The organism is Psychrobacter aquaticus CMS 56, assembly GCF_000471625.1.
GTDB lineage: Bacteria > Pseudomonadota > Gammaproteobacteria > Pseudomonadales > Moraxellaceae > Psychrobacter > Psychrobacter aquaticus.
The window spans coordinates 57,672-115,342 of record NZ_AUSW01000011.1; the positions used below are offsets into that span (position 1 = coordinate 57,672).

General features: G+C 44.5%; 50 protein-coding genes and 1 pseudogene (2 of these 51 cut by a window edge). 22 read left to right on the forward strand and 29 right to left on the reverse strand.

The window, feature by feature from the left end; all coding sequences use genetic code 11:
- Positions 1-384, reverse strand: partial view of a hypothetical protein gene (locus M917_RS01510; protein WP_040641595.1) — the 5' portion only. It extends 219 nt beyond the left edge of the window; only the first 384 of its 603 coding nucleotides appear in the window; it begins with the start codon at positions 382-384; its stop codon lies off the left edge, out of view.
- Between the two features lie 305 nt (positions 385-689).
- Between M917_RS01510 and M917_RS01515 the strand changes: the two genes are divergently transcribed.
- Complete coding sequence (locus tag M917_RS01515; protein WP_021812980.1) at positions 690-1,229, forward strand: DUF2799 domain-containing protein; 540 nt, start codon at positions 690-692, stop codon at positions 1,227-1,229.
- A 239-nt stretch (positions 1,230-1,468) separates the two neighbouring features.
- On the opposite strand, the gene M917_RS01520 is transcribed toward M917_RS01515, so the two are convergent.
- From M917_RS01520 to M917_RS01530, 3 genes are all read right to left on the reverse strand, one after another.
- Complete coding sequence (locus M917_RS01520; RefSeq protein WP_021812981.1) at positions 1,469-1,870, reverse strand: ExbD/TolR family protein; 402 nt, start codon at positions 1,868-1,870, stop codon at positions 1,469-1,471.
- A 102-nt stretch (positions 1,871-1,972) separates the two neighbouring features.
- On the reverse strand, positions 1,973-2,653 hold the full coding sequence (locus M917_RS01525) for a MotA/TolQ/ExbB proton channel family protein (protein WP_021812982.1): 681 nt from the start codon (positions 2,651-2,653) through the stop codon (positions 1,973-1,975).
- Positions 2,654-2,734: 81 nt separating this feature from the next.
- Positions 2,735-3,745: an energy transducer TonB gene (locus M917_RS01530; protein ID WP_021812983.1), complete on the reverse strand. Its 1,011-nt coding sequence runs from the start codon at positions 3,743-3,745 to the stop codon at positions 2,735-2,737.
- A 527-nt stretch (positions 3,746-4,272) separates the two neighbouring features.
- Between M917_RS01530 and M917_RS01535 the strand changes: the two genes are divergently transcribed.
- From M917_RS01535 to M917_RS01550, 4 genes are all read left to right on the forward strand, one after another.
- The gene (locus tag M917_RS01535) at positions 4,273-5,313 is read left to right on the forward strand and encodes a siderophore ABC transporter substrate-binding protein (protein ID WP_021812984.1); all 1,041 of its coding nucleotides are present in this window, start codon (positions 4,273-4,275) and stop codon (positions 5,311-5,313) included.
- Positions 5,314-5,378: 65 nt separating this feature from the next.
- On the forward strand, positions 5,379-6,479 hold the full coding sequence (locus M917_RS01540) for an ABC transporter permease (RefSeq protein WP_021812985.1): 1,101 nt from the start codon (positions 5,379-5,381) through the stop codon (positions 6,477-6,479).
- Positions 6,480-6,664: 185 nt separating this feature from the next.
- Positions 6,665-7,714 (forward strand): iron chelate uptake ABC transporter family permease subunit, encoded by a 1,050-nt coding sequence (locus M917_RS01545; protein ID WP_021812986.1) that lies wholly within the window; start codon positions 6,665-6,667, stop codon positions 7,712-7,714.
- A 79-nt stretch (positions 7,715-7,793) separates the two neighbouring features.
- Positions 7,794-8,552, forward strand: coding sequence for an iron ABC transporter ATP-binding protein (locus M917_RS01550; protein WP_021812987.1), 759 nt, complete (start codon positions 7,794-7,796; stop codon positions 8,550-8,552).
- A 73-nt stretch (positions 8,553-8,625) separates the two neighbouring features.
- Here the strand turns inward: M917_RS01550 and M917_RS01555 are convergent, their stop codons facing one another.
- Positions 8,626-9,930, reverse strand: a complete 1,305-nt coding sequence (locus tag M917_RS01555) for a PepSY-associated TM helix domain-containing protein (RefSeq protein ID WP_021812988.1) — start codon at positions 9,928-9,930, stop codon at positions 8,626-8,628.
- Positions 9,931-10,084: 154 nt separating this feature from the next.
- On the reverse strand, positions 10,085-12,181 hold the full coding sequence (locus M917_RS01560; protein ID WP_021812989.1) for a TonB-dependent receptor domain-containing protein: 2,097 nt from the start codon (positions 12,179-12,181) through the stop codon (positions 10,085-10,087).
- A 480-nt stretch (positions 12,182-12,661) separates the two neighbouring features.
- Between M917_RS01560 and M917_RS01565 the strand changes: the two genes are divergently transcribed.
- The 3 genes from M917_RS01565 (at position 12,662) to M917_RS01575 (ending at position 15,205) form a co-directional block, all read left to right on the forward strand.
- On the forward strand, positions 12,662-12,937 hold the full coding sequence (locus M917_RS01565) for a Trp family transcriptional regulator (RefSeq protein WP_021812990.1): 276 nt from the start codon (positions 12,662-12,664) through the stop codon (positions 12,935-12,937).
- 168 nt (positions 12,938-13,105) lie between these two features.
- Positions 13,106-14,524 (forward strand): anthranilate synthase component I family protein, encoded by a 1,419-nt coding sequence (locus tag M917_RS01570; protein WP_021812991.1) that lies wholly within the window; start codon positions 13,106-13,108, stop codon positions 14,522-14,524.
- A 33-nt stretch (positions 14,525-14,557) separates the two neighbouring features.
- Entirely contained in the window at positions 14,558-15,205 is a 648-nt protein-coding gene (locus tag M917_RS01575; protein WP_021812992.1) for an anthranilate synthase component II, read from the forward strand.
- A gap of 640 nt (positions 15,206-15,845) precedes the next feature.
- Here the strand turns inward: M917_RS01575 and M917_RS01580 are convergent.
- From M917_RS01580 to M917_RS01600, 5 genes and pseudogenes are all read right to left on the reverse strand, one after another.
- Positions 15,846-16,787 (reverse strand): annotated as a pseudogene (locus tag M917_RS01580) (TerC family protein).
- Between the two features lie 429 nt (positions 16,788-17,216).
- Entirely contained in the window at positions 17,217-17,963 is a 747-nt protein-coding gene (locus tag M917_RS01585) for an amino acid ABC transporter ATP-binding protein (RefSeq protein WP_021812994.1), read from the reverse strand.
- A 64-nt stretch (positions 17,964-18,027) separates the two neighbouring features.
- Entirely contained in the window at positions 18,028-18,771 is a 744-nt protein-coding gene (locus tag M917_RS01590; protein WP_021812995.1) for an amino acid ABC transporter permease, read from the reverse strand.
- A gap of 14 nt (positions 18,772-18,785) precedes the next feature.
- A complete protein-coding gene (locus M917_RS01595; protein WP_021812996.1) occupies positions 18,786-19,622 on the reverse strand; it encodes an amino acid ABC transporter substrate-binding protein in 837 nt (278 codons plus the stop codon).
- 307 nt (positions 19,623-19,929) lie between these two features.
- On the reverse strand, positions 19,930-20,694 hold the full coding sequence (locus tag M917_RS01600) for a UTRA domain-containing protein (protein ID WP_021812997.1): 765 nt from the start codon (positions 20,692-20,694) through the stop codon (positions 19,930-19,932).
- A 231-nt stretch (positions 20,695-20,925) separates the two neighbouring features.
- Here M917_RS01600 and hutU point away from each other — a divergent pair, with 231 nt between their 5' ends.
- The 10 genes from hutU (at position 20,926) to M917_RS01655 (ending at position 31,513) form a co-directional block, all read left to right on the forward strand.
- A complete protein-coding gene (gene hutU / locus M917_RS01605; RefSeq protein ID WP_021812998.1) occupies positions 20,926-22,644 on the forward strand; it encodes a urocanate hydratase in 1,719 nt (572 codons plus the stop codon).
- A gap of 93 nt (positions 22,645-22,737) precedes the next feature.
- Positions 22,738-24,300 (forward strand): histidine ammonia-lyase, encoded by a 1,563-nt coding sequence (gene hutH, locus M917_RS01610; protein ID WP_021812999.1) that lies wholly within the window; start codon positions 22,738-22,740, stop codon positions 24,298-24,300.
- A 13-nt stretch (positions 24,301-24,313) separates the two neighbouring features.
- A complete protein-coding gene (gene hutG / locus M917_RS01615) occupies positions 24,314-25,342 on the forward strand; it encodes a formimidoylglutamase (RefSeq protein ID WP_021813000.1) in 1,029 nt (342 codons plus the stop codon).
- A gap of 13 nt (positions 25,343-25,355) precedes the next feature.
- Positions 25,356-26,717 carry an imidazolonepropionase gene (hutI, locus tag M917_RS01620; protein ID WP_040641604.1) on the forward strand — a complete coding sequence of 454 codons (1,362 nt, stop codon included), beginning with the start codon at positions 25,356-25,358 and terminating at the stop codon, positions 26,715-26,717.
- Between the two features lie 401 nt (positions 26,718-27,118).
- Entirely contained in the window at positions 27,119-27,481 is a 363-nt protein-coding gene (locus tag M917_RS01625; protein ID WP_040641606.1) for a roadblock/LC7 domain-containing protein, read from the forward strand.
- A 112-nt stretch (positions 27,482-27,593) separates the two neighbouring features.
- Positions 27,594-28,088 (forward strand): PAS domain-containing protein, encoded by a 495-nt coding sequence (locus tag M917_RS01630; RefSeq protein WP_021813003.1) that lies wholly within the window; start codon positions 27,594-27,596, stop codon positions 28,086-28,088.
- A 3-nt stretch (positions 28,089-28,091) separates the two neighbouring features.
- A complete protein-coding gene (locus M917_RS01635; RefSeq protein ID WP_021813004.1) occupies positions 28,092-28,841 on the forward strand; it encodes a PhnD/SsuA/transferrin family substrate-binding protein in 750 nt (249 codons plus the stop codon).
- Between the two features lie 268 nt (positions 28,842-29,109).
- A complete protein-coding gene (locus M917_RS01640) occupies positions 29,110-29,727 on the forward strand; it encodes a hypothetical protein (protein WP_021813005.1) in 618 nt (205 codons plus the stop codon).
- A gap of 41 nt (positions 29,728-29,768) precedes the next feature.
- Positions 29,769-30,383 (forward strand): hypothetical protein, encoded by a 615-nt coding sequence (locus tag M917_RS01645; RefSeq protein ID WP_021813006.1) that lies wholly within the window; start codon positions 29,769-29,771, stop codon positions 30,381-30,383.
- A gap of 458 nt (positions 30,384-30,841) precedes the next feature.
- Entirely contained in the window at positions 30,842-31,513 is a 672-nt protein-coding gene (locus M917_RS01655) for a class I SAM-dependent methyltransferase (protein WP_021813007.1), read from the forward strand.
- A 19-nt stretch (positions 31,514-31,532) separates the two neighbouring features.
- Here M917_RS01655 and M917_RS01660 read toward each other — a convergent pair whose 3' ends face one another.
- From M917_RS01660 to M917_RS01685, 6 genes are all read right to left on the reverse strand, one after another.
- On the reverse strand, positions 31,533-32,117 hold the full coding sequence (locus M917_RS01660) for a GNAT family N-acetyltransferase (RefSeq protein WP_021813008.1): 585 nt from the start codon (positions 32,115-32,117) through the stop codon (positions 31,533-31,535).
- A gap of 46 nt (positions 32,118-32,163) precedes the next feature.
- On the reverse strand, positions 32,164-32,883 hold the full coding sequence (locus M917_RS01665; protein ID WP_021813009.1) for a nucleotidyltransferase family protein: 720 nt from the start codon (positions 32,881-32,883) through the stop codon (positions 32,164-32,166).
- Positions 32,880-34,250 carry an XdhC family protein gene (locus M917_RS01670; RefSeq protein WP_021813010.1) on the reverse strand — a complete coding sequence of 457 codons (1,371 nt, stop codon included), beginning with the start codon at positions 34,248-34,250 and terminating at the stop codon, positions 32,880-32,882. Before M917_RS01670 ends, M917_RS01665 begins: the two co-directional genes overlap by 4 nt.
- A gap of 111 nt (positions 34,251-34,361) precedes the next feature.
- Positions 34,362-36,806 carry a xanthine dehydrogenase family protein molybdopterin-binding subunit gene (locus M917_RS01675; protein ID WP_021813011.1) on the reverse strand — a complete coding sequence of 815 codons (2,445 nt, stop codon included), beginning with the start codon at positions 36,804-36,806 and terminating at the stop codon, positions 34,362-34,364.
- Positions 36,807-36,808: 2 nt separating this feature from the next.
- Complete coding sequence (locus tag M917_RS01680) at positions 36,809-37,801, reverse strand: FAD binding domain-containing protein (protein ID WP_021813012.1); 993 nt, start codon at positions 37,799-37,801, stop codon at positions 36,809-36,811.
- Positions 37,798-38,451 carry a 2Fe-2S iron-sulfur cluster-binding protein gene (locus tag M917_RS01685; protein WP_040641671.1) on the reverse strand — a complete coding sequence of 218 codons (654 nt, stop codon included), beginning with the start codon at positions 38,449-38,451 and terminating at the stop codon, positions 37,798-37,800. The genes M917_RS01680 and M917_RS01685 overlap by 4 nt, the downstream gene beginning before the upstream one ends.
- Before the next feature lie 428 nt (positions 38,452-38,879).
- Between M917_RS01685 and M917_RS01690 the strand changes: the two genes are divergently transcribed.
- Together M917_RS01690 and M917_RS01695 are read left to right on the forward strand one after the other, a co-directional pair.
- Positions 38,880-39,533: a DsbA family oxidoreductase gene (locus tag M917_RS01690; RefSeq protein ID WP_021813014.1), complete on the forward strand. Its 654-nt coding sequence runs from the start codon at positions 38,880-38,882 to the stop codon at positions 39,531-39,533.
- Between the two features lie 29 nt (positions 39,534-39,562).
- On the forward strand, positions 39,563-40,258 hold the full coding sequence (locus M917_RS01695; protein ID WP_021813015.1) for a haloacid dehalogenase type II: 696 nt from the start codon (positions 39,563-39,565) through the stop codon (positions 40,256-40,258).
- Positions 40,259-40,384: 126 nt separating this feature from the next.
- On the opposite strand, the gene M917_RS01700 is transcribed toward M917_RS01695, so the two are convergent.
- Positions 40,385-41,515, reverse strand: coding sequence for an S-(hydroxymethyl)glutathione dehydrogenase/class III alcohol dehydrogenase (locus M917_RS01700; protein ID WP_040641672.1), 1,131 nt, complete (start codon positions 41,513-41,515; stop codon positions 40,385-40,387).
- Between the two features lie 423 nt (positions 41,516-41,938).
- Between M917_RS01700 and M917_RS01705 the strand changes: the two genes are divergently transcribed.
- Positions 41,939-42,829, forward strand: coding sequence for a LysR family transcriptional regulator (locus M917_RS01705; protein ID WP_040641613.1), 891 nt, complete (start codon positions 41,939-41,941; stop codon positions 42,827-42,829).
- A 7-nt stretch (positions 42,830-42,836) separates the two neighbouring features.
- On the opposite strand, the gene M917_RS01710 is transcribed toward M917_RS01705, so the two are convergent.
- From M917_RS01710 to epmB, 8 genes are all read right to left on the reverse strand, one after another.
- Entirely contained in the window at positions 42,837-43,154 is a 318-nt protein-coding gene (locus M917_RS01710; protein WP_051354197.1) for a DUF4031 domain-containing protein, read from the reverse strand.
- Between the two features lie 20 nt (positions 43,155-43,174).
- The gene (locus tag M917_RS01715; protein ID WP_021813019.1) at positions 43,175-45,484 is read right to left on the reverse strand and encodes a transglutaminase family protein; all 2,310 of its coding nucleotides are present in this window, start codon (positions 45,482-45,484) and stop codon (positions 43,175-43,177) included.
- Entirely contained in the window at positions 45,481-46,518 is a 1,038-nt protein-coding gene (locus M917_RS01720; protein ID WP_021813020.1) for a hypothetical protein, read from the reverse strand. The genes M917_RS01715 and M917_RS01720 overlap by 4 nt, the downstream gene beginning before the upstream one ends.
- 99 nt (positions 46,519-46,617) lie before the next feature.
- The gene (locus M917_RS01725) at positions 46,618-47,610 is read right to left on the reverse strand and encodes an AAA family ATPase (protein ID WP_040641677.1); all 993 of its coding nucleotides are present in this window, start codon (positions 47,608-47,610) and stop codon (positions 46,618-46,620) included.
- 86 nt (positions 47,611-47,696) lie between these two features.
- Positions 47,697-48,155 (reverse strand): c-type cytochrome, encoded by a 459-nt coding sequence (locus M917_RS01730; RefSeq protein ID WP_021813022.1) that lies wholly within the window; start codon positions 48,153-48,155, stop codon positions 47,697-47,699.
- Between the two features lie 104 nt (positions 48,156-48,259).
- Positions 48,260-50,344 carry an EAL domain-containing protein gene (locus M917_RS01735; RefSeq protein WP_021813023.1) on the reverse strand — a complete coding sequence of 695 codons (2,085 nt, stop codon included), beginning with the start codon at positions 50,342-50,344 and terminating at the stop codon, positions 48,260-48,262.
- A gap of 324 nt (positions 50,345-50,668) precedes the next feature.
- Complete coding sequence (locus M917_RS01740; protein ID WP_021813024.1) at positions 50,669-52,483, reverse strand: hypothetical protein; 1,815 nt, start codon at positions 52,481-52,483, stop codon at positions 50,669-50,671.
- Positions 52,484-52,705: 222 nt separating this feature from the next.
- The gene (epmB, locus tag M917_RS01745) at positions 52,706-53,713 is read right to left on the reverse strand and encodes an EF-P beta-lysylation protein EpmB (RefSeq protein WP_021813025.1); all 1,008 of its coding nucleotides are present in this window, start codon (positions 53,711-53,713) and stop codon (positions 52,706-52,708) included.
- Between the two features lie 157 nt (positions 53,714-53,870).
- Here epmB and efp point away from each other — a divergent pair, with 157 nt between their 5' ends.
- Entirely contained in the window at positions 53,871-54,443 is a 573-nt protein-coding gene (efp, locus tag M917_RS01750; RefSeq protein WP_021813026.1) for an elongation factor P, read from the forward strand.
- Between the two features lie 176 nt (positions 54,444-54,619).
- On the opposite strand, the gene M917_RS01755 is transcribed toward efp, so the two are convergent.
- The 3 genes from M917_RS01755 to M917_RS01765 all read right to left on the reverse strand — a co-directional run.
- Positions 54,620-56,410 (reverse strand): GAF domain-containing hybrid sensor histidine kinase/response regulator, encoded by a 1,791-nt coding sequence (locus M917_RS01755; RefSeq protein WP_227500800.1) that lies wholly within the window; start codon positions 56,408-56,410, stop codon positions 54,620-54,622.
- A 21-nt stretch (positions 56,411-56,431) separates the two neighbouring features.
- Entirely contained in the window at positions 56,432-57,229 is a 798-nt protein-coding gene (locus tag M917_RS01760) for a tRNA threonylcarbamoyladenosine dehydratase (RefSeq protein WP_406621711.1), read from the reverse strand.
- A 188-nt stretch (positions 57,230-57,417) separates the two neighbouring features.
- Positions 57,418-57,671, reverse strand: the end of a protein-coding gene (locus M917_RS01765) for a TatD family hydrolase (protein WP_021813029.1). 700 nt of this gene lie beyond the right edge of the window; 254 of the gene's 954 nt are visible here — the last part of the coding sequence; the start codon falls outside the window, past its right edge — the gene reads right to left on this strand; it ends in the stop codon at positions 57,418-57,420.

The following is a 57,671-nucleotide window of genomic DNA, read 5'->3' on the forward strand; positions in this document are numbered from 1 at the left end:
CAAAATGAAATTAGTCTTTTTTACAGCCGTATTGGTATGACTGTGAGTAGAACGAATGGCACTTGGAATATTGAGCTTGACATCGTCTTTGGTGGGATCTACAAAGCTGCTATCTGGTCGCCACTGTCCATCAATCACTTGATAACGTGTGTGCGGCAGCTGTGTATTTTCTAACACCAAACAATATTGACCCATCATCCCGCGACCATACTCATTATCCTTGCCCTTTATCCAATCAGGACAGCTAACGAGCTTTGGATTCAATTGCAAACGGCGCGCGGTCATACGCAGTTTATCCAAACGCTGGTCGATGCCGTTAGGCTTGAGCGCCATCATACTCCCTAATACGAATAGTACAATGATAACGCCAATCAATATTCCCATAATGCTTTGGCCCTTTGATCGAAATAAAATAATGCTAAAAAAACCAACCGTGACTATCTAGGCCGTGTCCTAACAAGTAGATGCTATATAGAAGCTTATAATGAGCACGAACGATTAAAAATCAAGCAGGATAAATTGACCATCGTTGAAAACTCAGCCACTAGTTTTGGACTAATACTGCCATTTACGCTGGTAGATCAAATACTTGACTCAACTAAGAACAAGCCTAACCACAACATATAAAAAGTTGTCGACAGCAAAAAGTGCTATGATAAACCATAATTTTAAACGCGCGCAGGTTTATTATGAATTATATTATTAGACTAAACTCATCGACTGCTGACTTGGCTAGCAAATTGACCAAGAATATGGTAGGTAAATCTGGCATTACTATATCGCTGATGGGCGCAGCAGTACTGGCTTTATCAGGCTGTGCAACGACCCAAAGCCTAACCCCGCAGCAGTGTCAAACCAGCAACTGGCAAGAAGTTGGCCTTGCGGACGGCTTACGTGGGCGTTCAGGTGCGTACTTTGGGCACTATGCCAATAGCTGCGCAAGTGTCGGTGGTGCTATGCCCAATCGCATACAGTGGGAACAAGGACGTCAGCAGGGTCTGAAGACTTACTGTACCGAGTTGAATGCCTATAAGCTTGGCCGCGAAGGCTATGATTGGCAGCCCGTTTGTCCGCTCGAAGGTATTGAAAAGCTAGAAGAAGCTTACGCGCAAGGGCGCTACTATTATATCCGCCAGCGTGATCTTGATTATCTACGTTCACCATACCCCTTTGGCTACGGAATTGGGCACTTTGGTTACGGCTATCGTCCATTTGGCTATGGCTGGTAGACGCTAAATAAGAATATATGGGTGCGAATAAACACCTCTCTGCATTAGAGCTGCTTACAATAAAAGAAACCTCGCAAGGTTGCCCAAGCGAGGTGGAAGGAGAGTTTCATCGTTCTGATTTTTCTTATTATTATCTTGGTAATTTTTCTATTGATAAGTTTACTGGTTTTTTTAATAAGCTTATTAGGACGTGTAACCGTTAAAGCATTTAGCTGTACATACTATCTTATTGGAAAAAGCTACTCATTAACAAAGGCGACCTTAGTCAGCCCAGCCTGACTGGTAGCCGCCAATACCTGAGCGACCGTGTCGTATCTACTGTCTTTGTCTGCGCGCAGTTGTACAGAAGGATTAGTACCAGCGGCGCTTTGCTCTTGTAGCCGTGTCTCAAGCTCTTCCATACTAATCGGATCACTGTCCCAAAATATCCCTGCATCCTTGTCAATGCTGATTTGAATGGCTTCTGGTGGGGTTTCATTCACCGCTGCACTGGTTTTGGGCAAGTCTAATGGCACCGTCGGGTTTAGCACGGTCGCAGTCAATAAAAATATAATCATCAATACCAGCATGACATCGATAAGCGGAATGAGGTTCATCTCATTCATACCGTGAACGTCATCATCACCCAATTGGAATGCCATAATTACTCTCAATACGTTTGGTTATTCTTAATACAGCCAGCCCTTTGAGTTTACCGCTGACTTTGTTTTTCCTTAACTGACAACCCTATTAAGTTATCATCACTACAGCTGTGACGTTGAGCTACGATAGTGACTGGCTTGCTGAGAATCTTCTGTATTTGCGGTGTGTTCTTTGGCTACCTGAGCAGGAGCAGATTTGCTGGCTACTGACGACTTTGGAATAGCTGCCAGCTCAGCGGAGCTTGCCAAGAGATCGTGCGCACGGTCATTGGCTTGGTACATCACACGGCGGTTAATACGTACGGCAAGGTTATAAAACACGACCGCTGGAATAGCAACAGCGATACCAAGACCCGTCATAATAAGTGCCTCACCGACAGGGGCTGCAACTTGCCCCAACCCTGCCTGTCCACTCATACCGATATTATGCAGCGCATGAAAAATGCCCCATACCGTGCCAAACAGACCAATGAATGGTGCAATGGCGGCCGTCGTACCGAGGATGGGCAATCCACGCTCGCTGGCAAAACGGTAACGACCAATATGCTTGAGCAAGGTCTGCTCGGTGATTAAACGCCGAGTAGCCGCATCTGACTCTATCAGCTCAGCCTGTTTAGTCTGAATTTTCTGACTCAAATCGTCTGCGACACTGCCAGCCAATTTGCGACTTTGCAACACACGAATGATGCCAGTCACCCATGAAATAATGGATAAGGCTAAGAGCATAAAGAACAGGCTTTTTGTCACCATGTCGCTATATTGCCAGTATTGCATAAAGTCCATGTCAGACTCCTTGGTTTGTTATTTCATTACTATGACTTGATTATCTATTGCTTCGATATTACTTGATATATTGTGACTTTACTACGGTACTTTATAAGCGATAGGCAATGTGACGTTACCCACGACTGGTACATTGTTTTTCGTAAATGGTTTGAATTTACCAGAGCGTACTTGGCGCTGTGCTTCTTTGTCTAATGCTGTATTACCAGAAGACTTGGCAACATTTACACTATCAATACCGCCCTGCTTATTGACTCTTAATGTCAATACAACCGTAAATGTATCGCCTGAATTGGCCCTACGTGCAGCACGATCAGGGAAACTGAAGTTCGGTGCAGATGCCCAATTAGCGGCGCTCGCTGTAAAATTCACTGGCGTATTACTTGCAGCAGCAGCCTTTTCGGCAGCGGCTTGGGCACGAGCAGCTGCTTCTGCAGCTTCTCTTGCTGCCTTGGCCTCTGCTGCAACGCGAGCTGCTTGAGCTTGGGAATCACGATTAGCTTGGGCATCACGATTAGCTTGGGCTTCTTGAGCGGCTTTAGCTTGTGCATCACGCGCGGCTTGGGCTTGCGCCGCTTGAGCAGCCCTCTCTGCTTTTGCCGCTATGATTTTACGTTGCTCATCGGCTACAGAAGTATCAACTTTTGGTTTAACCAGAGTCTCTTTTGGCGTCTCTTTTGGTCTTTCAACAGTTTTCTGTTCTTTTACTGGCACTATCGGTGCGGGTTTAGGCGTTGTCTTTTCTTCTCTAACCACTGGCTTTTCTCTGACCACTGGTTTTACTGGTACTTCTGGTTTTGGCTGTACTATTGATTTGGCTTTGGGTACAGGCGGCTGTTGCTCTGCAACTTGAGGCGCAGGCTCCTGTTTAGGAGCGACTTCTATTACCTCTACTTCAGGTGGAGGCGTTTCAGTAGGTAACGATATAAGTTCTATCTCAATAGGCGGCGCGTCTTTTTTAGCTTCAATTTTTAGCTCAGGAGTTTTGATTGCCACTAATGCTATTGCCGTCAGAATGTGCAAACCCACAACTACAATAATAGCCGCAAATGTCAGTCTCAGTGGTGGCGCCTCCAAATCCGTTGAACTCATAATACCCTAATATTAATTAACTGAAGTAGAATGGCGTAGATAATAATGCAAACGATAATTATTATCAATACATATCATGATATTTTTGCTCAGTCAGTTACGCATGACTACCTATAATACGGCTATTTTATAAGACAAAATCCATCTTGCCAATGCAGGCGCTTGTATCAAAATTCAGCAATCAATGGTGATAGCAACCAGTAAAATCAATGACGTTAATAAAAATCATTATCATTTGTATTGATAATGACTCTCAATTAATTTATGATAACCTTCGATTGATTGATCATCCTATCTTGCTGAAAATATAAACATCAAAGAACCAAGCGACGAAAACCGCTCACAAAGTAACAAAAACTAATAACGTCTAAAGAAGCAATACTACCGAGCATTGTCTGGTGTATACAATCACGCCATACAAGCTCGTTTTGTTTTTTATCAAGCTCGTTTTTTTATATTGATATTTTATATATTGGCACTTCAATTTATTCATACTTTACCTAACCATCTGATATACCGAGTTATTTATGTCTACTATTTTATCTTCTAGTCACGCGTCTGCCCCTTTTTTTAAACGTCCGCTATTGACTGCGATGATGACAGCATTTGTGGCCATCAGTGTGGCAGGCTGTAGTTCACCTGAATCTAACGACTCTGAACCAGCAGACGCCCAGACTGAAAATCAAACTGCTGCCAATGTTGCCAACAATGACGCCGTTTCTGCTGAGATCATCGCAGTCGATACGGTGAAAGGTAATGTCGATTTGGCAATCAATCCGTCACCCTTGGTTGTCTACGACATGTCATTAATGCAAGACTTGGCAGCACTTGATATAGCTATCGATGGTATGCCAGGTGAGCTACCTTTAGACAATTTACGTTCAAAGACTCAGCCTGAACCAAAAGATGTTGGCACCTTATTTGAGCCAGACCTAGAAGCATTGAATGCAATGCAGCCACAAGCTATCTTAATTGGCTCACGTATGGCTGAAAAATATGACGCCTTATCAATTATCGCTCCAACGCTCGACATGACCATTGATACGGCAAAAATCTATGAATCCAGTAAACAGCGTTTGCATGATTTGGGCGCATTGTTTGGTAAAAGTGATCAAGCGGCAAAACTGCAAGGAGACATTGATAGCCTCATTGACGAGACTAAAGTTTTGACCAAAGATAAAGGTAAAGGCTTGGTTGTGATGGTCAATGGCAATAAAATGTCCGCTTATGGTGACAAATCGCGCTACGGTTTTATCCATACTGTACTTGATATACCAATGGCAGACAATCAAATCGCAGACGCGCGTCATGGTCAGCCAGTTTCTTTTGAGTATTTACAAAAGACCAATCCAGACTGGTTATTCATCATTGATCGTAGTGCCGCCATTGGTGAAGATGGCGCAGGTGCCAAAGCAGTACTGGACAATCCATTGGTTGCACAAACCACTGCATGGAGTAAAGATCAAGTGGTATACCTTAGCCCAGACTCTTACCTTGCGTTCGGTGGCTACTATCAGTGGATACAAGATTTGACCACTATTAAAACTGCCTTTGCTGGCGCTAAATAGTCACTGTTCAAGCAACTGCTCTGAACGTCCGCTATATTTTTTCACTTTTTAAGCCAGTCGCCATTATGTCGTTATTTTCACATCGTGCCCGTACCAGCGTTAAAAGCAGCTCTTCTTTGTCAACTGTCTCGTCCAGTTGGCAAAAAAGGGCAAGTAATGGTCAGCATCCCAAACATCGACGTGCAGCCATTCCACCGTGGTTGATAAACATCGGTAGCCTCATTATTATGGGGCTTTTGGTGTTATTGAGCCTATCTATTGGTGTGGCAGATTTTTCGTGGTCAGGTATTTTGCAGAGCTTGATTAATCATAGCGCCAATTCCGATAGCTCCCTGCTGCTGGTCAGCCGTATACCGCGGACCGTTGCTATTATCTTGACGGGTATTGCTATGGCAGTGGCTGGGATGATCATTCAAGTGGTACTAAAAAACCGCTTCGTTGAGCCATCGATGGTTGGTGCGACCCAAAGCGCTGCACTCGGGTTGCTGGTAGTCAGTCTGCTATTTCCAGCCAGCGCACTCATTATAAAAATGGGCGTAGCCACTCTCACTGCCATGTTTGGCATGATGTTATTTATGCTGCTCATTCACCGAATTCCGCCTACTGATTTTTTGATGGTTCCACTGATTGGTATTGTCTTTGGCGGAATTATTGAGGCAGTGACGACCTTTATCGCTTATCAAACTGAGACATTACAGATGCTCAGCGTCTGGCAGTTTGGTGATTTTTCTGGGGTATTGGCAGGCCGTTATGAGCTTTTGTGGCTGACAGGTGGACTGTGCGTTCTTGCTTATATCATTGCAGACAAGCTGACCATTGTCGGTCTGGGCGATAATATTGCGTTAAATTTGGGGATTAGCAAACGACAGGTGACATGGCTTGGCGTTGGTATGGTGGCGATGATGAGCGCCGTGGTGGTCGTGACGGTTGGCATGATTCCATTTATTGGTTTGGTCGTGCCAAATATCGTTAGCCGATTGATGGGCGATAAGTTACGCCGTAGCTTGCCAGCGGTTGCGCTATTAGGTGCTTCAGCGGTGCTATTATGCGATATTATTGGCCGCTCTATTCGCTATCCATTTGAAGTGCCTGTAGCCACTGTTTTTGGTGTGGTCGGCACCGTACTGTTTTTATGGCTATTACTACGTGCTCCGTCAGATCAATAAGACATAATATTAATATATAAGACAGCCAATCGTTTATGAGTCGCGTATGGATGGTCATAGATTCATCGTATCGTGTGAGACCACATTACCGCTAGACCATGTTTTCTCTGGCGCTTGTTGCTTCTTTTGTTAATTTAACCGTCCTTTTGTCTGAATGGATAAGCTTGGCACTATAGGATTTTTCTATGTTTTCGTCGTCTACGCCTAGCTCTACAGAAGAGAGCACCACAGAAAATGCTAACAACGCTATTAGCGCTTGGCAAAAGCGCCTTGCGCAACTTTGGGCATTCATCGTAAGCCATCCAAAGTCAGTAGCGACCATTATTTTGGTTGTTTCGATGACGCTGTTTTTAACGCTCAACGTCAATGGGCATTGGGATTTTGCATTGCCGCTACGTGGCAAAAAACTGCTGGCATTGATGGTGGTCGGATATGCCATTGGCGTATCAACCTTGCTGTTTCAGACCCTAACGCACAACCCGATTTTGACGCCTTCTTTATTGGGCTTTGACTCATTATATGTCTTGCTACAAAGCTTACTGGTCTTCTTTTTGGGCGCGATCAGCTTTACCAGTATTAATCCCATTACCAAATTTACGCTTGAAATTGTTTTAATGTTCGGTGCGTCCTTATTGTTATTCCAACTATTGTTTTCAAAAAACAGCCAAGATTTGACACGGTTGATATTGGTCGGTGTTATTTTTGGCGTATTGTTTCGTAGCTTGTCAGCCTTGATTGCCAGATTGATTAATCCTGATGATTTTGTGGTCATACAATCTGCCAGCTACGCACAGTTCAATACGGTGAATCCACAACTACTTGGCATCAGCTTATTCATTTGCATTATCAGTGGACTGTTTGTTTGGCGCTGGCGCTATCAGTGCGATGTCTTGATGTTAGGAAAAGCACAAGCCACCAATCTCGGCATTAACTATCAACGCTTAGCATTTGGGCTGCTCACCGTCATCGCGGTATTGGTCGCAACTGCTACGGCTTTGGTCGGGCCAGTGACTTTTTTTGGTTTATTGGTTTGCGCGCTAACCAATCGCCTCGCTCGAAACATGTATCATAGCGAGCGCCTTATATTGGTCAGCTTGGTCGCAATGATTTGTTTGGTGCTCGGCCAGACTGTGTTTGAGCAGGTTTTGGGCATGGCAGGCGTACTATCGGTTGTCATTGAGTTGGCAGGTGGGATAGTGTTTTTGTTATTAATTTTTATGACTCAACCCCGTTAATGCTCAATTATTAGGGCATGTTAAACACGCCCTAACCCTAACAATAGAAAATTCAAAACTCTCTACAAGCAAAAATACTATGATTAAAATAGACAATATCTCGCATCACATTGGCAAACAGCAAATCTTACATGACGTTACGGTGTCTTTACCAAGCGCCCAAATCATTGCGTTAATCGGGCCCAATGGTGCTGGCAAATCCACGTTATTTTCCGTCATGGCACGCCTGCAACCGCTACAGTCGGGACAAGTGTGTTTTGGGGAGCATGATATTGCCAGCTGTCATGCGAGAACCTTGTCTAAAACCGTCGCCATGCTTGGGCAAGACAATCAAGTACAAGGGCGACTGCGCGTACATGAGTTACTGATGTTCGGACGCTACCCTTATCATCAAGGACAACCGACCACGAACGATCAGCAAAAAGTACAAGAAATTATCGAACGCTTTGAGCTTGAGCCTTTAGCCGAGCGTTTTTTATCGACATTGTCAGGTGGTCAACGTCAGCGCGTATTGATTGCGATGATTGTCTGCCAAGACACGCCGTATTTGTTGCTTGATGAGCCGCTAAATAATTTGGATATGTATCATGCTGGCCGCCTGATGCGTGAGTTACGTGAGCTGAGCCACAGCCAACAAAAAACCGTGGTGATTGTCCTGCATGATATCAATCAAGCGGCGCAATTTGCGGATACGGTCGTTACCATGAAATCAGGTCAAGTAATGGCGGTTGGCAAACCTGCCGACGTCCTAACAAAAGAAACCATGAAAGAGCTATACAATGTCGATGTTACCGTTCTGAGCCATCAAGGTCGTCCGGTGATTGTCGATACGGTTTAAAGACTGGCTATCTGAACCAGTCCTATTTCACATCATTCATTATTTAACAAGGCAGTACTTAACAAGGCATTGCTTACCTCACCTTTTGCGACGCTTTTAACCGTTGTTGTCGAGATTTGTACCACAGATACACGCCTGTACCTGACAACACTGTCACGGCCAAGCCTATCATCGCTAAAAATATTTGATACAGTCGATGACTCCAGCCTTGACCAATGTGCCCCATGTGCAGCGTTGACAACCATTGGTCTGTCTTGGTCCCAAATGTGCTTTGATCCCCAAAATGAACACGCTCGACGCTGCCTGTTGCGGCATTAACCGTAATCGATGAGGCACCGCTGTGTGTACCGATGTCTTTATCTGTTTTAAAACGCAATTGCCACTGTCTGTCTTCTGCCACCCAGCGTATGCCCAGTAGTTTTTGTACGCTAACACCATTATGTTGAGCAGCGAGTTCAGCCTGTGCACTAAGATAAGCAATACTATTGGCTTTGTTAACCACATTCGTAATAGCAACCGTCTCATTGTTGGGCGGCTTGCCTGTTGGTACGGGCGCCCTTGCTTGACGTGCTCTTCCGTCCCTCTCTTCAAGTCCTACCACTGCTTGCATCACAGGCTGATAAACTGACTTTAAATTAAAACCGACACTTGACCAAGCAATGACAAATAGCATGAGCCAAAGCCACAAACCAAACGCATGATGTAAGTCATAGTTAAGCTTAAAGGTATTGGTTTTGCGTCTGATTTTCCAAGCAGGAAGCCAGCGCTTAAAAAAGGAAGCCCGTTTTTTGTCAGATGATGTCTTAAGTGACTCTATTGCGGCTTTGTTCGACTTGACTGCTCTTGGAAAAGTAAGATAAAAGCCAATAAAGCAGTTAATCGTCCAAACCAACGCCACAATCCCTAATGTTAACTTACCAATATCACCAAGCAATAAGTCACGATGCAACCAAAACACCTTCCACATGGTATTGCGCCATGCCCACTCATCTTTATCGCGCGTACCAATGATATTGCCATTGTAAGGATTGACATAAACTTCCTGAAACGGCGCTTGAGCAAGGTTATTAGCCGCTTTGCCTCGCGTTCTATCTACCGAAAACACCGCTGACTTATTGGACGATAGTGAGGTTGGCATGCTAGAAAATTGATAGTCTGGATAGGCGCTGATAACATTATCATGGAGTGCTGCTATCGGTAGCAGCGGCGTAGGCTGCACTTCGATACGAGCCAGCTGATGATTAAATATCTCATCTAGCTCTTCATGAAATGCCAATAGTGTGCCAGTGATACCAGCGACGACCAAGAAGGCGGCCATGGCCAGTCCGGTATAACGGTGAATCCAAAGACAGCTTTGGCGCAAATTAAATGAAATCATTGATCTTGGTTCTTTATTAAGGGGTTATGTTGATTGGCTATTAAAAGTGGTTTTTATTATTACTATCACCGAGTGAAAAACTCACTGGCAATAAAAAAGTCAGCTCTCATATAAAGACAGCTGACTTTTTAAACACCATTAAATGGCTGTTATATTAAAACTGGTACGTTAAAGAGGTTTTGATGTTACGACCCATCTCAAAATCCGTATAATCATCATCCAAAGCGTTATTGCGTGAGGCATGGCTGGCATAAGTTTCATCAAAAATATTGTATACCCCAAGCGTGGCTTTTAGACCTTCAAATTGAGTCGGCGTATAGCTCATATAAATATCATGCACGTCATAGTTCGGTTTTTCGGTGTCATCATCAGCGGTATTAGGCGTCACTGAAGCAACATAGGTACTGCGCCAGCCAAGTTCTGTAGTATCTGTTGGCGCATAACCAAGATTGACCATGTACTTGTCACCAGATTCAGAGCTACTACCGCTTACTGAGGAGATGTTGTAGCCAGTTCCATCCCCTTTACTACGGGCGCGCTCATAGCTTAGACCCATGCTAAAGTTGTTTGTTTTATAGTCAGCAGCGAGCTCTACTCCCTTAATTTTATAGTCCTCGTCTTTATTAATCACACCTTGGCAGCGCCCACCCAATTGTCCTGTGGCACAATCTAAACCAACTCTACCGCTACCCGCGCGCACAAATTCAATATAATTTTCAATATCGGTTTCAAAATACTTGGCACTCAGTTGCAACGCATCATCAGCAAGGGTCAGGTCGCGCAGCGTCGTGGTAATACCGACTTCTGTGTTAGCGCCTTCTTCTGCTTTTAAGTCACTATTGACATGAGTACCCGCACCATCTGTGTTAAAAATAGTTTGGCTTAAGTCTGGGCCGTTAAACAGTTGCGTATAGCTGGCAAAAACCTGCGTACGCGGTGCAATCTCATAACTGGCAGCGAGTGCTCCCACGACATTGTCGTAAGTTTTTCCAGCAGAAACGAATTCTGGCGACTCATAGCGGTCATAACGGACACCAGGCGTTACGCTTAGTTTGCCTATCTGCCACTGATCCTCTAAATAGACCGAGGTGTTTTTTGCCTCATCCGTGCCACTGACAGGTATGGTGGTACCACGCTGAACACTATTATATTCAGACTCTTTTTTATAATGCTCGACCCCAGCAATCAGCTTATGTGTGCCAGTGATGCCATCGATGATACTGCTATCGATCACACTGGTGTTTTGTATCTTAGCGCCTGTGGTTTTAACCTGTGCATCAAACTCAAAGCCTGGATTTTCTAAATAGTCGGCATCACGCAAAATCTGCGTCTTTGATTGATAGACATTGGTGTCTACATCGATTAATTTATTGACCGGATTAAACGTATAATCAAGCGCATAAGTGTCGCGTTTGACTTCCTGCGGAATAATGGGGTTCCAACCACCAGCAGGAAAATCTGGGCGTAGTGGGAATTTCCCTTTGTTTTCAGTACGGCTAAAGCTGGCACCAACATGATGGTCATTGGCAATGTAAGCACCCGCTTTTAATAGGATGTTTTCGCCTTTACTGTCTTCGGTTTGAATCTTGCGCCCTTCACCATCTTCACCCGCCTTGGCATCACGCTTGCCATAATAAGCAAGTAAATCAACGTTCTTCGCTGGTGCACCATAAACGGTGGCGGAGGTCAACAGCTCATCATTATTACTGCCATAGCCTGCATGCAGTTTTGCACCAATTTTCTGACCCGGTTTGAGCAAATCTGCGGCATCAACTGTCTCAAAAGCCACTGCGCCACCGATGGCATCGTTACCAAGTGTCACTGAGTTATTGCCAACCGCAACTTCTGCTTGTTTTAATAAGTCTGGATCAATCGTGACATCGCCCATATGATAAAACAAAGCACCTTCTTGACGTGCGCCATCAATCGTGACCTTTAGATTGGTATCATCAAGTCCGCGTACGCGTATACGCTGATTAACTGACGACGTACCACCAACACTAACACCTGGCACTATATCTAAGAAGCCGCTTAAGTGGCTTGCTTGTGCAGCGGGTGTGTAGTCATCTATATAAACAGAACCCTCTTGCACGTTATCACGTACCGAGCTATTAGCCGTCACTGTGATGGTCTGTAACGTGGTATTTGGTATGTCTTCTACTGTGGCGGCACTGACCGCTTGCGACCATAGTACCGCTGCCACACCCATGGACAGCATCGTCAATTGACTAGATAACTTTACTTCACGCATAACCCACTCACTTTATTTACTATCAGAAATTAGAATTTTTGAAGTCTATTTATTGTTGAGAACTACTTTTAGAAGCCGTTGATAAACGGTCTTTTGTAAAACTATTTTTTAGACAACTTGACACTACCCAAGCCTCACACACAAACAACAATGCTAATGATAATTGTTAGCATTTCACAGCGAGAGGCATAATAACGAAGTATTAACAATTTGGCAATAATTAATAGAGACCATCTAGGCTTTTAATAAGGGTATATAGAACTAGGGACATTAAGGGCTACTAGGCTTTAGGACAAGAGAATCATGCTCTACCGATAGGACGCCTCTTAGTCGATTATATCGACGAGCCAACGATGACGACATAATGGCTATTCTTATGCTTCTCTCTTGTTTTTTCTGTACTACTGTACTAGAATGCTGATACAAGATGACTTTCTATCTTTTTTTCTTTTGTCTTTTATTTTATGCAGATTAACGATTATGAGTACTGATCCATATCGCAGTTTATTGAACCATTTAGCCAGTTGTACTGATGATACAGATATTGAAAAGCTGCTAAGTGCCCTGCTGACGGATAAAGAGCAACATGAGATTGCCAATCGTATTCGTATATTTGATTTGCTGGAGCGCGGTGTCACGCAGCGTGATATATCTGAACAATTGGGTGTTGGCATTGCCACGGTCTCACGCGGTGCCAAAGCCATGCAAATTCACGACCTCAGTGCTTTGCTAAACACACACAGGCAAAGCTCTTAACGTATAGGCAATTCACTATAAAAAAGTTACAGCGTTAACCTCGCTTGAATTACTACATATATTTCTGCACTCGGTTGACTTGTACCACTTTCAAATTGGATCAACTCTCTTAAACAATTCTTTCTATATTTTTAGCGGATACTCCTTTTAATTATTTCGGACTTTGTTATGACCTCACTGACGACCCAGCATGACCAACCTGCACTGATTGATATTCCCAGCAAGCCGCAGCGGATTAAGCTCACGCAAGATATTGATTTTTTTGCGTTGTTTAAACGCATTGAGGGGGCTTTTGATACCTGTTATTTGCTCGAATCATTGGGCGAAGAAAGCCACATCTCACGCCATCATGCCATTGGTTTTGATCCGGTCATGACCATTGCGGCACTAGATCGCACCACTCTTGCCATTACCGATAATAAAACGGCTGAAACACGCCATTATCAAACCGACAACCCTTATCAATTACTGCGCAAAATTACCCCGCAGCATGTCATTGCCCGTGATCAAAGCGGTGGTCTCGTCGGCTATCTAGGTTATGACAGTGTGAATTTTTTTGAACCCAGCCTAAATGCTAAGCCGAGTGAAGACTTTGAACCGTTTAAATTCGGTGTGTATTTGGACGGCTTAACACTCGATAAAATGACGAGCGAGATTTTCTATTTTTACTATCCGACCTCACAACAAGACAATCGCATTGAACAAATCAAAGCCTTACTTGATGCGCCGATACCAAGCTACCAATCACCTGCGGTTGAGTTTTTGGGTGACGGTATGAGTCAAGAAGAACATGCTAAAGTAGTAATGCAAGTGAAAGAAGACATCATCTCCGGACGTATCTTTCAGTGTGAAGTGGGGTTTAAATCTAAGTATCATATCGCTGGTGACAAGATGCCCATTTATGAAAAACTGCGCACCGTCAATCCATCGCCGCACATGTACTTTATGAAATTTGCTCAGCAGTGCATTATTGGGGCGTCCCCTGAGCTGCTCTTTCGCTTGCGTCAAGGTGAAATGGAAACCTATCCATTAGCAGGCACTGCCAAACGCGGCGTCGATGTGATCGAAGACCGTAAGCTTGCCCGTGCCCTACTTAATGATGATAAAGAGATTGCCGAGCACAATATGCTGGTTGATTTGCATCGCAATGATATTGGCCGTGTGGCACAATTTGGTACGGTCAAAGTGCGTAGTCTGATGGACATCAAACGCTTCTCACACGTACAGCATATCTCCTCTGAGATCGTCGGTATTTTACACCCTGAAGAAGATATGTTTAGCGCCCTTGCCAGCAATTTTCCTGCTGGTACGTTGTCAGGCGCACCAAAAGTGGAAGCCATCAAAGTAATTAACGAGCTAGAGCCAGACGGTCGCGGTGCCTATGGCGGCGCGCTTGGGTCATTTAATTTCAACGGTGACTGTATTTTTGCCATTCCTATTCGCAGCTTATTTATCAATGGCGAGTCGGCCTACGCGCAAACCTGTGGCGGCAATGTCTATGACTCCAATCCAGCAGATGAATATCTAGAAATCCAGCGTAAATTGTCAGCAATGAAAGTGGTATTAGACAGTTTTATGCATCCGTAAGTTGACCCTATTTTTATCAAAGAGTTTATAACTATGAATGTTTTAATTATCGATAACTACGACTCGTTTACCTTCAATCTTTACCAATATATTGGCGAGATTTTACAGACGCTGGGTGATGATAAAAAAGCAAACGTCATCGTCAAGCGCAATAATGAGATTACTCTAGCCGACGTGCAAGCAATGAATCTAGATCGAATCATTATCTCACCTGGACCTGGCGCACCGGACGATCCCGCTTATTTTGGGGTTTGTAGCGAGGTGATCGAAGTGATGGGCAAGACCACGCCGCTATTAGGTGTTTGCTTGGGCATGCAGGGTATCGCCCATGTGTTCGGTGGTGATGTGGTACGTGCTAACCTCCCGATGCATGGTAAGGTTTCGTCGATTCGCCATAATGAGGCAGGTATATATCAAGGACTGCCGCAAGAGCTTGAGATCATGCGTTATCATTCACTGATGGTCAAAGCAGATACGCTACCAGATTGTTTAACGGTCACTGCCGTCGTCGCCAATCATAACCATACTGAGTTAAACTTGGCTGCGTCGGCGCTAGCAGGCGATGAGATCATGGGATTGCAGCACAAAGACTACCCAATTCAGGGCGTACAGTTTCATCCAGAATCCTTTGCAACCGAAGGTGCTAAGCGTTTGCTAACGAATTTCTTGATGCAGGTATAGATCAATGATGCGCGTCTTTCGCCAATATAGATTTCGCTAACCAAGAACGCAAGCCAAAAAAGTTTCCCTTATTCAGCAAAATGACAGCCGAGAACAAGCCTATTTTTTGTGGATTGATTAGGGCGTATCATCATTTTGAGAATGAACTTCTTGCATAAGTTGGTGACTTAGTAAAATTTGTAACGCAATACTGGGCGCCTTTAGAATCGGCAATACCTATTTATGAATCATCAAATATACTCTGATAGAAGTGATTCCATTATAGTAGTCTGTTTTGGGTGGTCTATTAATAGATTTGAAGGGTGAATTAACTGATTGCCATAGGGTATACGTTCTCTGCTTCAATTCTTAACATTTAGAAAATATTAGAACGCTTTAATATGTATAGGACTAACTTAATATTAAGTAATTATCAAGTTAGTCCTATATTTGCTTATATCTGCGCCTGCGGATTATTTTTAGCATAGCGCCATGACATCCATGCAGTAATAATTAGCACTATAGTCAGTTCAGTATAAAAACGAGTCAGCGGGACTGGCATAAATTTTTCGCAGCCTCTGTCTGCGCAGGCACAGCAAGCCAGAGAAATTTATGCCAGTTCAGCGTTGGAATATAATGTATTTGTTTTATTTAGAATCGACTATACTGCAATAAAGCCTAAAGAAGCTGCAATTGGAACATGATATACATCAAGTAGAAGCATTTTTATACCAATAAAGGTCATGATTATGCCTAGCCCATATGGTAAGTAGTGCATTGTGGCTGCTGCGCCTGCTAACAGGAAGAACATAGCACGCAAACCCAAAATAGCGAATAAGTTAGCACTCAATACAATGAATGGGTCGGTGGTAATGGCAAAAATGGCAGGAATAGAATCAACCGCAAAAATAACATCAGAGATTTCGACTAAAATTAACACTACCAACATGGGTGTCGCCCACAATAGACCATTTTCACGTACTAAAAACTTTTCGCCTCGCAGCGTGGGCGTAATGCGCATATGTTTACGCAGCCATTTTAATAGCTTCATTTCTTCAAGGTCGACAGGTTCGTCGTGACCACCTTTTAAAAACTTATAACCGGTATAAACCAAAAACGCACCAAAGATATAAAGTACCCATGAAAACTCTTGAATGAGCCATGCGCCTGCAAGAATAAAAATAGTGCGTAAAACAATAGCGCCTATTACACCGTATAATAGTATACGACGCTGCAAAGCAGGTGGAACAGCAAACGCGCCAAAAATCATGAGCCAGACAAACACGTTATCAATCGCTAATGATTTTTCGATTAAATAACCAGTCACGAACTCTAAGGTTTTTTGGTTAGCAACTGCCGTGCCTAAATTTGTATTTAAATACCACCATAATCCGCCTGCGAACAAAGCAGATACACTGACCCAAGCGATACTTCATAGAGCAGCCAATTTAATAGATACAGGTTGGTGCTCATTTTGTAATGCGTTTACGTCGGAACTCTTTGGCGGATCTTTATGCTTAAAGCTTAGAAAGTCGATCAGTAGCATGACTGCGACTATCGCAAAAAAAATGGCATATAGCCAAGGGGTGCCGATGGTTTCCACAATATTCCTCAAGTATAGACAACAGGGATCAGATTCCATTTGGTTCCAATTGGTATGCCCTCATACTAGTAACAGAACCCTAAAAAGAAACTTTAATATACACATATTACTTATTTTCATCTACATTAATTATGACTCCTACCGTCAAATCCGTACAAACAAACTTAGGTTATTTTGATCAGGCGGCTTAACGATAATGCCCATTGCTCCCATAACAGAGCTTATGGTAAATGATTTCATGACGGCCAAACTAAAAAATGGTCGTTGATATTATTGATGATATAGAGCAGGTTAGAAAAATGCAAATCTATAGATGACAACTGTTACCAGTCTACTTCCCACTATAAGCGTCAAATTTAAATGACAGACATAAAAAAAGCCCTAAATGGGCTTTCGTTTTTACAGCGGCGCACGTTACAACGACATAAGCTATTTCTGATCGATGCGCTGCAAAAATGCTTGTGTCCTTGGGTGCTTTGAATCCTCAAACAACTGCTTAGCACTGCCCTCTTCGACGACAACGCCGTCTTCGATCAAGACCACATGATCCGCCACATCACGTGCAAAATTGATTTCGTGTGTCACCACAATCATCGTCCAGCCTTCAGACGCCAACTGCTTCATAGTCCCGAGCACATCTTGTACCAGCTCAGGATCAAGCGCGGACGTTGGCTCATCAAACAGTAGCAACGATGGCTCGATAGCGAGCGCACGAGCAATACCAATGCGCTGCTGTTGCCCACCCGATAGCTGAAACGGATAGAGATCGGCTTTGTCCGAAAGCCCTACTTTTTCTAGCAACACCAAAGCCTGCTCACGCGCTTGGGCTTTGGTTTGTCCCTTAACGACCGTCGGCCCTAGCATTAAGTTTTCGATGGCGGTCTTATGCGGAAATAAGTTATAAGATTGAAAAACCATGCCTGACTTACGTTGCAGCGCCAATAGTGTTTTTTTCTTCGGTTTGGTGGCAAAGTCAACCGTTAAACTGCCATCATCAAAGGCTATCACGCCTTGGTCAGGAATTTCCAGCGCATTGAGACAACGCAAAAAAGTCGTTTTACCCGACCCTGATGGCCCTAATATTACCACCACCTTGCCTTTTTCGATGGTCAAATCGATGCCTTTAAGCACTTGATTGCCACCGAAAGCTTTGTGAATATTAGTGACTTTGATCATAAAAGTTCCTGTGGTACGGAGGATACGGAAGCGATAGTGTTATAAAAAACAGGAAACCGTCCGTCTATTTTGCGATATAGCGATCGAGTCTGGTTTCAAGCTTACCTTGGATAAAGGTCAAGAACAGACAAATACCCCAATAAATAATCGCCGCTTCGGTATAAACCAGCATAAACTCATAGTTACGTGCCGTGATAATCTGTGCTTGCTTAAACAGCTCAGTCACTAACACCAATGAAGCCAATGACGTATCTTTTACCAAACTGATAAAGGTATTGGATAATGGCGGCACGGATACTCGAAGCGCTTGCGGTAAAATGACGTGGCGAAAGGTTTGTAGATAGGTCAATCCTACAGTCGACCCTGCTTCCCACTGGCCTTTGGGAATGGACAAGATCGATGCTCGCACCGTCTCTGATGCGTAAGCACCAATATTGAGTGAAAAAGCAATGATCGCCGATGGAAAAGGATCAAGTTTGACGCCCACACTTGGCAAGCCATAAAAGATAATAAATAGCTGCACCAGCATCGGCGTGCCGCGAATGGCCGACACGTAAACACGAGCAAGTCTATAAATAATCTCATGAAACCACCCAGCACGCGGCACAATACGAATCAGCGCCACTGTCAGAGCAATAGCCATACCAATCGCAAATGAAATCAATGCCAGCGGTATCGAATAATAGATAGCGCCTTTAAGCATAGGCCAAAAGGATGAGATGACAATTTGCGCCCGATCAGGGCTCATAAATGGCAATAATGCCAATAAATCAGCTAGCCATGACACAGACATTATAGAAGCTGGCATGATAGACCCTAACATTATTTTTGTTGGCTGATATCAGCACCAAAGAACTCTTCGCTAAGCTTGGTGAGCGTACCATCGGCCGCTAATGCCGCCATCGCTTCGTCCAATTTTGCTACGACTGCGTCATCACCTTTTAACAAAACCAAACCTGAGCCTGTTTGCTCACTGACAGGTGCGGTCAGTTTGATTTCCAGCTCAGCATCTGGGAATTTTTTTAGATAATCCAATACCGCAAGATTGTCATTCATCGTAAAGTCAGCACGGTCTTGTTTGACCAGTTGGATGGCTTGTGCCATACCATCGACAGGAACGATCTCTGCGCCATAACGTTCTGCCAACTCACCATAGTTACTGCTGAGTGATTGTGCGGTACGTAGACCTTTGAGGTTGTCCCATGAACTATAACGGTTGTCATCCTTTGGTGCCAAAACCACAGCACCTGACCAGCTATAAGCCATGGCTTTGTCATACTTGGCTTGACGCTCAGGCGTGGTCAAGCTGACTTGATTGGCCACCATATCAAAACGTTTTGAGTCCAAACCTGCCAGCATCGCATCCCACTGGGTTTCTTTAAATTCAACATCAACGCCCAATTTGTCAGCCACGGCACGTGTGACTTCGACATCATAACCTGTCAATTTACCGCTCTCATCATGATAAGTGAACGGTGGATAAGTGCCTTCCGTACCGACATTGATGGTGCCGCCGTTATTGATACGTTGCAGCAAATCAGATCCGCCTGTTGCAGCACTGTCTGTCGCAGTGTTGTCAGCGTCATTAGTAGTAGACTGACCACAAGCAGCAAGTAGCATAGTACTAGCGGCAAGGGCTAAGAGAGTACGACGTTTCATAAGACGTCCTTATAAGAGTAAGAGTAGATGAATAAATCGAAACCACATAATGTCAGCAAATAATGAGAAAACCCCCACAAACAGATATCGTCATACAACAGATACTCTAGATTGCTTGGCTTTGGTTGCTCGATTTGAGGATATTCAGCATATTTTTCAATACTGTTTTTATATTAATTTTACACTTTTAACGCTTTGAGAAAATACTTTAAGGCTATCACTGCCAATTAAGGCGTGTTCAACACTTACATACTAGCGCACTTCAAAAAGAATAAACGTACAAAAACAGTGAGCATGCGTAGGGTCATTACAGTTCTCCTGAGAATTGGTATCGATCGCCAGCATGCCACATTTTGACAAAGGTCAGCACTTGACCTGCTGAATAGGTCTGGCGACACAACACTAACGTTGGCGACTGCGGTGCAATTTGTAGCGCAGTCGCAATCTCATCTGGGGCAGCCAATGCACGAATGGTGTAACTGCCGCGCTCCAGTGGGCTTTTGGCAATCAAGTAATCGCTGGTATTGACCACGCTAAAATCCTGCTCGATGAATTTTGGTACTTTTTTGGCATCGACCCAGCGTTCTTCAAACTGTATCGGTTGACCGTCAGCGAAGTGGACAATTTTTACTTCATATAAAACAGACGCTTTATGATTGCTGACTGTATTATCAGTATTTTTCAAATCAGTAGACGCGTCTGTCGCCTCGATAGCAAACTTGCGGCGCAGTTCATCATCGAGCATATCAGCGGTAATCACGCGCTTGCTCATCACCTTTGCTTGATAATCGCGATTGGCCGATTTTAAATCTTGGGCAATATTACGCACCTCTACAAAGGTATGATTGAATTGCTGCTGCGCGACAAACGTCCCCGACCCTTGCCGGCGCTCCAATACCCGCTCTGCGCTTAGCTCCTTTAGAGCGCGGTTGACCGTCATACGCGAGACACCAAACTCCGCTGCCAACGCCATTTCGGTAGAAATCGCCTTCCCCGCCTGCCATTTGCCCGCATGGATGTTATCCAATATCGCCTGTTTAATACGCTGATACGCCGGAATCGTTTTTGTCATATCCGTCTTTAACCGTCAATTTTGCCCATAAGAAGAGCGCCATAATATCATGACAATCATCATACCCTGCATCCAAACACCCGACCTTGCGGTTCTCTATTATAAATAATTCAATCAATACTAAAAAATTGCTTGCATGAAAAAATAATCTTTGATAATTTGTATATACAACTTTGCGTAAAAGTAAACAATCTCATTAGACAATTGTATAAACAATCACAAGGAATGGTTATGACAACCGAGAATGGAACGCGTAAAAACGCTGAATTTACCCGCCGTGACGAAAGTCGTAATATTGCCGCGCCCACAGGCAGCACCCTACATTGCAAAAGCTGGCTGACCGAAGCGCCTTATCGAATGCTGCAAAACAATCTGCATCCTGATGTGGCCGAAAACCCAAAAAGTTTGGTGGTATATGGTGGTATCGGACGCGCTGCTCGTAATTGGGAAAGCTACGATCAGATTTTGGCGTCACTCAAAGAGTTGGAAGATGACCAGACATTACTGGTGCAATCTGGCAAACCCGTTGGCGTCTTTCAAACTCATGAAGATGCCCCGCGTGTCTTGATTGCCAACTCTAACCTCGTGCCGCGCTGGGCGACGTGGGAGCATTTCAATGAGCTAGATCGCAAAGACTTGTTTATGTACGGTCAAATGACGGCTGGTAGCTGGATTTATATTGGTACGCAAGGCATCGTCCAAGGCACTTATGAAACCTTTGTGGAAGCTGGTCGTCAGCATTATAATGGCAGCTGGGCAGGACGCTGGATTTTGACCGCAGGACTTGGTGGTATGGGCGGCGCGCAGCCACTCGCCGCGACTTTTGCAGGCGCAACTTCTCTAAACATCGAATGCCAACAATCTAGTATCGATTTTCGCTTGCGTACCGGTTACGTCGATAAGCAAGCAGACGATCTTGATCATGCTTATGAGTTGATTAAGCAGCATACCGCAGCAGGTGAGGCGGTCTCAATCGCCCTACTTGGCAATGCCGCAGATATCTTGCCTGAAATGGTCAAGCGTGCCAAAGCTGGTGGCATGAAGCCTGATTTGGTGACCGATCAGACCTCAGCCCATGACTTGATCAATGGCTATCTGCCAAGTGGCTGGAGCGTTGAAGAATGGAAAGCGGCACAAGAAGATCCAGAGCAACATGCCGCACTAACCAAAGCAGCTGCTGCATCTTGCGCCACACACGTACAAGCCATTTTAGACCTACAAGCGATGGATATTCCAGCGACTGATTATGGCAATAACATCCGTCAAGTGGCGTTTGATGAAGGTGTTAAAGACGCCTTTAACTTCCCCGGTTTTGTCCCCGCTTATATTCGTCCGCTGTTTTGCCAAGGTAAAGGCCCGTTCCGCTGGGTAGCGCTGTCAGGTGATCCAGAAGACATCTATAAAACTGACCAGAAGATTAAAGAATTATTCCCTGAAAACACTCATGTGCATCGCTGGCTTGATATGGCCAAAGAGCGTATTCAGTTCCAAGGTTTGCCTGCTCGTATATGCTGGTTGGGTCTGGGCGAGCGTGACAAAGCAGGCTTGGCATTTAATGAAATGGTAAAAAACGGTGAGCTAAAAGGCCCTATTGTCATTGGTCGTGATCATCTAGATACAGGTTCTGTCGCCAGTCCAAACCGCGAAACAGAAAGCATGAAAGATGGTTCAGACGCGGTGTCTGATTGGGCACTATTGAACGCTATGCTCAATGTCGCAGGCGGCGCCACTTGGGTATCGCTACATCACGGCGGCGGTGTTGGCATGGGTTACTCGCAGCATTCGGGCATGGTCATCGTCGCAGATGGTACGGATGCAGCCGCCAAACGCTTAGCACGTGTATTGGTCAATGACTGCGGTTCAGGTGTCATGCGTCATGCGGATGCAGGGTATGAGCTGGCAATCAAGACCGCCAAAGACTATGGTCTAAACCTGCCGATGATTAAATAGCAGTGTATTGCTATTCATCACGGATTGTCAGCCAACTGATTTCTATGATTTAAAATATTCATACTAAAAGACAAATAATAAAGGACGATACGCATGACGACTATAAAAGAGATGACACTACACCCGCGTAAACTCAGTTTTGAGATGCTACGCGACATTTATGACCACCCTGTTACGTTGACACTACCTGATAGTGCTTATGCAGCGATAGATGCGTCACACGCAGACGTACAAGCCATCATTGCACGTGACAAAAGTGCTTATGGTATCAACACGGGTTTTGGCCTATTGGCAAAGACACGTATCAGTGATGACCAGCTTGAGCTGCTACAGCATAACTTGATCGTCTCTCACTCAGTGGGCACTGGTGAGGCGCTGCCAGACAATGTAGTTCGTCTGATTATGGTGATGAAGGTAGCCAGCTTGGCGCAAGGTGTCTCTGGTGTGCGCCGCGCCGTCGTCGATAGCTTACTCGGTTTGATCAACAATCAAATCACTCCCAACATTCCGGCCAAAGGCTCAGTTGGCGCATCTGGTGATTTAGCACCTTTATCGCATATGACGCTTGCGATGATGGGTGAAGGGCATGTCTATGTCGCTGGCAAAAAAGTTCTTGCGGCAGATGCATTGGCACAGCACGGACTGGAGCCAATCACGCTAGCTGCTAAAGAAGGTCTCGCCCTCATCAACGGTACTCAGGTCTCAACGGCACTGGCATTACGTGGTTATTTCTTAGCGCGTAACTTGCTTGAGACAGCGACCATTGTCGGTTCTTTGTCTATCGACGCCGCTAAAGGCTCAGACGCGCCATTTGATGCGCGTATTCATGAAGTTCGTGGACATCATGGTCAAATCGAAATCGCCAAAGCGCACCGCCAGTTGATCAAAGGCAGTGCCATTCGCGCCTCGCATGATGGCGAGCAAGACGATAGAGTACAAGATCCTTACTGCTTGCGTTGTCAGCCACAGGTCATGGGAGCGTGCCTTGATATCATCAACCAAGCAGGCAAAACCTTATTAATCGAATCAAACGCGGTGACTGATAACCCACTTATCTTCAATAACGATGATGGCCCTGTGGCAATCTCAGGTGGTAACTTCCATGCTGAGCCAGTTGCCTTTGCCGCTGACATTTTGGCCTTGGCAATCGCTGAGATTGGTTCTATGTCTGAGCGCCGCATCGCCTTACTAATCGATGCGACTTTATCAGGTGGCTTACCGCCATTCTTGGTTGATAATGCTGGGGTGAACTCAGGCTTTATGATTGCCCATGTAACTGCCGCAGCGCTGGCATCTGAAAACAAATCTATCGCTCATCCAGGTAGCGTTGATAGTATCCCGACTTCTGCCAACCAAGAAGACCATGTGTCCATGGCAACTTACTGCGCACGCCGTCTATATGAGATGGCTCAAAACACGGCAACTATTATCGGTATTGAACTACTGGCAGCTGGTCAAGGTATCGATTTTCATCGCGGACTTGAGACCTCAGAGATGCTGAAAACAACACATCAAAAACTACGTGCGCAAGTGACTTTTTATGATAAGGATCGCTATCTCGCCCCTGATATCGAAGCGGCGAAACAGCTGGTGTTAGATGGCACGCTCGCTGAGCATTGGCAAGAACTGCGCCATGACTGGTATGAGTCCAAATAGAAGGAAATCGGCGATGACCATAGCAACTATTAACCACACTCTCGCGGATATGACTCGCTGGACAGGACGCGCAGAGCCGTTTGAAACCGACCGCGCTCGCTACTGGTATCAGCTGGCACAGCCCTACGAGCAGCAATGTATTGGGCTGATTGGTTTTGCGTGTGATCAAGGGGTTAGGCGCAACCAAGGACGCGTGGGTGCAAGAGCCGCGCCGCCCTTGATTCGTCAGGCATTTGCCACGCTACCAGTCATTGCCGAATTGCAACAACGCTTTGAGGGTCAATTGCCAACCCTATTGGGTGATGCTGGGGATATCCATTGTCATGATAATGATGATTTTGCTGCGAGTATCCTTGAGCAAGCTCAAATAAAGTATGCCGATAAAGTAAGCCATATTATTCAGCAAGGCGGTCTGCCCATCGGACTTGGCGGTGGTCATGCCATTGCATATGGCAGCTTTTTAGGATTGTGGCAGACGCTGTCAAAAGCAGACGATGTAACGGTTGATAAAGCACCAATTATAGGCATTATTAATTTTGATGCTCATCTTGATATCCGCCAGTCTGATGTGGCAACGTCTGGTACACCGTTTCGCCAAATTGCCGAACACCTTGCCGAACACAATCAGCCGTTTAATTATTGCTGCATTGGCGTCAGTCGCTTTTCTAATACCGCTGCCCTCTTTGATCGCGCTGAGCAATTGGGCGTCCATATCATCAGTGATGAGGACTGTCATCATCAAACGTGGGATATGCTTGCCAAGCAAATTGAAACATTTATCCGTCACGTCGATGTGCTCTACATGACCATTGATATGGATTGCTTACCATCAAGTGTTGTTCCTGGCGTCAGTGCGCCAGCGGCTTACGGTATTGGGCTGATTTTCGTTGAGCGCGCGGTCAAACTGATCATGGCATCAGGCAAAGTAAAAGTGGCCGATATCGCTGAAATCAACCCTACCTTTGATGTGGATAATCGTAGTTGTAAGGTCGCTGCCCGTCTATTGGCGACTATTAGCGAGCAGCATTTGCTGGCAAAATAATCAGGAGCACATCATGGCGAATACGACAAACACAATGAATCACGCATCTATTGACGATAGATGTATGGTGTCGTTTGACCACATTATTATCAATGTCAATCTGGCCACATTTTCAGCACAGTATGGTTTTGATCTCCATACCAACAACAATATTGACACCAAGGAAAATGAATCGATATCAGCCAATAGCCCATTGGCAAAAAGCACGCCTTATGGCCAGTTAGAGAATGCGGCTATCGGTATCAAAGAAGAAAAAATTGCGTGGATTGGTGCACATACTCAAATCGAAGCGTATCTCACTCAATATCAAAGCCATCAAATCACAAATGCTAATGGCAATTGGCTTACACCCGGATTGATCGATTGTCACACTCATATTGTTTATGGTGGCAATCGCAGCAATGAGTTCGAAGCACGTCTGCATGGTGCCAGTTACCAAGATATCGCAGCACAAGGTGGCGGTATTGTCGCGACCGTTAGCGCCACTCGTGAGGCTAGCATTGAGACACTATTTGCCCAAAGTGAAAAGCGCCTGCTCGCGCTCATAAAAGAAGGCGTAACCAGCATCGAAATCAAATCTGGTTATGGTTTGGATTTAGACACTGAACGTAAAATGCTAACAGTCGCTCGCCAGCTGGGCGAAAAGTATGACATTCATGTCAGCACTACCTACCTCGCCGCTCATGCCCTGCCACCTGAATACAAAGGCCGTGCAGATGACTATATCAAGCAAGTTTGCGAATGGCTGCCAATCCTACATTCAGAAGGCTTGGTCGACGCAGTCGATGGTTTCTGTGAAAGCATTGCCTTTAGTGCCGAACAAATCAAGCGCGTCTTTGAAGTCGCACGCGCATTGGGATTACCAGTCAAACTGCATTCTGAGCAGTTATCTGACATAGGCGGTAGTGCATTAGTTGCCGAATATCAGGGCCTATCAAGCGATCATCTTGAGCACTTATCAGAAGACGATATCAAAAAGATGGCGGTAAGCAATACGGTCGCTGTCTTATTGCCGGGCGCGTTTTATACTTTGCGTGATACCAAGCTGCCACCGATTGACGCCCTACGTAAACACCAAGTGCCTATGGCGATTTCAACCGATTGCAATCCGGGTACATCACCGTTGACATCGCTATTATTGGCGATGAACATGGGCTGTACGCTGTTTTATCTCACACCTGAAGAAGTACTGTCAGGAACAACGGTTCATGCCGCGCAAGCACTAGGCTTAACCCAAAAAGGTAAAATAGAAGTGGGCTATGATGCGGATTTGGCATTATGGGATATTACCCGCCCTGCCGATTTGTGCTATCAGATAGGCCTCAACCCTATTCAAGGCATTATGTCTCAAGGCAAGTGGCGGGAAAAAATATAACTAATATCGTTTTTTTTATGGTAATTCAAAAAGCCCCAGTCATTAGATGATTGGGGCTTTTTATATATGTACATCAGTAGACTCCTACTTTATGTTATTACAAAAACTCGTGGAATAAATAAGCACATAAAATCATCACATTTAACATCGCATCTAACTTGCAGTAGATTTAATCATATAACCCATTCTTTTATCTCAGTTTCCTCATATAAATCATAGATTCAAAGGCAAAAAGTCAAATATAAACGGTAAAAAAATATCGAGAATTTCGAATTAAATTAACAATTACTATATCAATATTGTTAGCAAGGAATTACAATACCTTTATTGAAGTGAGGGTATTTTTGGCCAACTCTACTATCTCATCAATATAAACCAACAACCAGTATAGAGAAATCGATATGCGTACAGACTCGTTCCAGCAAATCTTGGAAGACCTAAACAGTTCCTCAGCGGATGTTGAAGCATCTGCCCTCATTTCTAACGATGGCCTTATGATTGCTTCAGCCCTACCAACTGGCGTTGATGAAGACCGCGTTGGCGCTATGTCAGCGGCTTTATTGTCATTGGGTGACCGCGCAGGACGTGAGCTGGCACGTGGCAGTATCGACCGTATTATGATTCAAGGCGAAAAAGGCTACGTAATCATGACCTCTTCTGGAGAAGAAGCGGTGCTTACCATTATGGCAAAACCAAATGCGAAGCTGGGTTTGATATTCTTAGACATCAAACGTGCCTCAGAAGCTCTAGCAAAGCTTATCTGATTGGTAATGTTTTTGATTGGCAGTGTTTTTGATCGAGAATATTATCGACAATAACCACACCAGATTGGCTTTTTAATCATTATAACTATAACGATAAATGAAGGAGATTACGATGGGTTCTCCGATCCCTGATGCACATAAGCCTGATATGCCTGCTGAGCAGGTTACTCTGACGTATCATGATGGCCATTCGCGGACTGTCTATGATACAGGTATTGAACGTGCCTACCCAGATGGTAAGCTGATTGTATCGCGTACAGATTTGGACGGTATCATAACGCATGTTAACGATGCTTTTGTCGAGATTAGCGGCTACAATATTGATGAATTAATTGGTCAACAGCATTATATTTTGCGTCATCCTGATATGCCAAAAGCCGCTTATAAAGATTTATGGGATACCGCCGCATCTGGACAAAAATGGCATGGCTACGTCAAAAACCTATGCAAAGATGGCAGTCATTATTGGGTTTATGCGACCGTTGTGCCTAATGTTCGTCGCGGCGAAACGGTGGGATATACGTCTGTGCGACGTAAACCATCACGCAGCAAAATCGAAGCGGCGATCGCTCAGTATGCCCAAATGAAACAGAATGAGGAAGGCTAAATCATGACGACACACAATATGTTAATCGCCCCAGATTTTTCGCCTGAGCGTTTTGCAGGCTGGCACATGTTTAATACCTTGATCCAAAAACGTGCCAACCTAAACATGCATCTGAATATCCCCGCCTCACACGCAGAGCAAGAACAGATTATTGATGCAAGTGATACACAGGTCATTTATGCCAATCCTTTTGACGCAGCCATACTGATCCGTGAGCAAGGATACCGCGCAGTCGCCCGTCCCATTGGTAAGTCTGACGAGATGGTCATTGCGGCGGCGGCAAATAGCAATATCAATCGCCTAGAAGACATTCAGGCGGGTGCTACTATAACAATGGCGGATAACCGTGATGTTAAGCTGATCGGCTTACGACTATTAGAAGCTGTTGATATAGAAGAAGCTGATCTCCACTGGGATATCACTGAAACGTATCAAGCAGCAGCGCGTAAAGTCATCAAAGGTGACGCGCAAGCAGCCTTCTTTTTGGCAGAGATTTTTCATAGCTTTTCACGCCTAACTAAAACCCAGTTATCTGTACTCATCGAAAGTGATTTGGCTGATATCAGCCATGTGCTACTGATCAAAGAGGGATTTCCTGACACTCAGATCTTTATGGATGCCGTTCTTAATTTGCATCACGATGACGATGGTAAAGAAGCATTAACTGAGCTTGGTATGCCGCAAGGGTTTGAGTCAATGAGTGAAGAAGATGCGGAATTTATGATAGATTTGATGCAAACCTTGCTTGATTAGTTGGCTGATATTAATTGGCCTGTTTCATCTTTTTGCTTAAATTAAGTCATGATCTATTGCTGGTCAATACTGGCTATATGCTACTAACGGTACACTATAGTCAATCCAAAATAAAAATGGTATATAAGTTGATAGTGTTCTACTGGTATAAATTTTCCTCGCTGGCTGTTCGCAAGCGTGACAGATGCTTCATAAAACTCACACCAGCAGAACGGTAACCTTTTTAAAATGGATCGACTGTAGTAACTATGGCGTAAAGGACACTATTATGTCTGATTCAGATCTTATCAAAGAAAACGAGATGGAAGCGCGCCGCGTGTTTCGCTTATACTCGCGCAAAGTTTTTTTAGCACCCAACAATCGCTACTTTCATGAACAACGTATCAATGCGGCGTTGCTTTTAACCGAAAAAGAACCGCTGCAAGGTGCGGTCGCAGACTTTTTTTATGGCTGCTGGTATGATATTCCTTATGATGTAAACAACCTGTTTACTCGTATCAAAGATCGCCTGTACCCTCATGTCCGACAAGGTTTTCGTGATTGTATTGATAAGAAACGCTATATCCAACGCAACAGTATGCTGGCGACTCGCTGGAGTGTACTGATATCGCCTTCTCTCAATGAGCAGAAACAGCGATTGCGTATCAGTAGCGATGACGCCAAACAAATCTCCAAAGACATCACGACCGAGCTGATGCAAGCGCGTGATGATAAAGATTGGGGCACAATTGAGCAAATAGAAAACGAGTTCTTTGCGCATTGCATCGCTCGCAATGATCGTTTGGCTTTTTCTTTGGTATGGTTTCGCTTGGGCAAAAGTGACTGGCATTTCGATGAGCGCTGGAATAACTGTCAGCAACACCTAGATCAAACCATCAAAAGCTAACTTATTACTTATTCAAAACTTTCATCACAATGGTAGCCGCTATGTCCTCTTACTTAAATGCTGATAAAACCTATCTGACCTTAACGCCAGCCGGTATTTTTGAGGCATTTTCACAAAATGAACCGACTGATGAGCAGCTGTCACTACAAGATCTCTTGTCTTATGAGCAGACCCTGCTAGCTGCTGACTGGCTGGAGCGCTATTCTGATGACTGGTTACAAAGCTTTACAGAGCAAGGCTGGATTGAAAAGCTGTCTCTATTTTTGCCAGCGCCCAATTTGCCATTGGATCAGTTTTTGCCCTATGTGGTTGCCAGCTTGTCGGGCAAACGCCGCGCAGCGATTGGCTCTGATGAAGGATTTTGTCTGGCGCGGATTGGCTACAGTCAAGAAGAAGCGGACATGCTAAGTGTGGCGGCGGCTGATTTTTCGGGTTTTATGCTACGCCAAAAACAACGCGGCTGGGCGGTAGAAAGCCAAGCTATTTCATTTTTTCAGCAGGTCGATTTACTGATTCCTGAGACCAGTTTTGTGTTTTTGTGGATTGACGGTTCAGGCTACGTGCTTATCATCGATGGTGAGCCTCTGACCAATAGTCGTGCCTTTGTAGAGCTGGTATGGGCATTAAAAACATCTGGACTAAGATTCCTGAGCTAAATCCATTCCCTACCTGACTCAGCTCAACATTCATTAATAATTCCTTACCTCAATAAATGCGCCTGACTTTCTTTAAAACAGGTGCATTATTCCTCTCTACTGTTATATTATTTCTCTATGCCTTATTTTTCTGTTATTCAGCAGCGATGTAGGGCATGTTGAACATTCGACCATGATAATGTGCCGTACTCATTTCATAGTGAATTGACTATATAGTCAGTGAGAAGTAATATCGATAAAACACGTATAGCCAGTTTATGCATAGTAATAAGAATACCTTGAGAATTAACAACACCTTATCAAGCTGTTGAGTCATAATATCTCCAATACTAAAACCACGCTTTTTTGAAGTATTTATAAAGTTTTGACAACTTAACTCATTATCGTCAGCTATTACCCTCTTTAAAAGTGGCAACTTCTGCCAAATATTGCACTCTTGCTTATTTTTAGGATCTTTTATGACTTCGTTGACCACTGTACGCTTGCGTTATCAAACGATTGAAATTGGCAACACAGATATTCATATTTGTACCCTGCGTGACAATCAACAATTTAGTGATCCTGAGAATGAAGCCTTAGATTTAGGTATTTGTTCGGCTTCTTGGCCGATGTTTGGGGTGATATGGCCATCGAGTTTGGTGCTGGCGAATCATATGCTCAATTACGATATTGCAGGAAAGCGCATCTTGGAGGTTGGCTGCGGCATGGCACTATCTAGCCTACTGCTGAATAGCCGACATGCCGACATCACAGCGACTGATTATCATCCAACGGTTGAGTATTTCCTCGATCGCAATACCACACTTAATAATAATGAAGAGATCAATTTTGAGCGTTTAAACTGGGCAGAAGACAATAGCCATCTCGGTCAGTTTGATATGATTATCGGCAGTGACTTGCTTTACGAAGACCAACATATCGATATCTTGGCGGCGTTTATCGCGCGGCATGCATTGCCAACCTGTGAGGTTATCGTCGTAGATCCGGGTCGTGGTCGCAAAAACAAGCTGACCAATAAGATGATAGAGTTTGGTTTTAGCAGCAAGCATGTCAAGCCTGAGAATACCGCCTATCTTGACGCGCCCTTTAAAGGGCATATTTTGACGTTTTCGCGGGATAGCAGCAAATAAGAGAAGTAATGAGCGGCTATCATATATAGGATTGAGTAACGACACTGTCTTGCCACTGCTCCCGAGTTATTTTATATAGCACATGCTCAGCAAGCGTATGATTAGTGTCAAGCATAGGATGGTAAAAACTGTCCTGTGTGTTCGTCATACCGATACGTTCCATAATAAGTTGTGAGCGCTGATTGATAACAGCAGTAAATGAGACAACGTCATCAAGTGCCAGCTCGGTAAAGGCGAACTTTAACGCTGCACGTGCCGCTTCAGTTGCGTAACCTTGTCCCCAATACTTTTTATGTAATCGCCAACCAATCTCGACAGCAGGAGAAAACGGCATATCGGTATGCGCATTATTTAATCCAACCATACCGATAAAATTATTACGCTTTTTTGAACCGTCTTTTAAGCTGACCGCCCAAAATCCCCAGCCATTGTCTTCAATAAGCTGCTGGCATTTTTTGGCAATAGTGTTGCTCACGGTAGTCGATAATAACTTTGGAAAGTATTGCATCACTTCAGGATCAGCATTCATCTCAGCGAATATCACAAAGTCGCTTGTTTGCCATTGCCTAAGATAAAGGCGGTCTGTTTCTATCACATTGGTCATTTTTATCTCTTAAGGATTGATATTGCTCTGATACCGTTAAGGTTATTTATTTATCTAGCCAGCCTTTCTGCTGCGCATAAGCACGCTGTGCTGGCGTATCAATGTCATAGCTGAGCTGCGCATTGGCAACTGTCATTATTCGACTGGGCGGCAAGCTTCTAATCAAGTGACGCAAACCCTTATCCCCGATTAGCGCCGACTGCCATTGTCTTAATAACTCATAATCAATCACTAAAGGCAGTCCAGTGATATTTTTTTTAAGTGTATCAGTAGCATTTGTCTCATTTAAGTCTTGCCAATTGTGATAACCACTTGCAACCACTGCCTGCTTACCTGCCAGCAATGCCATTAAATGCGGCGCATCGAGTAATATTTGATCGATACCCATGATTAATACTCGATCAATCGATAGGTCTGTAACGTCAGCCAACGCCTCAATTCCTAAAGACAAACTATGTGCCATACCTGTTTCAGGTTGTGTGTTCATCACTACTCGAATCACGGGATACTGAGAAGCCAATTGGTCAATCGCACTGGCAATCAATTGATGATTATTAGGAACGACCACGATGATGGTTTTCGGCTTGGTGGTCAGTGCAAGTTTCAGCATATAGCAAACGAGTGGTTCACCCTGTTTACACAGTAACTGTTTGGCCTGACCTAAGCGCTGACTGAGGCCGCTTGCCAACACTATAACCGCATGGCTTTTCACATAGTTTTGCGCGTGATTTTTAGCATCTACGACAGTAATGGTATCGCTACTCATACGCTACTCGGTGCCATATCTTTTTCATTGCTTGTTGCTGCCGTACTTGCAACGTTATTGTGCAAAAATGCGTTGGACGCTGTTTGCTCGTGCATGACGGCATTTATTTGAGCCATAATACCGAGCGCGAGGGCTTCGGGGCCATCCCCACCGAGCTTATAACCGATTGGATAGTGCAACTTACTAATACCAGCATCCAAAACCGTAGGATGACTGACAGTGGTGCTAATTTCATTAATTAAGCGCTCAGTGCGGTAGCGTGGTCCTAATTGCCCAATATATCTGTAATTTTTGGGATGGGCTAGCAGTACGGCCAGACGAGCACGATCTTGGCTAAGACTATGCGACATCAAAGCAACAGCCGCATTATTGCTCAGATTGAGTAACTTTTCGGTACTCTCTAATGGCAGATGCATCACCATATCTGCCTGAGGAAAACGCATCCGAGTCGCATATTGCGCGCGACTGTCTATAACCGTGACATGCCAATCTTGCAGTTTTGCCATCGTGACCAGTGGCATCACATCATTGCCTGCACCGCAAATCAACAAGCGAGTTTGAGGTTGTAGCCGTTGTATGAGCCATTCTGTGGTTCCGTCCCCATCATCTAAAACAACGTATTTAGCATCGTTATCAAGCGGCTCATATTTTAACAATGCTGCACTCATATTCGTCAATTTTTGCCAAAACTCAGAGGGTGCTAGATCCAAATCTTTACCAGCACCTATCACCCCTATTTTTCCTAATTGGCTATAGTCATCTAGATTGATGCGTATTCCAATTTGTAACTCAGCGCTTTTTTGCGATTCAGTACTTTGCTGCTGATAACTATCAGAGCGAATCAAAGTCGCTATTGTGGCGGGCTGCTGAGTATAACGAACCTGACAGATTATCTCTAATAAGGGTTTTGCGGTCACCACTCGTTCAAACAACACATGCACCCGTCCATTACAACCTAGCCCAAAATTTAGCTCATCTAATTCAGTGCCTAAGTCAGTGTTTGGCTCAATATTTATCTCAATATCTGGTTCAAAGTCTAGCTCATCAGATCTTTCAATATCAGCCTGATCTTTTTTCACCGCTACTTGTGCTTGACCATTTTCAGCATACTCAACGTCATCACCTGTCTGGTAGACTTGCACATTTGCGCCATTACGAGTCAGCCAAAAGGCGCGTTTAATAATATGCGGCTCTAAGCAACCCCCGCTAATCATCCCAACCGAGCAACCATCTTCACAGATGAGCATCATGGCACCAGCGCGGCGGTACGCTGAGCCCTCAGTACGCACGACAGTTGCTAGTACAGCATCAACGTTTTTTTGCTGAGCCTCACTTGCCAGCTTAAGAATGTCAGCAACTTGATTCATAACGCCTCTTATTTAATAATTATTTTTTGATAATGATAAAAGATACTAACGATTGAGTTACAAAAACCCGCTCATTAAGCGGGTTTTTGTCATATACATGGCTAGTAAAAACTACTCTGGCATCTCATAAAGCAGCTTGTCGAGAGTAATCGGGAAATCATAAACACGGACACCGACCGCATTGTAGACAGCATTAGCAATGGCCGCGGCAGCACCAGCGATAGCCGTCTCACCGATACCTTTGACATGCATTGGGTTGGTATAAGGATCATCTTCTTCTACCAATATCACATCCAACTGCGGTACATCCGCATTGACTGGGACGTGGTACTCGGCAAGGTCATGATTACAGAGGCGACCGTCGCGTTTGTCGTGAATCACTTCTTCCATCAACGCTGAGCCAATACCAAACACCATGCCACCATAGCACTGTGAAGTGGCGGTTTTTTGGTTAAGGATACGACCAGCGGCAAAGGCACCCGTCATACGCTTGACTCGAATTTCACCAGTGACTTTATGAACGGCAACTTCAGCGAAATTTGCACCAAACGAAGATTGACGATACTTTTTGTCATTTTTACCCGGTTTTATCTGACCTTTGGCACTGATTTTTTGCTCGTCATATTTACCGACAATATCTGTTAGCGCATAAGAGTCATTGTTATCAAAATCGTACTTCTCTGACTCTGATAGTGCTTGCTCTTCCAATACTTGCTCTGATAATGAAATTCCTGTGGTTTCTGATATCTTGTTAATGGTGCTATCAGCGAACGCTTGGCTATTCTTCTTAGCAGTCTCTACAGCAGTTAGCTCATGCTCACCGACTTGTTTGATGTGACCGTCGGCCAGCTGAATGGTATCAGGATATAGGCCGACTTTTTCAGCCAGCATTTCACGCAATTGTTCACAAGCAAGATAAATACTACTACCTGCACTTGCAGCTCCCCAACTGCCTCCTGAGCCTGATGCAGGGGGCAAGGCGCTGTCACCCAATTTCATCTCGATATGATCAATCGGTAAACCCAGCAAATCAGCAGCCACTTGAGAGAACACGGTATAAGAGCCAGTACCAATATCGGTCATGTCTGTTTCGATGACAGCTTTGACACCGAGTGTTTTTGATTTATCTACCTGAAGCGTTGCGCGTGCCTCAGAGGGCTGTAATTGATTGCCACGTGCCGCAGCAGCCATGCCAGTTCCTATCCACCAGTCCCCTTCTAATTGACTGGCTGGTTTGGTATTTCGCTTACTCCAGCCAAACTGCTCAGCACCTTGTTCCATACAAGCAATCAGCTGCCGTGTCGAAAAAGGAATGTCCTTACTAGGATCTTTTTCAGGCTCATTACGGCGGCGTAGCTCGATAGGATCTATATCCAATTGAGAGGCCAATTCATCCATTGCGCATTCAACCGCGATCATGCCAACAGCCTCACCGGGTGCACGCATCGACCCTGATAACACTTGATTCATATCTACCATTTCATAATGGACGCGGCGGTTTTTACCACGATACAAGTAATGCGTAGACAAAGCAGTCGGTTCAAAGAATGCCTCTCCGGGCAAATTGCTAGAAACGGTATCGTGAATCAACGTATCGATGACACCCTCTTTATCACAGCCGATTGCGATACGCTGACGAGTATTTGAGCGTCTGATCGTGGCTTCCATCACTTGTGGACGGGTCATGGTAATCAATACTGGGCGACCAAGCTCTTTTGCGGCGATAGCAGCGGCGATAGACTCAGGGGCAATACCAAGCTTGCTACCAAAGCCACCGCCAACATAATGAGCGATGAGCTGCACTTGATCTTTGTTCAAGTCCAAAGCATCCATCACTTGTTGCTTGCAAGAGGCGAGCATTTGATTCGCAGTATAGAGGATTAATTTATCTTCTTCCCAATGTGCCAATGTCGCATGTGGCTCCATGGCAGCGCTGTTTTGACTTGGTGTATGATAAAAACGATCGATCGTTACTTCGGCATCAGCGAGCCCTTGGTCTGGATCGCCTTGCACATAATTTTTGTCAGAGCCATTTTTTTCATCAACTGCATGGGCATTGGACAGCTCTTGGGTGAAATTCAATGCCGCTTGGTCAGTCTCGTCTTTATAAGTAACTTTAAGCGCTTTTGCTCCTTCTGTCGCCGCCTCAAAGGTTTCAGCAATGACAACCGCTATCGGCTGGCCATGGTAAAAAATCTCGCTAACACCTTGCTTTGGTGCTTTTTTTGCGCCGCCCTGCTGAGAGTTACGCAAAAAATGCTCAGGATCGGTGACGACTTTGATAATATTAGGAATACCTTTTAGAGAGTCACTGTCGATTTTCTCTACTTGACCTTTAGCAATTGTCGCACCAACTAAGACACCATAAACTTGATTGTCCAGATGTATTTCAGCACTATATTTTGCTTGACCACTAACCTTTAGCGAACCATCAACACGGTTGATCGGCTTACCGACAAGCTTGCTCGCCGTTGTACTCAGCAAAGACTCAACAGGCTTATCCATGGTCATTTTTTTGGTCGGTTCTGACTGAGTGATTGATTCAAATAATGCCATGATTATGCTCCCTCGCCCGCTAGTGCGCGCTGAATGACTTGTTTTAGTAGGCGACGCGTTAACGGTATCTTAAAATCATTTTGACCATTACCTTTGGCATCGCTCAATAATAAATCTGCGGCCTGTGTAATAATGTCGATATTGCCATCAGTATCCGTCAAGAGTGCCTCAACTTCCTCATTACGCCACGGTTCAGTACCAATACCACCAAATGCCAGTCGTACCGTTTTCAGAGTACCATTATCATCAGCGTCTACTACCGCCGCACATGACACGAGTGCGAACGCATAAGAGGCGCGGTCACGGACTTTGTCATACGTGTGCACGCCTTTAATAGGGGCTGGCAGTATCACATGAGTGATAAGCTCACCACGCTCTAAGACGTTTTCGATATGCGGCGTGTCTTTTGGTAGACAATAAAAATCTTTGACAGCAATGGTGCGCGTACTGCCATCGGCTTTTACCGTCTCAATCTTTGCATCAAGCAAACGCATGGCCACGGCCATATCGGATGGATGCTGAGCAATACAAGCATCACTAGTACCTAAGATTGCAAGGGTACGATTCTCACCATTGATGGCTGGACAACCCGTTCCCGGCTCTCGTTTATTGCAGGCACTGTCTGTCTGATAAAAATAATAACAACGCGTGCGCTGTAAGAAATTACCACCGGTCGTTGCTCTATTACGTAGCTGACCAGTCGCCCCTGCCAAGATCGCTCGCGCTAGTACAGGATAATTTGCAATGATGTCAGGATGTGCTGCCAAATCACTATTGGTCACAAGCGTCCCAATACGTAAACCACCATCATCAGTGGATTCAACTTGTTGCAAGTCAAGACGAGTGATATCGACCAGCTTAATTGGGGTTTCAATTTCTAACTTCATTAAATCCAGTAGGTTGGTACCACCTGCGATAAATGCAGCGTCTTTGGTACTCGCAGATGTCGCAGCTTGCTCTGGTGCAGCAGCACGGTCATATTCAAAACGTCTCATGAGCGGCCTCCTAGCGTGTTGGTTGCTTGAGTATTGTTTGATGATTTACCAAGTTGGCTTTCGCTAGGCGGCGGTGACCAAATCCCTGTTACTTGCGATCCTTGCGCTGTCTCTGTTGTCGACTTTGAAGACTGCTTAGCAACTTCACTTTCGAGCACTTGTGAGATGGCTTTAATGATATTGGGATAGGCTGAACAACGACAAATATTACCGCTCATGCGCTCAGCGATTTCTTGCACCAATAATCCATCAGGATTTTTTAGATCAGCAGTCACGTAGCTTGGCCAATTTTGCTTGACCTCTTCTATTAATGCGGTCGCTGAACAAATTTGGCCAGGCGTACAATAACCACATTGGAAAGCGTCGTGATCTTTAAAGGCTTGCTGCAATTCTGATAGCGACTCGGGCATTCCAATACCCTCAATCGTAGTGATTTCATCACCCTCATGCATGACAGCAAGTGTCAGGCAAGAATTGACCCGTCTTCCGTTGATGAGAATTGTACAGGCACCGCATTGACCGTGGTCACAGCCTTTTTTGGGTCCAGTGATTTGTAAGTGCTGACGACAGACATCGAGCAGTGTCGTACGCGTATCGAGATTATCGAGCTGATAATTCTGCTTATTAATTGTTAAGGTCAAAATAGACATGCTGGCTTCTCGCTGGCAGATGATCATAAAAAAAATGCTTTTAAAACAAGCGCTATTCGTTGCATTATGACGTATCGATACTGTTGTTTTGTTTTTACTTTGTAGTCATTAGGGTGTAGTTTCTAATCTAAAACACTATCAACGCAGGAACCTTTTCAATGCATTATTTCTTGTTAAGCAATATTTTAGCCATCAGTCATACCTACTCTTCAAAATTTAAAACACTCTGACTTTGATAAATAAAATCTTATACATGCTATTTATCTTGCCATTGATAATGATTACATTTGCACTACTTAAGTCGTAACCTAGAGTGCATTGTAATCGTCCCGTCATTCTCTTAATATTGATTGATTGCACGGATATGGCTGGACAACACACCAGACACATCTCCTTTAAAATATAAATAACATTACTGGTGAGAAATTATGGAACCATCAAAAAAACCACTCCGAATAGACATTGTCTCAGACGTCGTCTGCCCTTGGTGCGTCATCGGCTATCGCCAACTGGCAATAGCGCTTGAGCAAACTGGTACAACTCATACCATTCATTGGCATCCGTTTGAGTTAAACCCTAACATGCCAAGCGAGGGTCAGAACCTACGCGAGCATATCATTGAGAAGTACGGCTCGACGAAACAAGAGTCCGATGCTAGCCGCATCAGAATGGCAGAAGCGGGTCGTGAAGTGGGCTTTGAGTTCAATTTCAATGACGACACGCGTATGCACAATACCTTTAATTTGCATCAGCTTTTACATTTTGCTGATCAACAAGGACGTATGCATGACTTAAAACAAGCCTTGTTTGTCGCGCATTTCACCAATAACAGAGACATCTCTGATATTAATGTACTTGCTGATATTGCAGCAGAGACTGGGCTTGATCGTAGTGAAGCGCTGGCAGTGTTGGAGGGTCAGTTCTTTGCTAAAGAAGTACGAACCGAAGAACAGCATTGGCAACAACAAGGCATTCAAAGTGTACCAGCGGTTATCTTTAATGAGCGCCATCTTGTCAGCGGTGCGCAAGGCGTCGATAATTACATTAGTATTTTAGAGCAGTTAGCCACCATGCCTGACTGAATCATTATTTAAAATAAAAAGGATTTTTTATGTCCTCTGATCACAGCCCAAGTATCATTGTGTTCGATGTTAATGAGACACTGCTCGATATCAATACGCTTGCGCCTCTGTTTACGCGGGTCTTTGGTACGCAAGCGGTTCTGAGAGAATGGTTCGCACAGCTGGTCTTGTACTCACAGACCATGACCTTATCTGGGCTATATACGCCTTTTGGTGAGATTGGTGTCGGCGCGTTACGCATGGTAGCTGATATTCATCAGACGACGCTGACAGAGAGCGATATTGCCGAATTAAAAGAGCGTATGAATAATATGCCTGCCCATGCGGATGCGATACCAGCGCTGACTCGTTTACAAGAGGCGGGGTTCCGATTGGTCACGCTGACCAACTCAGCGAGCAGCGCCTCCCCAACTCCTTTAGAAAAAGCGGGATTAAGCCATTTTTTCGAACGTCATTTCAGCGTTGAGACGGTCAGTAAGTTCAAGCCTGCACCTGAAACTTATCAAATGGTAGCGAAGGAGTTGTCTGTTAAAACGTCAGATTTATGTCTTGTGGCTTGCCATCTTTGGGATACCATAGGCGCGCAAGCGGCGGGTTGTCGTGGTGCATTTTTGACGCGTCCTTATAATGCGATGCTTAACGCACCGAATGTACCAATACCAGATTTGACCGCATCAGATTTGCTGACGCTAGCGGATCAAATCATTAGTGGAAAGGGTGATTAATACATCCAATTACTAGGGCGTGTTTGAAAATAACGTCAAAAAAGGCTGCTTCAATATTGAAGCAGCCTTTTTGTTTTTAACAAAGTATTTTTAGAACAATAATGATGTCGATATTGCCGTTATCAATTACTCTGCAAAATGTACCACAGAGCGAATACTCTCGCCTTTATGCATTAAGTCAAACGCTTCGTTGATGTCCTCTAATGGCATGGTGTGGGTGATAAAATCTTTAAGTGGAATATCACCTGCTAGATAACGCTCAACATAGCCGGGTAATTCTGAACGGCCTTTAACACCACCAAATGCTGAGCCTTTCCAAACGCGACCTGTCACCAACTGGAATGGACGGGTAGAAATTTCTTGCCCTGCGCCAGCGACCCCAATGATGACCGATTCGCCCCAACCTTTATGGCAGCACTCAAGCGCTGAGCGCATCACGTCAACATTACCGATACATTCGAACGAATAATCAACACCGCCATCGGTTAGCTCAACGATGACTTCCTGAATGGGCTTGTCATAATCTTTCGGGTTGATACAGTCTGTCGCGCCAAGTTTTTTAGCCAGCTCAAATTTGCTTTCGTTGATATCAATCGCAATGATACGGCTGGCTTTTGCCATCTCAGCGCCAATCACCGCTGATAGTCCAATGCCGCCTAAGCCAAATATAGCAACGGTAGCGCCTTCTTCTACTTTTGCGGTATTCATGACCGCACCCATACCAGTGGTGACACCGCACCCTAGCAAGCAAACTTCTTCTAACGGCGCGTCTTTGTTGACTTTGGCCAAAGAAATTTCTGGCAAGACAGTATATTCTGAAAAGGTTGAACAGCCCATATAGTGATAAATTGGCTCACCGTCTTTATAGAAGCGCGTGGTACCATCTGGCATGAGACCTTTACCTTGGGTTTCGCGTACCGCTGAGCAAAGGTTGGTCTTGCCTGAGGTACACATTTTGCAAACGCCGCATTCTGCTGTGTATAAAGGAATGACATGATCGCCGACTTGGACGCTGGTCACGCCTTCGCCGATTTGCTCAACGATACCGCCGCCTTCATGACCTAAGATTGCTGGAAACACCCCTTCTGGATCTTCACCAGACAGCGTAAAAGCATCAGTATGACAAACGCCACTCGCCACAATTTTGACCAACACTTCCCCTTTGCGTGGCAACATGACATCCACTTCTTCAATCGATAGTGGCTGATTTGGCCCCCACGCAATAGCGGCCTTAGATTTAATAAATTTGTCTGACATATAAATACTCTCTTTTAATTGGTTATTTTTTACGATACACATCGCTACTGTTTTAGTGTAATTACAATAATTTCAATACATAGTGAGTTCAATATAAAAACGAGTCATCGGAACTGGTATGAATTTTTTGCAGCCTCTGTCTGCGAAGGCACAGCAAGCAAGATTTATACGAGTTCAGCGTTGGAATATGATGTATCTGTTTTATTTAGATTCGGCTATAGTTCAGCTTTTCTATATACGTGACATGAGTTTAGAGCCGAGCTGTTTAAAGACACTTTCAGCTTATCTTGCTTACTGATGATAGGCAAGCTTAAACACAGTAAGTGTTTTTCTAATTTTTACCGATATTTACCATTATAGTTTTTTCTGTAGGGATAACAATATGCTATATTTGCAAATATCTTTTACATACTGGTAATAATGATGCGTTGGGATGGTATTAGCGAGTTCGTCTACGTGGCGGAGTACGAGAGTTTCACTCGCGCAGCAAAAGAATTGGGAGTATCGACCGCGCAAGTCAGTCGCCAGATAAGTGCGTTAGAGAAACGGCTGAATATCAAACTGCTGTATCGCACCACGCGCAAAGTTTCACTCTCAGAAGAGGGCCGCGTGTTTTATCAGCATTGCCGCAGCGTACTTGATGGTTTGGATGCTGCTGAGCAAGCCGTGAGCAATTTACAGTCAAAACCACAAGGCAGGATTAAGCTGACAGCACCTGTCACCTATGGCGAACAGCAATTACTGCCGTTAATCAATGATTTTATGCTGCAATATCGAGACATCGAGGTGACGGCTTTTTTGAGCAATCAAAAGATTGACTTGGTCGAAGGTGGTTACGATTTGGCCATTCGTATCGGTAAATTAAATGATTCAACCATGATGGCCAAAAAGCTCAGCCGTCGCACTAACTTTGTCTGCGCCGCGCCCACTTATCTTGATAAATATGGCATCCCGCACACGCTAGACGAGCTGAGTCAACATAACTGTTTACTCGGTACGCGCGACTATTGGCATTTTATTGAAACAGCTAAAGGCGCAAATGAGGAAGTGAATAAAGAAAGGAACTTACGCGTGGCCGGAACGGTGCAGTACAACAGTGGCCATAGTTTGGTTGACGCTGCTTTAAAAGGTTTGGGTGTCGTCCAGCTACCCGATTACTATGTACAAAAACATTTAGCATCAGGGGCGCTGGTGAGTTTCTTGGACGACTATAGAGAGCCTGACGAAGGCATTTGGGCAGTATATCCCCACAACCGTCACTTATCGCCAAAGATTAGATTGCTAGTAGATTATTTGGCGAAGCGCTTAGCCTAGCGATTGGTCAAAACAGATTCCTCAAAGAAAAACTCTGTTCTGAAAACTCAGATCGCACCATTTGGTCATTCAATTCTACTTTTAACTTTTTGGCACATTCGATAATTTTTTTTCGATCGGCAGGAATCGCACCTTTAGCAATGGCTATTTCGCGCATTTGTACGGTGATGTCATAATGCGGATAACTGGCATGACGATGAAACAAACGCGCATCCACATCAATAAGCGCTGCAAACTCATGCAGTTCTTGTAATGTATCGGCCAACATATGACACCACTGATAACCTTTGAATGTTATCTTCACAAAATCTACGTATATGGCCATTTTACCATTCCCTAAAGCGCTTACATCAATTGGCGTATATGTTTTCTAAACTGTTTAAGCTGTCTTTGATATTCGCGGTCACTGGTATCCAGTGTACTAAGGCGTCCATAACGCAGCTGCCGATAGTCTTGTTGAATCTGCTCAATTTTTGCGTGCATGTCTTCTGAATCAACGTGATTTTTTGATTTATTAGTATTATCACTCTCAAGGTGACGATGCTGGGTCATATCGTCAGTGCGGTTATCCAGCGTTGCTGCCAAACGCTCAAGCCACGCCAACTGTCCTTCGCTATCGCCGCGCGCCAGTAATTTATCGCGCTTACTCAGACGTTTTGAGAGCTGGGCAAGTGGTAGATCTGCTGTATGCCAACGTTTGCGGCGACGCTGCCAAATAATGAATATCAACACCGACATAACAGTAATGGCACTAGCAGCTAACCAGACAATTTGCTGCCCGATTGAGCGAATATTGAACCACTTTAATAGCGAATCAGCTTGTTTATCCTGATCGTAGCCGACAACGTCTTTTTGCCAATAGTAACTGGCCTGATCTGATAAGCGCCGCAAAGATTGGAGCATCTGATACTGCTGATAGCTAATTTGTGCGCCAGCGCCCTCTCCAAACATCGCCGCACCTTGTGATTGCGTCATCGCATCCATGCCTTGCTCTACGCGCTCAGGAGCAACAAAAGCCGTCGGATCCACTCGTACCCAACCTTCGCCTTCAAGCCAAACCTCCGTCCAAGCATGCGCGTCCTTTTGTCGCACTTCCCAGACATTGCCGCCGCGACTCAGCTCACCGCCTTGATAGCCCGCCACAACTCGTGCCGGAATACCCGCTGCCCGAAGCATAAAGGTAAAGCTAGAAGAATAATGCTCACAAAATCCCGCTTTGGTCTCAAATAAAAACTCATCAATACGGTTGGTATTCAGTCGCGGCGGTGACAGCGTGTAGCGAAAATCTGTTTGATTAATCCAGCGCTCAATAGCATTCATATAGCGAACGGGATCAGAGCCTGACTGGGCAAAAAGCTGCTTAGCCAATGCCCGTGCTTGCGGATTGCCATCAGCTGGCAATGCCAAATTCAGCTGCCGCAATTCATTGTCCAAAATAGGATCGATACGCATCGGCGCAAATTGTAATACATCGTAGCGCAGTTGCTGCGTGACAGGTTGATCTTTGAGTAACGTAAAGTCTGACGTAACACTGACATCTGGACGCTGGCTAAAAGGATAGTCGAGTCCAAACAGCCAGTTTTGTTGCGTGGGTTCTAAGATGATCTCATAGTTGCTGGGCGCGACTTTTACCACGTCAGGGACGGTCGCAAATGCATTTTCAATCCAAGCAGGCCTTTGCGGCGAAGGTTGCCATTGTCGTTGCTGAGGGCTTGGACGCCATGTAACGCCATCAAAATCACTAAAAACCAAACCCCGCCAATAAAGCTGCTGTTGTGGCGGACGGTTATTTTCAAACTCAACACGAAAAGCCAGCTCAGTCGATTGTCCTAGATTGGCAAAATCACCCGGTGACATACTGTCAGAAACACCCGTCGTCGCTTGTTGACCGGATAACTGTACTGACCATAACGGTGGCAGACGCGGAAAAAACAAAAACAGCACGACCAGCAAAGGCAATGCACCGATACCCAATATACCTAAAGTACGCAAGCGACCCTCGCCGCGAGTATTGCCATCATCATTGAGTGCGATGAACGCCAACAACACAACAACGGCACCGACCACTACCTCAAGCGTGGTAACAAGACCTTGATTCATTAGAAACAACGCAGCAAGTACGAATAGCGACAAGTTCAATACCACATAGGCATCACGGCGCTTATATAACTCCCAAAGCTTACTGATCAAGCACAGCACCAAAAATGCCACGCCCATATCTAGCCCAAATGCCGTGTTGTAGGTCAGCCATAAACCAACTAATCCCAATAAGAAGCCAAGCATTTGCATGGCTTGATACAGTCGTTTTAAATGGCGCAGTTTTCTAAATCGCGCCTTTACCTGTGGCAATTGGGCGGCAATACTAACGACCGCAAAGCCTATTAGCCACAGGGGCAAATGGGCAGCATGGGGTAAAATAACGATCATTTGGGCAATTAATACCCAATAATATGCTGGCAATGCCAATAATTTGCGATACCCTTTGTTATCATGGCTAATGTCATCGCGGCTTATGTCATCACGGCTCACTCCAACTTGGGCATTGGTATATTGACCCAATGCCAAGCACTCAAAGCTGGTAGCAGCGCTCGTTGTAAAGCCTGTTTCAGATGAGTTGTTAGAAAACGTTTTGCTTAAGGGCTGAGAGTCAGTCATGGTGCTTTCGCCAATCTTAGCAGGCAAGCTTGCGCAAAGCCGTCGCCCTCACCCATTGGTACAACAGTCTGTTCTTCACTGGGTAAGCGCATTTTAAATGGCACTCCTAGCTGAGCCAGTGTCATCACACCATAAGCCAGTTGCGCAAGCTTATGCTCATGATGTGCCGCTGGCATATCAACATAATCTAACATTTGCTCATGGCCGACAGGATCACCGAAATGCTTGGTAAACATACCTTGACCACGCGCCACATGACCCCAAGAAACTCGTGCCAATGACTCACCTTCTATATAATTATCTAGCCGCTCAAAGTCATCTTGACCTTGTCGATACTGTCCACCCGTTGGCAAATCGTCCATACTGACGACGGCATACTGCGTTTGCCAATCAAATGCTTCTGGCTTTGGATACACCCAAGCGGTACGCGCAAAATACACGTACGACCATGCACGCATAATACCCAAAGGATAAACCGTCTTTATTTTTAACCGTGGTAATTCAAGCTGACCGCGAGTATGGGTCTGAATAGGCAGACGAATGACTTGCTCACCTTGTAGCTGGGTCACCAGCACAGAATGTTGATTATCCTTACTGTTTTTAGTCTTTTTATCAGCACGCTTATTGATTTTTTTATCCAGCTGCTCAAAGTCAAACACAAGCTGGCGTCTAGATTGACGGCTCTCACTACGGAGTTGTAAGGTAACCCAAATAGGAGCGCCTGCTTCTGCCGTGGTCACTTCCAATATACGCACTTGCAATCCTGAAATATGTGCAAAGGTCACATGAAAGCTGATGAGCCAAACGCTGACCAGATAAAAAAACAAACCCAGCACCAAATTATTACCGTAGTTGATACCTGCGATAAAAGTGATGATTAATAACAGCGCAAACAGCATGCCTTCACAGCTAAAAAAGATATAGACGTTTCGCAAATTGAGCGTAACGCTGTCACTTTTGGGCGCGCGCGACGCAAACCAACGGCGCAATGCTGACATTATAGGTACAGTTAAGGCTTTTGGCAAAAGGCTCATGATTACCCTATCGTTACCATAAAATTGAAAACATAGTCAAAGCGTCTTAGGGCATATCATTAATGTGCTAATTGATGACACGCCCTAGGCAAGAAAAGATTAAATAACAATAGGCACTTCTGCCAAAATACGTTGGGCGATGGTCTGCGCTGCTTGTCCACCCACCACATGAGCAGGTACAAAACGCTGACCCAAACGGTGATCTGTCACCGCTGCAAATACCGCTTGGATATCTTCAGGCGTCATCTCCATATGACCTGACACATAGGCATAAGCCTGTGCGGCACGTTGCAATGACAGCACACCGCGCGGCGAGAGACCATGATATTCCTGACTGGCTCGGGTTTTTGCGACCAAGCGCTGTAGATAATCTAATACCACATCTGCAACATAAACTTGCTTGACCCCATGCTGAGCCAACAAAACAGCCTCTGTGTCCAATACCGCGTCCAAACCTTTTAATAGTTCACGGCGATCCTGACCTTTTAATAGCTCGCGCTCTGCCGCAGGCGATGGATAACCCAATGATAGACACAGTAAAAAACGATCTAACTGCGACTCAGGCAATGGATATACACCCGCTTGCTGTAGCGGGTTTTGAGTGGCTATCACAAAAAATGGCTGCGGCAAGCGATAGGTTTGCCCGTCTTGCGTTACCTGCCGCTCTTCCATGGCTTCTAGTAGCGCACTTTGGGTCTTAGGACTGGAGCGATTAATCTCATCAGCGAGTAGCAGTTGCGTAAAAATAGGGCCAGAACGAAACTCGAATTTTAGTTTGCTTTGGTCGTAGATACTCATACCTAAGATGTCGGCAGGTAGCATATCATTGGTAAACTGTACCCGACTAAAACTCAACCCTAGCAACTGTGCCAAGCCTTGAGCCAAAGTCGTCTTACCCATACCTGGCAAATCTTGCAATAATAAATGACCACCTGCGAGTATGCCGCTGAGGGCCAACTTGACCGCTTGCGGTTTGTCCAATACGATTTGATTTAATTGCGCCATTAATTGGGCAATTTTCTGTTGATTGTGGTGATAGTCAGCAGGACTAACGGTGGATGGACTGGCATCCTTTACTGTTGACTGATGCATGAACGCAGATGATGTTTCGGTAGCTGAATGGGTCATAGTAAGTTACTGGCTCATTTTTTAGGGGAGTAATGATGATAAATCAGGCGTTACTGGGCAGCAGCTTCTGTTATCGGCGCCGCGGCACGCAGCGTTGACAGATAAGCGATCACATCTGCACGCTCTTTGGCATCCGGCATAGGGTTTGATAGCATTTTTGATTCTGTCATGGCTTTTTGGGCATCGGCAATATAAGGATCAAGTGTCTTAGCATCCCATGTCCAACCTGATTTTTCTAGCGCTTTACTATAGGTATAATCCTCTAGCTCAGCCGCTTTCGCACCATATATGTTCATCAGCTGTGGGCCTTTTTTATTGAGACCTGCATTGAGCTGATGACACTGACCACAAGCTTCTCGATAAATGATAGCACCCTTAACAGCATCACCTTGAGTATATAGTGGCAGTGTAACAGGAGCACGGTGATCGGGTGGCGTTCCCTCACAGGCAGTGAGTAATAAAACAACGGCAAAAAGACCGCTCATTTGACGTTTACTGATGATAGGCATTTTTGACAATCTTTGGTTAAGGAGCACCCGCTATAAGCGCACAATATAAATAATACTGAAATGACAGTTGTAAGGCTTGTCATTGGTTAGGGCATGTTATGGGCTTAATTCACCACCATCGTACTACTAAGCTCTTCTAAATAATCACCTTGCAGGTAGCGCGCGCCCACACTCCAAGCGACAGACATGGTTGAGGCATCTTCGATATAAGGCATCAACACATCAACCTTGATTTCATTGGTAAGCATAATGAGGGATTTGACCGTTTCTAAATTGTCCGCTGAATCAATTCCTTCCACATAGTTACGAGCTAAACGCACCACATCTGGCTGCACAAAACTTGCAATTTCTATCGATTTGGCAGAAGAGCCAAAGTTCTTGATGCTCAATTGACAGCCGACTTGACTGAGTGCAGAAAACTGAGTTTTCGCCACCGTCAAATGATCCGAGACCTCTTTTTCGTTAAACTGCAACGTTAGCACACCCGCCGCACCGCCCACGGCTTTTATAAGTTGACTAACGACATTAGGCAGCTTTTTATCGGTCAGTGACGCACTATTCAATTGCACCAGCAATCTGGCTTCAGGTTGTGTTTTGCGTATCTCATTTATTTTTTTACAGGCATTAATCAATACCCAGCGATCTATTTTCTCACGCAGTTTATGCGTCTTGGCAACTGCCATAAATTGATCGGGTGTCAATACGGTGTTGTCGGCATCTGCCAATGGCAATCGCAGAAATACTTCGAAAAAATCGCTGCGGTCATTATTGATGTCATATATTGGTTGGAACGACAACTCAAAGCGGTTATTGGTTATGGCATCAATCAAAGATTCAGCAAGGGCATGATCATCACTATTGGCATGTTCGCTTGGGTCATATAAATGATAGATACCACCATGGTCAGAGGTCTCTACCATAATTTGATTAATGACCTCCATTGCCCGCTCAAGTAATATATTTGGCTCGGCAGTGTTTTTCTCAATTCTGACAATCCCAATACTGACCGTCGTACTAATAGTGCGCTTATCCACCTCAATGAACGTATCTTTGATACGTGAAACAATATGAGCAGCCAAACTTTCCAGCTCTGTCGTTGTTTTGTCTTCTACCAAGATCGTAAATACCGTATCACTAAAACGGCTCACATGCCCATCTGATATTAGCTCATCCAACATATAGGCGATATGCTTGACCGTCGCGTCTATGCCTTTTAAACCCAAACTGCTTCTAATTTTACCGACATTATCAAGCTGAATATAGAATAGCGCCGCCGTGACCACACCTTGCTGGGCTTGTTTGTATACACTTGCCATTTCCTCTTCGAAGCCGCGGCGATTGTCGATACCAGTCAAGCTATCTTTACGCTCAGCCGCTGCCAACCGCTTGGCCACTTCAGCACTGTTGGTGTTGTTTTGTTGGATAATGACCTGAGTAACTGGCTCGCCATCCAAGGTCGCTGCAGCCAGCTGTAATTTTGCTTCAAAAGTACTGCCATCCATCCGCACACTTTCGAACTTAAATTCTACGTCTTGCCGGTTTCCTTTATTAAATTGACGTAAGAATTGTTTGAAACCCTTAACGTTATCGACGCCTGCAATCAGGTCAATAATGGGAACACCCATCACATCATTCAGTGATTCAAAACCAAAAAGCTGAAGATAAGGATCGTTGGCGAAAATATGTATCCCTTGGTCGATATAAGCAACGGCACTTTTAGAGTTTTTGATCAAGACATTGGCACGTTGCTCGGCTTCAGAAAGTACAAGCCGTAACGCTTTAAGCTCGTGGCGACTGCGTAAGTTATCATGTTGTAAGCAAATAGACATAACGACGGTCATTTCTTGCTCTACTGTGAGCGCCTTGACCATGGTTCCGCTGATAATATCAGGCAATCCCTCATTATTATGGGCTACCGCTGCCATCTCTTCACTCATCAGGCAGATCATAGGCAGATCGATATTTTGATCTTGAACAATGCCCACGACATCCGTAAAACTCATATCATAAGCATTGCCAAAAACCAAAACATCCCAAGGTTGCCGCAGGGACTTTAGCAGCTCCTCTTTATCATCTAAAAATCCCAAATTGATGGTTTCGTAATAACAATCTAGGAGGTGCACAAGGCGCTCAGCGTAGAGCTGATCGTCATCAATGACTAATAGATTTAAGACGGACTGTGCGCGCATAAGAAGCCTTTTGAGTCTTGTGATCTTATTGGTGTGTTTTACTCGTGATACTTTACAGCTTGTCCAAACATCCACATAGCACAAAAAGCACTATAAGAATTAAGCTAAGCGATTTTGATTGATGGGTGCGTTTTTCTTAATGAAGATGACATGCTTTTAAATCAGCATTATTGTATAAACTTTTAACAGTCTATACGTCATTATAGACAATAATTCAACTAGTTGCAGGTTAACTTACTATCATCGTTATCTAGCGTGATTCTGTAAAAACGCTTCTACATGATAACTTTTTTATTCCATCATTTATCGATTTTTTATCAGCCGTCACATAAACGACTGTTTGACGACTTCGTACTGGCTAAATTCATCTGTAATCAGCAATCTGCGCCCCAAACGTAAAGGGACTTGTTTATTACTGATACGCATGATGACTTTGTCATTCACCTGAAAATGCGCATTTGGCACTATTAGTGTACCAATAGTGCCTAACTGCTCATTTCTACCAAGCATAAATGCTGGCACAAAATGTCGACTACGCACCTCTCTACTTTCTAAACGCAAGCCACAAGCCACGAGCTTATGACCAAGTACTTGCCACTCAACTTCTGGATTTTTGGCATCAAGATTCAGCCAGCGCACTATTCCCATAGACCAATCAGCTGGCGTGAGCGTATCAGAGCGGCAGATCAAAAAAAGACTCATGGTATATAAGGGTGGCGGTGCCGTTGTAGCGGCATCATTGTCAACCCTCACTACATTAAGGTCATCTCTGTGAAGACGCGCTTTATCTTTGAACCCCTCATCATCATTAAATGTTGTCTGTGATATTTCTTTATCAAAAACGTCTAACTTGTCTGATTTTGCAGGCAATCGCAGAGTGCGAAATAATGACAAGACGTCATTACTACCAAGAGTTTCGCTGATGACTATGCCACTACTGTCTTGTTTTTGACTAACCGTATCATAACGAGGACGCTGCTCATCTGGCAACTCCTGCATAGCAATCAAGCTTGTGAAGCTTTGCGAGCCACTAACACGGTAATGAATGTTGTTAAAGCCAGTAATCAAAACAGCCTCTTTTTTGACAGGGTACTTGGCTTTTGGTGTGAGCGGTGACTGTAAATATCGATAACTGAGTGTCATCAGTATCTTGTTAAGCAAGTAACACTCAACCCCTTCACTGCCCTCCTCAATTAAGACTTGTATGCGTGATTCAAAATACTCAACCATCGGTGCAAGTTCTATAAATAAACAATGATGGCAATCTTCGTATGGGTTGATGTCAGAGTTGGCCGTCAAATAGGTTGGTGGCATGTCACTTTTTAGATCAACAAATACCCGTGTCTCGGTTTCTGGCTCTATCGTCGCAATAATGCGAGTGGCCCACTCAGGTAATAAACGTTGTACTAGCAAGATATTAGGACGACGCATGGCACGTACGTTTAACAAACTATATAAGCAAATTTGACAATACAGCTGATGTATATTATTTGCGTGCCGAGTAACGATACTTTTTCTCAAATCAGTATCTACCACTTGATACTCATGGGCAAGGGAGTACAGCTGATTAATTTTGGCCCATAAGTAAGGTGATGGTTTTTGATAACAAATCGCGTCCTCACCCAATAGCTTTTGATACATCAGCAGTGTTTGATAAATGGCGACAGCCAGTGTGGTGGTGGTTGATGACTTAGTGGCTTTGAAATAACGCTGCCAGTTGCTGCTTAAAGCATGTTTCTTCTGATTACTTAATAAAGATATTTTTCGGTGTATAACACTGTCATAGACCATAATCATCAGATAATACAGTGACTTTGTCTGAGCCACATAACCTAACTGAGCAGCACTCAGCGCTCCTGTCTCGTAAATATAGTACTGCCGCAAAGTAGCCACCAATTGATCTAAAGCATCTAGCGTAGTAGCCGTCAGTTTGAGACGTTGCAGCCCGTCTATATCAGCTGCGCGTAATATAGTGAGAATTTTTTCTAATTGCTCAGCCTGTTGGGCTTGCGTTCGAGCAGGCAAGGTTGCCAGCAACCTAAGCAACTCATGCTCATGAACGCTGATTGTTTGATTCGGTGATGGTGGTGATAGCTCTACAGCAGACAAATACGCTTGAAACGTCGATAAGGTTATCATCAGTATTCCTAATAACTAAGGCGCGGCCTCATTTTAAACCTAAAAATGAGATAAATTTTAGTCATGACAGTAGGGCGCATTCAACACGCACTAGTATTGGCTATCCATAGCGCATACTTTTTTGAATCCACTATTTTTAAGCCAAACCTGCCTCCTCTCCAACTATCACTTTCTAACAATCACTCTTTGTTTACTAATTTTTAATATACCATAATGTTTATATTAAGTATCATTGTAAATATCAATTGGCACCTTAAAAGGTTTGTTCGGTAACTCTCTCACCAGCTTAGGCACTAGATAACCTGGCAATGCTGCCAGTAATGACCAATAAAGCGCAATTGATGCTTGCTGTTCATTATCAAAATGAGCTGCACCTGCCACTTTGTCTAACACATGCAAATAATAAGGCAATACACCAGAGGAGAACAAGCGCTGGCTTAGTTGTGTTTGGATCTCAGCATTGTCATTGATGCCTTTTAATAAGACGGCTTGATTTAATAAGGTAATGCCAGCCGCGCGCGCGCGCTGTAAATATTCTGACGTCAGGGTGTCGATTTCATTGGCATGGTTACAATGGATTACCATCACAATATGACAGCGACTCTGGGACAATCGTTCCAATAATGCCTCGTCCAGACGCGCTGGAATGACTAATGGCAAGCGAGTATGCAACCGAATGGTTGTCAATTGAGGAATGGATTCTAGCGTCTCCAACCAAGCAAACAAACGCCTATTTGTCACATTTAGTGGGTCGCCACCACTCAAAATCACTTCATTAATCTCAGGATGAGCAGCGATATAGTTGACGATGTTTTCTTTTGCATCCGCTGTTGGCATATTGGCACTATAGTCAAAATGCTGACGAAAGCAGTAGCGACAATGAATGGCACACGCGCCAGTAATGGTCAGTAGCACTCTTGACTGATACTTATGAAGCATGCCTTTGACTGGATTTTGCGTATTTTCACTTAAAGGATCTGCCACATAGCCCGTTACCTTAATTTGCTCACGCTGGTCTGGCAGTACTTGTCTGAGTAAAGGATCATTGATATCGCCAATGGTCATTTTTGCCACAAACGCACGCGGCACTCGTAGCTCAAAATGCGTGGGCACATAGACCTCTGCGCGTCGTGATTCGAGCTGTAAGAGACTGAGTAGCTCATCAACGGAGGTAATGGCTTCGGATAATTGCGTTTGCCAGTTCTTTTGTGTGATTAAATGGTTTATCATGACAGCCTATTATCTGTGCCTAAAAGGCGATATTATACGCCCTTACGGTGTACCCTATCAAAGTATACCCGTTACCCTCTAAGCACTTGGCGTAACCACAGCTTTTTGTGCAGTAAGCCCTACCTATCATCATACTTACAACCCCTAGGAGTCTCTTGTGGCAAGTTTTTCTACTAATGAATTTAAAGCTGGTCTAAAAGTTATGCTCGATGGCAATCCTTGCGCCATCCTTGAAAACGAGTTTGTCAAACCCGGTAAAGGCCAAGCCTTCAACCGTGTCAAGTTGCGTAATCTTCGTAGTGGTAAAGTATTGGAGCAAACATTTAAATCAGGTGACAGCTTAGAGGCCGCTGATGTGATGGATACTGAAATGAACTATCTATATAACGATGGCGAGTTCTGGCACTTCATGCATCCTGAAAGCTTTGAGCAGATCCAAGCTGACAAGACAGCGATGGGCGACTCGGTAAAGTGGCTAAAAGAGAACAGCAATGCGTTATGTACCATTACCTTGTTTAACGGCGCACCTTTATCAGTGACCCCGCCTAACTTTGTTGAATTGCAAATCACAGAAACAGATCCTGGTGTACGTGGTGACACGTCAGGTGGTGGTGGTAAACCTGCTAAGCTAGAGACAGGCGCTGTCGTCCGTGTGCCATTGTTTGTACAGCAAGGTGAAGTGGTTCGCGTTGATACTCGTACTGGTGACTATCAAACTCGCGTTAATTAATAGCCTATAAAAAGAACAGATAACCTCTAAAAAATAGCACTTTCTTTCTTCAATAAAAAAGCTGAACCCCTTATGAAGCGGTTCAGCTTTTTTTGTATGGTCGGTGAAAAGTAATATTGATACAACACGTACTGCTGGGGCTTGGTATAGACCCTTGTTAGCAAGCTTTCGAACCACTATTCCTCTTCGTTCAATTGCTTTTGTATCAGCCAATACTGTACCAACGCATTCAACTGTTCTTGTTTAAAAGGTTTGGTGCAGTAATCTTGCATACCAACCTTCAAATATTTTTCGCGTTCACCATCCATTGCATTGGCCGTCAAAGCAATAATAGGTGGTAATAATTGAGGGTCATAAAGTTCATGCAGTTTGATGGTGGCCTGTACACCGTCCAAAATCGGCATGTGATGATCCATCAAAATAATATCATAACGTTCAGGGGATAAAGCAAAGGCATCAATGGCTTGTTGGCCGTCAACGACATGAGTGACTGTATGCCCCCCATTATTTAGTGCTTTTTTAGCGATAATAGCGTTGACGGTATCGTCTTCAACCAACAGTATATGGCCTGTACGCTCGTGAGTAGGCTCAATCATGGTTAAATCATTTAAATTTTGCCACGTTTCATATTGGTCTTTATCAATAGCAGGTAGCGGCAACATAACGTGAAAAGTAGTGCCGACATCAACTTCGCTATGGACCTCGATATAACCACCCATCAAATCCACCAAAGACTTACAAACAGAAAGTCCCAGACCAGTACCACCATAGAGACGGTGTGTGAATTTGTTCGCCTGCCCATATGCATCAAATATTGCATCCAACGATTCTGATTTGATACCGACACCTGTGTCTGTGACTTCAATACATAGCGTCATCACTTCATGAGAGACCGTCTTATCGGTGGTGTTCTGAGTGCAATAGGATGAATCAATACTGTAACCATCAAAATCGTCACAGTGACAATTAGGCACGTGTTTGACATCAATACTGACTCGTCCCCCTTTACGAGTAAACTTGACTGCATTATTGACGAGGTTGGCTAAGATTTGTTTGAGGCGTACGGGGTCTCCTTGCACATAAGGCGACAACGACTCAGTATAATGGTAGTCTAACGTCAGTCCGCGCTGACGGGCTTTGACAGTAAATAGGCTGACAACTTCATTACACAGTGCAGACAAATTCACCGGAATAGAATCTATGGTCATTTTTCCAGACTCTACTTTCGATAAATCCAAAATACCGTTGATGATGGCCATCAAATGCTCATTGGAAACTTTGATATTATTCACGTATTCTTGCTGTTCACTGCTTAGTTCAGTGTAACTGAGCATATCCACCATACCAATAATACCATTCATTGGTGTGCGAATTTCATGACTCATATTGGCTAAAAAATCCGACTTCATCTCATTAGCATGTTTCGCGTTACGTTGCTTGTCTTGCAACTGCAAACCATCAGCTGCCATCATGGCAAATTGCGCCAAAATCTTTGCTTGCTGCTCGTCAAAGCTATGATTAGGTTTTGTATCCATCACACACAAAGACCCTAAACGATAGCTTTTGTTGTCTTCATGCAAAATGATTGGCGCACCCGCATAAAATTGCAAATAAGGCGACCCTATCACTGCAGGGTGTTGGCTAAAACGCTCGTCTTTTGATAAATCGGGGACGATAAAAAGTTCATTAGAGAGCACGGTATAGTTACAAATAGCGACGTCACGTGTCGTTGGAGAAACATCGTCCAATCCTTGAACAGCCTTTAAATACTGCGTCTCTTCATCCATAAAAGTAATGGCCACTATTGGCATATCGAAGAATTGCTTTACAAGATCAACAAGGCGATTAAAGACAGGCTCATCATTGTCATTGAGCACCTGATACTTCCTGAGTTTACTAATCCGCTCTGCGTCATCTGCCGCAACTGGGTAACTGTATTTAGATGTGTTAAATATAGATATAGACAAGATAGTCTCCATTAAATAATGTCAGATGCTCGCCTGTTTTAGCAGCAGCTGTAATGCTTCGCTCACCATCACCATCGCTACAACTGAGGTAACAACGACTGCTGAGCCATAACCACCACAGTGCAACCCCCCTGTTTGGCAGCTCTTATCCACGCGAGGCGGTTCTGTAGAATAAACACATTTGATACCGAAATTTTCTTTTAACGCACTGTTGATGCCTTTTTCGTGGCGTAGCTTGTTACGTAATTTGGCAAGTAACGGATCTTGGTAACTGTCGCGTAAATCGCTCACTCTGATTTGACTCGGATCTGTCTTACCCCCAGCCCCGCCCGCACAGACCAGCTTTAGTTTATTAAAACGGCAATGCAGGGCAATGGCTAATTTAGCATTCATGTCATCTACGCAATCGAGTACGACAATAGGTTTGCCTTGGGCAGCGGCGGCTTTTGCCTCATGACGGCTGGGCAACAGCGTCTCTACATTATCTACTGTCAAAAAATCATCAATTAAATTTAACATTATCTTGGGATTGATTTCACGCATACGCATCGCCATCGCTGCGATTTTACTTTCCCCAAAAGTGCTGTCTAGCGCTGGCAGCTGGCGATTGACATTAGAGGCAACCAACACGTCTAAATCAATCAAAGTAATCGTCCCAACTGCTGTTCGAGCTAAGGCTTCCGCTGCCCAAGAACCCACACCACCTACGCCGATGACATAAACATGAGCGGCAGCAAACGTATTGACTGATGGTGCGCCATAGAGCGTTTTTGTTCCTTGGAAACGACGCTCATATTGTTCATTGTCTTCTTCAGTCATGTCTTGTATGACTGAATACTCAGGGGCACTCGGTTCTGTCATTGATGGCTCAAATTGTCGTGTTTCACTCATAACAGTTTAAATACTCTTGTAGATTGTTGTCATTGCTCCGACTTAAATTGTTGCTTTACCCAGTAGCGTTTAACCGACTAATGATACATAACGATGATCTGTCATGGTTGTAAAAATCACTTTGGATAAGGCCACGTCTGTCGCAAAGCGCGACAACTGTTGTGCCACAATTGCTTAGCGAGAATAACTGGTGACACATCAAGTAACTCACTTAAACTCAGCAATACCCATGGCAAATTAGCAGGCACGTTTCTATTAGGAACAGATGTGTCATTTGCTGTCTGACACATGATAGGTGTCATGTCTGGACAGTCTGTTTCTATCACCAAGCACTCAATACCATGACTGGCAACGGCTGCTTGAATAGCAC

Bases quoted from the DNA above. Each gene is read 5' to 3' on its own strand.
- M917_RS01705 (WP_040641613.1), top strand. From the start codon at position 41,939: ATGCGTTGGGATGGTATTAGCGAGTTCGTCTACGTGGCGGAGTACGAG.
- hutU (WP_021812998.1), top strand. From the start codon at position 20,926: ATGACAACCGAGAATGGAACGCGTAAAAACGCTGAATTTACCCGCCGT.
- hutI (WP_040641604.1), top strand. From the start codon at position 25,356: ATGGCGAATACGACAAACACAATGAATCACGCATCTATTGACGATAGA.
- M917_RS01740 (WP_021813024.1), bottom strand. From the start codon at position 52,483: ATGATAACCTTATCGACGTTTCAAGCGTATTTGTCTGCTGTAGAGCTA.
- M917_RS01520 (WP_021812981.1), bottom strand. From the start codon at position 1,870: ATGGCATTCCAATTGGGTGATGATGACGTTCACGGTATGAATGAGATG.
- M917_RS01670 (WP_021813010.1), bottom strand. From the start codon at position 34,250: ATGAATCAAGTTGCTGACATTCTTAAGCTGGCAAGTGAGGCTCAGCAA.
- M917_RS01540 (WP_021812985.1), top strand. From the start codon at position 5,379: ATGTCGTTATTTTCACATCGTGCCCGTACCAGCGTTAAAAGCAGCTCT.
- M917_RS01655 (WP_021813007.1), top strand. From the start codon at position 30,842: ATGACTTCGTTGACCACTGTACGCTTGCGTTATCAAACGATTGAAATT.
- M917_RS01575 (WP_021812992.1), top strand. From the start codon at position 14,558: ATGAATGTTTTAATTATCGATAACTACGACTCGTTTACCTTCAATCTT.
- M917_RS01530 (WP_021812983.1), bottom strand. From the start codon at position 3,745: ATGAGTTCAACGGATTTGGAGGCGCCACCACTGAGACTGACATTTGCG.
- M917_RS01630 (WP_021813003.1), top strand. From the start codon at position 27,594: ATGGGTTCTCCGATCCCTGATGCACATAAGCCTGATATGCCTGCTGAG.
- M917_RS01730 (WP_021813022.1), bottom strand. From the start codon at position 48,155: ATGCCTATCATCAGTAAACGTCAAATGAGCGGTCTTTTTGCCGTTGTT.
- M917_RS01695 (WP_021813015.1), top strand. From the start codon at position 39,563: ATGTCCTCTGATCACAGCCCAAGTATCATTGTGTTCGATGTTAATGAG.
- M917_RS01545 (WP_021812986.1), top strand. From the start codon at position 6,665: ATGTTTTCGTCGTCTACGCCTAGCTCTACAGAAGAGAGCACCACAGAA.
- M917_RS01560 (WP_021812989.1), bottom strand. From the start codon at position 12,181: ATGCGTGAAGTAAAGTTATCTAGTCAATTGACGATGCTGTCCATGGGT.
- M917_RS01685 (WP_040641671.1), bottom strand. From the start codon at position 38,451: ATGTCTATTTTGACCTTAACAATTAATAAGCAGAATTATCAGCTCGAT.
- epmB (WP_021813025.1), bottom strand. From the start codon at position 53,713: ATGATAAACCATTTAATCACACAAAAGAACTGGCAAACGCAATTATCC.
- M917_RS01635 (WP_021813004.1), top strand. From the start codon at position 28,092: ATGACGACACACAATATGTTAATCGCCCCAGATTTTTCGCCTGAGCGT.
- M917_RS01675 (WP_021813011.1), bottom strand. From the start codon at position 36,806: ATGGCATTATTTGAATCAATCACTCAGTCAGAACCGACCAAAAAAATG.
- M917_RS01525 (WP_021812982.1), bottom strand. From the start codon at position 2,653: ATGGACTTTATGCAATACTGGCAATATAGCGACATGGTGACAAAAAGC.
- M917_RS01515 (WP_021812980.1), top strand. From the start codon at position 690: ATGAATTATATTATTAGACTAAACTCATCGACTGCTGACTTGGCTAGC.
- M917_RS01665 (WP_021813009.1), bottom strand. From the start codon at position 32,883: ATGAGTAGCGATACCATTACTGTCGTAGATGCTAAAAATCACGCGCAA.
- M917_RS01645 (WP_021813006.1), top strand. From the start codon at position 29,769: ATGTCCTCTTACTTAAATGCTGATAAAACCTATCTGACCTTAACGCCA.
- M917_RS01700 (WP_040641672.1), bottom strand. From the start codon at position 41,515: ATGTCAGACAAATTTATTAAATCTAAGGCCGCTATTGCGTGGGGGCCA.
- hutH (WP_021812999.1), top strand. From the start codon at position 22,738: ATGACGACTATAAAAGAGATGACACTACACCCGCGTAAACTCAGTTTT.
- M917_RS01715 (WP_021813019.1), bottom strand. From the start codon at position 45,484: ATGACTGACTCTCAGCCCTTAAGCAAAACGTTTTCTAACAACTCATCT.
- M917_RS01585 (WP_021812994.1), bottom strand. From the start codon at position 17,963: ATGATCAAAGTCACTAATATTCACAAAGCTTTCGGTGGCAATCAAGTG.
- M917_RS01725 (WP_040641677.1), bottom strand. From the start codon at position 47,610: ATGCATCAGTCAACAGTAAAGGATGCCAGTCCATCCACCGTTAGTCCT.
- M917_RS01710 (WP_051354197.1), bottom strand. From the start codon at position 43,154: ATGGCCATATACGTAGATTTTGTGAAGATAACATTCAAAGGTTATCAG.
- hutG (WP_021813000.1), top strand. From the start codon at position 24,314: ATGACCATAGCAACTATTAACCACACTCTCGCGGATATGACTCGCTGG.
- M917_RS01690 (WP_021813014.1), top strand. From the start codon at position 38,880: ATGGAACCATCAAAAAAACCACTCCGAATAGACATTGTCTCAGACGTC.
- M917_RS01565 (WP_021812990.1), top strand. From the start codon at position 12,662: ATGAGTACTGATCCATATCGCAGTTTATTGAACCATTTAGCCAGTTGT.
- M917_RS01595 (WP_021812996.1), bottom strand. From the start codon at position 19,622: ATGAAACGTCGTACTCTCTTAGCCCTTGCCGCTAGTACTATGCTACTT.
- M917_RS01550 (WP_021812987.1), top strand. From the start codon at position 7,794: ATGATTAAAATAGACAATATCTCGCATCACATTGGCAAACAGCAAATC.
- M917_RS01600 (WP_021812997.1), bottom strand. From the start codon at position 20,694: ATGACAAAAACGATTCCGGCGTATCAGCGTATTAAACAGGCGATATTG.
- M917_RS01660 (WP_021813008.1), bottom strand. From the start codon at position 32,117: ATGACCAATGTGATAGAAACAGACCGCCTTTATCTTAGGCAATGGCAA.
- M917_RS01680 (WP_021813012.1), bottom strand. From the start codon at position 37,801: ATGAGACGTTTTGAATATGACCGTGCTGCTGCACCAGAGCAAGCTGCG.
- M917_RS01735 (WP_021813023.1), bottom strand. From the start codon at position 50,344: ATGCGCGCACAGTCCGTCTTAAATCTATTAGTCATTGATGACGATCAG.
- M917_RS01570 (WP_021812991.1), top strand. From the start codon at position 13,106: ATGACCTCACTGACGACCCAGCATGACCAACCTGCACTGATTGATATT.
- M917_RS01625 (WP_040641606.1), top strand. From the start codon at position 27,119: ATGCGTACAGACTCGTTCCAGCAAATCTTGGAAGACCTAAACAGTTCC.
- M917_RS01535 (WP_021812984.1), top strand. From the start codon at position 4,273: ATGTCTACTATTTTATCTTCTAGTCACGCGTCTGCCCCTTTTTTTAAA.
- M917_RS01555 (WP_021812988.1), bottom strand. From the start codon at position 9,930: ATGATTTCATTTAATTTGCGCCAAAGCTGTCTTTGGATTCACCGTTAT.
- M917_RS01720 (WP_021813020.1), bottom strand. From the start codon at position 46,518: ATGAGCCTTTTGCCAAAAGCCTTAACTGTACCTATAATGTCAGCATTG.
- M917_RS01760 (WP_406621711.1), bottom strand. From the start codon at position 57,229: ATGACTGAAGAAGACAATGAACAATATGAGCGTCGTTTCCAAGGAACA.
- M917_RS01590 (WP_021812995.1), bottom strand. From the start codon at position 18,771: ATGCCAGCTTCTATAATGTCTGTGTCATGGCTAGCTGATTTATTGGCA.
- M917_RS01640 (WP_021813005.1), top strand. From the start codon at position 29,110: ATGTCTGATTCAGATCTTATCAAAGAAAACGAGATGGAAGCGCGCCGC.